The organism is Salipiger abyssi (genome assembly GCF_001975705.1).
Lineage (GTDB): Bacteria > Pseudomonadota > Alphaproteobacteria > Rhodobacterales > Rhodobacteraceae > Salipiger > Salipiger abyssi.
Genome location: NZ_CP015093.1, coordinates 3,346,015 through 3,400,134 on the forward strand (window position 1 = coordinate 3,346,015; position 54,120 = coordinate 3,400,134).

The 54,120-nt window shown below is 66.7% G+C and carries 55 protein-coding genes and 2 tRNA genes (2 of these 57 cut by a window edge); 30 read left to right on the forward strand and 27 right to left on the reverse strand.

What is annotated here, in order from left to right; all coding sequences use genetic code 11:
• The 4 genes from Ga0080574_RS19855 to cobA form a co-directional block, all read right to left on the reverse strand.
• Nucleotides 1-522, reverse strand: partial view of a phosphoadenylyl-sulfate reductase gene (locus tag Ga0080574_RS19855; protein WP_083716908.1) — the 5' portion only. 294 nt of this gene lie to the left of the window's left edge; the window shows 522 of its 816 coding nt (coding positions 1-522); the start codon lies at nt 520-522; its stop codon lies beyond the left edge, outside the window.
• Nucleotides 523-526: 4 nt separating this feature from the next.
• Entirely contained in the window at nt 527-2,200 is a 1,674-nt protein-coding gene (locus Ga0080574_RS19860; protein ID WP_076703586.1) for a nitrite/sulfite reductase, read from the reverse strand.
• Between the two features lie 69 nt (nt 2,201-2,269).
• A complete protein-coding gene (locus Ga0080574_RS19865) occupies nt 2,270-2,569 on the reverse strand; it encodes a DUF2849 domain-containing protein (protein WP_076703588.1) in 300 nt (99 codons plus the stop codon).
• A complete protein-coding gene (gene cobA, locus Ga0080574_RS19870) occupies nt 2,569-3,342 on the reverse strand; it encodes a uroporphyrinogen-III C-methyltransferase (RefSeq protein WP_076703590.1) in 774 nt (257 codons plus the stop codon). Before cobA ends, Ga0080574_RS19865 begins: the two co-directional genes overlap by 1 nt.
• Before the next feature lie 153 nt (nt 3,343-3,495).
• Here cobA and Ga0080574_RS19875 point away from each other — a divergent pair, with 153 nt between their 5' ends.
• Both Ga0080574_RS19875 and Ga0080574_RS19880 read left to right on the forward strand, forming a co-directional pair.
• Entirely contained in the window at nt 3,496-3,951 is a 456-nt protein-coding gene (locus Ga0080574_RS19875) for an Lrp/AsnC family transcriptional regulator (protein ID WP_076703592.1), read from the forward strand.
• A 44-nt stretch (nt 3,952-3,995) separates the two neighbouring features.
• A complete protein-coding gene (locus tag Ga0080574_RS19880) occupies nt 3,996-4,283 on the forward strand; it encodes an Rdx family protein (RefSeq protein WP_076706074.1) in 288 nt (95 codons plus the stop codon).
• Between the two features lie 6 nt (nt 4,284-4,289).
• On the opposite strand, the gene Ga0080574_RS19885 is transcribed toward Ga0080574_RS19880, so the two are convergent.
• Nucleotides 4,290-5,462 carry a cytochrome P450 gene (locus Ga0080574_RS19885; RefSeq protein WP_076703594.1) on the reverse strand — a complete coding sequence of 391 codons (1,173 nt, stop codon included), beginning with the start codon at nt 5,460-5,462 and terminating at the stop codon, nt 4,290-4,292.
• 60 nt (nt 5,463-5,522) lie between these two features.
• Between Ga0080574_RS19885 and Ga0080574_RS26995 the strand changes: the two genes are divergently transcribed.
• The 3 genes from Ga0080574_RS26995 to Ga0080574_RS19895 all read left to right on the forward strand — a co-directional run bounded on the left by Ga0080574_RS26995 (nt 5,523) and on the right by Ga0080574_RS19895 (nt 8,496).
• Nucleotides 5,523-6,554 (forward strand): cache domain-containing protein, encoded by a 1,032-nt coding sequence (locus tag Ga0080574_RS26995; protein WP_237219294.1) that lies wholly within the window; start codon nt 5,523-5,525, stop codon nt 6,552-6,554.
• Between the two features lie 92 nt (nt 6,555-6,646).
• Nucleotides 6,647-7,273: a sensor histidine kinase gene (locus tag Ga0080574_RS27000; protein WP_237219396.1), complete on the forward strand. Its 627-nt coding sequence runs from the start codon at nt 6,647-6,649 to the stop codon at nt 7,271-7,273.
• Nucleotides 7,270-8,496 carry a sigma-54-dependent transcriptional regulator gene (locus Ga0080574_RS19895; RefSeq protein WP_076703596.1) on the forward strand — a complete coding sequence of 409 codons (1,227 nt, stop codon included), beginning with the start codon at nt 7,270-7,272 and terminating at the stop codon, nt 8,494-8,496. The genes Ga0080574_RS27000 and Ga0080574_RS19895 overlap by 4 nt, the downstream gene beginning before the upstream one ends.
• A gap of 81 nt (nt 8,497-8,577) precedes the next feature.
• On the opposite strand, the gene Ga0080574_RS19900 is transcribed toward Ga0080574_RS19895, so the two are convergent.
• A complete protein-coding gene (locus Ga0080574_RS19900) occupies nt 8,578-9,138 on the reverse strand; it encodes an HD domain-containing protein (RefSeq protein ID WP_076703598.1) in 561 nt (186 codons plus the stop codon).
• Between the two features lie 285 nt (nt 9,139-9,423).
• Here Ga0080574_RS19900 and Ga0080574_RS19905 point away from each other — a divergent pair, with 285 nt between their 5' ends.
• The 3 genes from Ga0080574_RS19905 (at nt 9,424) to Ga0080574_RS19915 (ending at nt 12,612) form a co-directional block, all read left to right on the forward strand.
• On the forward strand, nt 9,424-10,434 hold the full coding sequence (locus tag Ga0080574_RS19905; RefSeq protein ID WP_076703601.1) for a TRAP transporter substrate-binding protein: 1,011 nt from the start codon (nt 9,424-9,426) through the stop codon (nt 10,432-10,434).
• A 107-nt stretch (nt 10,435-10,541) separates the two neighbouring features.
• A complete protein-coding gene (locus tag Ga0080574_RS19910; protein ID WP_076703603.1) occupies nt 10,542-11,231 on the forward strand; it encodes a TRAP transporter small permease in 690 nt (229 codons plus the stop codon).
• A 4-nt stretch (nt 11,232-11,235) separates the two neighbouring features.
• On the forward strand, nt 11,236-12,612 hold the full coding sequence (locus Ga0080574_RS19915) for a TRAP transporter large permease (RefSeq protein WP_076703605.1): 1,377 nt from the start codon (nt 11,236-11,238) through the stop codon (nt 12,610-12,612).
• Between the two features lie 222 nt (nt 12,613-12,834).
• Here the strand turns inward: Ga0080574_RS19915 and Ga0080574_RS19920 are convergent, their stop codons facing one another.
• From Ga0080574_RS19920 to Ga0080574_RS19955, 8 genes are all read right to left on the reverse strand, one after another.
• Complete coding sequence (locus Ga0080574_RS19920; protein ID WP_076703607.1) at nt 12,835-14,139, reverse strand: calcium-binding protein; 1,305 nt, start codon at nt 14,137-14,139, stop codon at nt 12,835-12,837.
• 147 nt (nt 14,140-14,286) lie between these two features.
• Complete coding sequence (gene tpiA, locus Ga0080574_RS19925) at nt 14,287-15,033, reverse strand: triose-phosphate isomerase (RefSeq protein ID WP_076706075.1); 747 nt, start codon at nt 15,031-15,033, stop codon at nt 14,287-14,289.
• 98 nt (nt 15,034-15,131) lie between these two features.
• Nucleotides 15,132-15,512: a HesB/IscA family protein gene (locus tag Ga0080574_RS19930; protein WP_076703610.1), complete on the reverse strand. Its 381-nt coding sequence runs from the start codon at nt 15,510-15,512 to the stop codon at nt 15,132-15,134.
• A gap of 84 nt (nt 15,513-15,596) precedes the next feature.
• Nucleotides 15,597-16,301, reverse strand: a complete 705-nt coding sequence (locus Ga0080574_RS19935) for a DUF3307 domain-containing protein (RefSeq protein ID WP_076703612.1) — start codon at nt 16,299-16,301, stop codon at nt 15,597-15,599.
• A gap of 58 nt (nt 16,302-16,359) precedes the next feature.
• Nucleotides 16,360-16,980 carry a hypothetical protein gene (locus Ga0080574_RS19940; protein WP_076706076.1) on the reverse strand — a complete coding sequence of 207 codons (621 nt, stop codon included), beginning with the start codon at nt 16,978-16,980 and terminating at the stop codon, nt 16,360-16,362.
• Nucleotides 16,981-17,031: 51 nt separating this feature from the next.
• Nucleotides 17,032-17,388, reverse strand: a complete 357-nt coding sequence (locus Ga0080574_RS19945) for an SUF system Fe-S cluster assembly protein (protein ID WP_076703614.1) — start codon at nt 17,386-17,388, stop codon at nt 17,032-17,034.
• An 86-nt stretch (nt 17,389-17,474) separates the two neighbouring features.
• Complete coding sequence (locus Ga0080574_RS19950; RefSeq protein ID WP_198039751.1) at nt 17,475-17,750, reverse strand: LytTR family DNA-binding domain-containing protein; 276 nt, start codon at nt 17,748-17,750, stop codon at nt 17,475-17,477.
• On the reverse strand, nt 17,741-18,328 hold the full coding sequence (locus tag Ga0080574_RS19955) for a hypothetical protein (RefSeq protein WP_076703618.1): 588 nt from the start codon (nt 18,326-18,328) through the stop codon (nt 17,741-17,743). The genes Ga0080574_RS19950 and Ga0080574_RS19955 overlap by 10 nt, the downstream gene beginning before the upstream one ends.
• A 777-nt stretch (nt 18,329-19,105) precedes the next feature.
• Here Ga0080574_RS19955 and Ga0080574_RS19960 point away from each other — a divergent pair.
• The 5 genes from Ga0080574_RS19960 (at nt 19,106) to Ga0080574_RS19980 (ending at nt 23,126) form a co-directional block, all read left to right on the forward strand.
• Nucleotides 19,106-19,182 (forward strand) — tRNA-Asp (locus Ga0080574_RS19960).
• Between the two features lie 33 nt (nt 19,183-19,215).
• Nucleotides 19,216-19,292, forward strand: a tRNA-Asp gene (locus Ga0080574_RS19965).
• 205 nt (nt 19,293-19,497) lie between these two features.
• On the forward strand, nt 19,498-20,529 hold the full coding sequence (gene obgE, locus Ga0080574_RS19970; RefSeq protein ID WP_076703620.1) for a GTPase ObgE: 1,032 nt from the start codon (nt 19,498-19,500) through the stop codon (nt 20,527-20,529).
• Complete coding sequence (proB, locus tag Ga0080574_RS19975; RefSeq protein ID WP_076703622.1) at nt 20,517-21,623, forward strand: glutamate 5-kinase; 1,107 nt, start codon at nt 20,517-20,519, stop codon at nt 21,621-21,623. Before obgE ends, proB begins: the two co-directional genes overlap by 13 nt.
• 237 nt (nt 21,624-21,860) lie before the next feature.
• Nucleotides 21,861-23,126, forward strand: coding sequence for a glutamate-5-semialdehyde dehydrogenase (locus Ga0080574_RS19980; protein WP_076703624.1), 1,266 nt, complete (start codon nt 21,861-21,863; stop codon nt 23,124-23,126).
• 3 nt (nt 23,127-23,129) lie between these two features.
• Here the strand turns inward: Ga0080574_RS19980 and Ga0080574_RS19985 are convergent, their stop codons facing one another.
• Complete coding sequence (locus Ga0080574_RS19985) at nt 23,130-23,732, reverse strand: histidine phosphotransferase family protein (RefSeq protein WP_076703627.1); 603 nt, start codon at nt 23,730-23,732, stop codon at nt 23,130-23,132.
• Between the two features lie 28 nt (nt 23,733-23,760).
• On the opposite strand from Ga0080574_RS19985, the gene Ga0080574_RS19990 reads away from it, so the two are divergent.
• The 3 genes from Ga0080574_RS19990 to olsA all read left to right on the forward strand — a co-directional run bounded on the left by Ga0080574_RS19990 (nt 23,761) and on the right by olsA (nt 25,645).
• Nucleotides 23,761-23,943, forward strand: coding sequence for a DUF3553 domain-containing protein (locus tag Ga0080574_RS19990; protein ID WP_076703629.1), 183 nt, complete (start codon nt 23,761-23,763; stop codon nt 23,941-23,943).
• 119 nt (nt 23,944-24,062) lie between these two features.
• Nucleotides 24,063-24,821: an L-ornithine N(alpha)-acyltransferase gene (gene olsB / locus Ga0080574_RS19995; RefSeq protein WP_076703632.1), complete on the forward strand. Its 759-nt coding sequence runs from the start codon at nt 24,063-24,065 to the stop codon at nt 24,819-24,821.
• Nucleotides 24,818-25,645: a lyso-ornithine lipid O-acyltransferase gene (gene olsA, locus Ga0080574_RS20000; protein WP_076703634.1), complete on the forward strand. Its 828-nt coding sequence runs from the start codon at nt 24,818-24,820 to the stop codon at nt 25,643-25,645. Before olsB ends, olsA begins: the two co-directional genes overlap by 4 nt.
• Before the next feature lie 3 nt (nt 25,646-25,648).
• On the opposite strand, the gene Ga0080574_RS20005 is transcribed toward olsA, so the two are convergent.
• Together Ga0080574_RS20005 and Ga0080574_RS20010 are read right to left on the reverse strand one after the other, a co-directional pair.
• Nucleotides 25,649-26,269, reverse strand: coding sequence for a thiamine phosphate synthase (locus Ga0080574_RS20005; protein ID WP_076703636.1), 621 nt, complete (start codon nt 26,267-26,269; stop codon nt 25,649-25,651).
• A 62-nt stretch (nt 26,270-26,331) separates the two neighbouring features.
• Complete coding sequence (locus Ga0080574_RS20010; RefSeq protein WP_076703639.1) at nt 26,332-26,661, reverse strand: TfoX/Sxy family protein; 330 nt, start codon at nt 26,659-26,661, stop codon at nt 26,332-26,334.
• Between the two features lie 135 nt (nt 26,662-26,796).
• Here Ga0080574_RS20010 and Ga0080574_RS20015 point away from each other — a divergent pair, with 135 nt between their 5' ends.
• The 3 genes from Ga0080574_RS20015 (at nt 26,797) to Ga0080574_RS20025 (ending at nt 30,325) form a co-directional block, all read left to right on the forward strand.
• Nucleotides 26,797-27,540 (forward strand): RNA methyltransferase, encoded by a 744-nt coding sequence (locus Ga0080574_RS20015; protein WP_076703641.1) that lies wholly within the window; start codon nt 26,797-26,799, stop codon nt 27,538-27,540.
• A gap of 167 nt (nt 27,541-27,707) precedes the next feature.
• Complete coding sequence (gene ctaA / locus Ga0080574_RS20020) at nt 27,708-28,853, forward strand: heme A synthase (RefSeq protein ID WP_076703643.1); 1,146 nt, start codon at nt 27,708-27,710, stop codon at nt 28,851-28,853.
• Nucleotides 28,850-30,325 (forward strand): carboxypeptidase M32, encoded by a 1,476-nt coding sequence (locus Ga0080574_RS20025; protein WP_076703645.1) that lies wholly within the window; start codon nt 28,850-28,852, stop codon nt 30,323-30,325. The genes ctaA and Ga0080574_RS20025 overlap by 4 nt, the downstream gene beginning before the upstream one ends.
• A 149-nt stretch (nt 30,326-30,474) precedes the next feature.
• Here Ga0080574_RS20025 and Ga0080574_RS20030 read toward each other — a convergent pair whose 3' ends face one another.
• The 5 genes from Ga0080574_RS20030 to Ga0080574_RS20050 form a co-directional block, all read right to left on the reverse strand.
• On the reverse strand, nt 30,475-30,867 hold the full coding sequence (locus tag Ga0080574_RS20030) for a hypothetical protein (RefSeq protein ID WP_076703648.1): 393 nt from the start codon (nt 30,865-30,867) through the stop codon (nt 30,475-30,477).
• Between the two features lie 103 nt (nt 30,868-30,970).
• A complete protein-coding gene (locus tag Ga0080574_RS20035; protein WP_076703650.1) occupies nt 30,971-31,831 on the reverse strand; it encodes a LysR family transcriptional regulator in 861 nt (286 codons plus the stop codon).
• Nucleotides 31,832-32,158: 327 nt separating this feature from the next.
• Nucleotides 32,159-34,318 (reverse strand): phosphoribosylformylglycinamidine synthase subunit PurL, encoded by a 2,160-nt coding sequence (purL, locus tag Ga0080574_RS20040; protein WP_076703652.1) that lies wholly within the window; start codon nt 34,316-34,318, stop codon nt 32,159-32,161.
• A 72-nt stretch (nt 34,319-34,390) separates the two neighbouring features.
• Complete coding sequence (locus Ga0080574_RS20045) at nt 34,391-35,248, reverse strand: class I SAM-dependent methyltransferase (protein WP_076703654.1); 858 nt, start codon at nt 35,246-35,248, stop codon at nt 34,391-34,393.
• Between the two features lie 241 nt (nt 35,249-35,489).
• On the reverse strand, nt 35,490-36,395 hold the full coding sequence (locus Ga0080574_RS20050) for a LysR family transcriptional regulator (protein ID WP_076703657.1): 906 nt from the start codon (nt 36,393-36,395) through the stop codon (nt 35,490-35,492).
• A 165-nt stretch (nt 36,396-36,560) separates the two neighbouring features.
• Between Ga0080574_RS20050 and Ga0080574_RS20055 the strand changes: the two genes are divergently transcribed.
• The 3 genes from Ga0080574_RS20055 (at nt 36,561) to ccmE (ending at nt 41,458) form a co-directional block, all read left to right on the forward strand.
• Nucleotides 36,561-39,983, forward strand: a complete 3,423-nt coding sequence (locus tag Ga0080574_RS20055) for an indolepyruvate ferredoxin oxidoreductase family protein (RefSeq protein WP_076703659.1) — start codon at nt 36,561-36,563, stop codon at nt 39,981-39,983.
• 98 nt (nt 39,984-40,081) lie between these two features.
• Complete coding sequence (gene murI / locus Ga0080574_RS20060) at nt 40,082-40,894, forward strand: glutamate racemase (protein ID WP_076703661.1); 813 nt, start codon at nt 40,082-40,084, stop codon at nt 40,892-40,894.
• A 114-nt stretch (nt 40,895-41,008) separates the two neighbouring features.
• The gene (gene ccmE, locus Ga0080574_RS20065; RefSeq protein ID WP_076703663.1) at nt 41,009-41,458 is read left to right on the forward strand and encodes a cytochrome c maturation protein CcmE; all 450 of its coding nucleotides are present in this window, start codon (nt 41,009-41,011) and stop codon (nt 41,456-41,458) included.
• 76 nt (nt 41,459-41,534) lie between these two features.
• Here the strand turns inward: ccmE and Ga0080574_RS20070 are convergent, their stop codons facing one another.
• The 4 genes from Ga0080574_RS20070 to xth form a co-directional block, all read right to left on the reverse strand.
• Nucleotides 41,535-42,038, reverse strand: a complete 504-nt coding sequence (locus Ga0080574_RS20070; protein ID WP_076703665.1) for a GNAT family N-acetyltransferase — start codon at nt 42,036-42,038, stop codon at nt 41,535-41,537.
• A 125-nt stretch (nt 42,039-42,163) separates the two neighbouring features.
• The gene (gene grxD, locus Ga0080574_RS20075) at nt 42,164-42,526 is read right to left on the reverse strand and encodes a Grx4 family monothiol glutaredoxin (RefSeq protein ID WP_076703667.1); all 363 of its coding nucleotides are present in this window, start codon (nt 42,524-42,526) and stop codon (nt 42,164-42,166) included.
• A 127-nt stretch (nt 42,527-42,653) separates the two neighbouring features.
• Nucleotides 42,654-42,896, reverse strand: a complete 243-nt coding sequence (locus Ga0080574_RS20080; RefSeq protein ID WP_076703669.1) for a BolA/IbaG family iron-sulfur metabolism protein — start codon at nt 42,894-42,896, stop codon at nt 42,654-42,656.
• Nucleotides 42,897-42,975: 79 nt separating this feature from the next.
• Nucleotides 42,976-43,758 carry an exodeoxyribonuclease III gene (gene xth / locus Ga0080574_RS20085; RefSeq protein WP_076703671.1) on the reverse strand — a complete coding sequence of 261 codons (783 nt, stop codon included), beginning with the start codon at nt 43,756-43,758 and terminating at the stop codon, nt 42,976-42,978.
• A 338-nt stretch (nt 43,759-44,096) separates the two neighbouring features.
• Between xth and Ga0080574_RS20090 the strand changes: the two genes are divergently transcribed.
• The 4 genes from Ga0080574_RS20090 to Ga0080574_RS20105 all read left to right on the forward strand — a co-directional run bounded on the left by Ga0080574_RS20090 (nt 44,097) and on the right by Ga0080574_RS20105 (nt 47,984).
• Nucleotides 44,097-44,621: a DUF6749 family protein gene (locus tag Ga0080574_RS20090; protein WP_076703673.1), complete on the forward strand. Its 525-nt coding sequence runs from the start codon at nt 44,097-44,099 to the stop codon at nt 44,619-44,621.
• 71 nt (nt 44,622-44,692) lie between these two features.
• Nucleotides 44,693-45,754, forward strand: coding sequence for a DUF6902 family protein (locus Ga0080574_RS20095; protein ID WP_076703675.1), 1,062 nt, complete (start codon nt 44,693-44,695; stop codon nt 45,752-45,754).
• Nucleotides 45,751-46,632 carry a DMT family transporter gene (locus tag Ga0080574_RS20100; protein ID WP_076703677.1) on the forward strand — a complete coding sequence of 294 codons (882 nt, stop codon included), beginning with the start codon at nt 45,751-45,753 and terminating at the stop codon, nt 46,630-46,632. The genes Ga0080574_RS20095 and Ga0080574_RS20100 overlap by 4 nt, the downstream gene beginning before the upstream one ends.
• A 110-nt stretch (nt 46,633-46,742) precedes the next feature.
• The gene (locus Ga0080574_RS20105; RefSeq protein WP_076703679.1) at nt 46,743-47,984 is read left to right on the forward strand and encodes an Hsp70 family protein; all 1,242 of its coding nucleotides are present in this window, start codon (nt 46,743-46,745) and stop codon (nt 47,982-47,984) included.
• Between the two features lie 6 nt (nt 47,985-47,990).
• Here the strand turns inward: Ga0080574_RS20105 and Ga0080574_RS20110 are convergent, their stop codons facing one another.
• The gene (locus Ga0080574_RS20110; RefSeq protein ID WP_076703682.1) at nt 47,991-48,314 is read right to left on the reverse strand and encodes a HesB/IscA family protein; all 324 of its coding nucleotides are present in this window, start codon (nt 48,312-48,314) and stop codon (nt 47,991-47,993) included.
• 109 nt (nt 48,315-48,423) lie between these two features.
• Here Ga0080574_RS20110 and Ga0080574_RS20115 point away from each other — a divergent pair, with 109 nt between their 5' ends.
• The 4 genes from Ga0080574_RS20115 to Ga0080574_RS20130 form a co-directional block, all read left to right on the forward strand.
• Complete coding sequence (locus Ga0080574_RS20115; RefSeq protein ID WP_076703684.1) at nt 48,424-49,596, forward strand: deoxyguanosinetriphosphate triphosphohydrolase; 1,173 nt, start codon at nt 48,424-48,426, stop codon at nt 49,594-49,596.
• A 113-nt stretch (nt 49,597-49,709) separates the two neighbouring features.
• Nucleotides 49,710-51,566: a cation:proton antiporter gene (locus tag Ga0080574_RS20120; protein ID WP_076703686.1), complete on the forward strand. Its 1,857-nt coding sequence runs from the start codon at nt 49,710-49,712 to the stop codon at nt 51,564-51,566.
• Between the two features lie 76 nt (nt 51,567-51,642).
• Nucleotides 51,643-52,746: an ABC transporter ATP-binding protein gene (locus tag Ga0080574_RS20125; RefSeq protein WP_076703688.1), complete on the forward strand. Its 1,104-nt coding sequence runs from the start codon at nt 51,643-51,645 to the stop codon at nt 52,744-52,746.
• Nucleotides 52,743-54,120: the 5' portion of an ABC transporter permease gene (locus Ga0080574_RS20130; RefSeq protein WP_076703690.1), read on the forward strand. It continues 5 nt past the right edge of the window; only the first 1,378 of its 1,383 coding nucleotides appear in the window; the start codon lies at nt 52,743-52,745; the stop codon falls past the right edge of the window. The genes Ga0080574_RS20125 and Ga0080574_RS20130 overlap by 4 nt, the downstream gene beginning before the upstream one ends.

The following is a 54,120-nucleotide window of genomic DNA, read 5'->3' on the forward strand; positions in this document are numbered from 1 at the left end:
GAATTCCAGCGCCGCGCGGGTGGTCGACTGAAAGCGCTTGCGCCCGGTGATCCAGCCGTCGAAGCCCTGAAGCGCCTGTTCCAGCGGCACGGTCTTGCGCAGCGCGCAGCAGGCATCGGTGCTGGTCAGGCGCAGGTCGTCATTCGGGTCGCGCTCGCGCAGCAGCATCTCGTCGGTGCGCAACACGCGCAGATCCTGAAGCTGCAGCCGCTCGGCCACCTCCTGCTGATAGGCCAGCGTCTCGGGAAAGAGCAGCCGGGTGTCGATGAACAGCACCGGCGTCTTGCGCTCGACCATGGCCACCAGATGCAGCAGCACCACCGATTCCGCGCCGAAGGAGGAGACCAGCGCGATCTGCCCGGCCTCGGGGTCGCGCAGGGCGCCCTCGAGCACCGAGACCGCGCCGTGATGCCGGTAGCGCGCATTCAGCGCATCGACCCGGCCATGCAGGTCCCGCAACTCCTCGACGCTGCGCGCGGGCGCGCCTCCGGCGGGAGTATTTGCAGAAAGATGAAAGGTCATGCGCTCAGGCCGCCCTTGCCTTCTTGCCGGTTTCCTCACCGTAGAGCGCGGTCTTGAACGGCGCCATGCCGAGACGGCGATAGGCGGCGAGGAACGGCTCTTCGGGGCTTTCGCGATGTTCCAGATAGGCCTGCACAACGCGCTCGACTGCGGGCACGATCTCTTCCGCCGAGAAGCCGGGCCCGGTGCGGGTGCCGAGGCTGGCGGTCTCGGTGGCATCGCCGCCCAGGGTGATCTGATAGTTCTCCACGCCGGCGCGGTCGAGTCCGAGAATGCCGATATGGCCCACATGGTGGTGGCCGCAGGCATTGATGCAGCCGGAGATCTTGATCTTGAGATCGCCGATCTCGTGCTCGATCTTGAGCTCGTCGAAACGGGTGGCGATCTCCTGCGCGATGGGGATCGAGCGCGCGGTGGCGAGCGCGCAGTAATCCATGCCCGGGCAGGCGATGATATCCGAGATCAGCCCGATATTGGCGGTGGCGAGCCCGTGCGCCTTGAGGATCTTGTGGACCTCGGGCAGGTCGGATTTGTGCACATGCGGCAGCACCACGTTCTGCTCGTGGGAGATGCGTAGCTCGTCATGGCCGAAGCGGCGGGCGAGATCGGCCATGACGCGCATCTGATCGGCGGTGGCGTCGCCCGGGGTTTGCCCGTGCGGCTTGAGGCTGATCTGCGCAATGGCATAGCCCGGCGCCTTGTGATCCCAGAGATTGGTGTCGGCCCAGGCGCGGAACACCGGGTCGGCCTCATAGGCGCTGTCATAGGCGTCGGTCGGCACGTTGCGGAAGGCCGGCGGCTGGAACTGCGCGGCGATCTCGTCGAAGAGCTCCAGATCGGCGCCGTTGAAGGCCTGCCTGGTCTCGGCGAAGCGGTCCTCGACCAGGCGGCGGATCTCGTCGATGCCGTGCTCGTGCACGGTGATCTTGATGCGCGCCTTGTACTTGTTGTCGCGCCGGCCGAGCAGGTTCCAGACCGAGACGGTGGCCTCGACAAAGGGCAGCAGCTCGGCGAGCGGCACGAATTCCGTCAGCTCCTTGCCGATCATCGGGGTACGGCCGAGCCCGCCGCCGACCAGCACGCGGTAGCCGATGCGGCCTTCGCGCTCGACGACCTGGATGCCGATATCATGCGCCTTGATCACCGCGCGGTCATTGGGGCTGCCGGTCACGGCGATCTTGAACTTGCGCGGCAGGAACTGGAATTCCGGGTGGTCGGTCGACCATTGCCGCAAGAGCTCGGCCACCGGGCGCGGATCGGCGATCTCGTCGGCTGCGGCGCCGGCGAAATGATCGGCGGTCACGTTGCGGATCGTGTTGCCGGAAGTCTGGATGGCGTGCATGCCGACCTCGGCCAGCGCGTCGAGCATATCGGGCACGTCGCGCAGCTTCGGCCAGTTGTACTGGATGTTCTGGCGGGTGGTGAAATGGCCGTAGCCCTTGTCCCATTTCTCCGCCAGCAGGGCGAGCTGATCCATCTGCGCGCTGTTCAGCGTGCCATAGGGGATGGCGACGCGCAGCATATAGGCATGCAACTGGAGATAGAGCCCGTTCATCAGGCGCAGCGGCTTGAATTCGTCCTCGGTGAGATGGCCCGCGATGCGGCGCTCCACCTGCTGACGGAACTGGCGGTTGCGCTCGGCAACGAAGGCTGTGTCAAAATCTGTGTAGCGGTACATCTCGTCTGTCTCCCCGCAAATTCCTTTCAAGGAATTTGCAAATCTTTTCGAAAAGATTTGGCGCGCGGCTCAGCCCTCGGCCTGTTTGCCATGCGCGTAGTTGGACGGGCCGGTGGCGCGGAACGTCTCGCGGAAATGCGTGGTCTGCGGACCCTCGTCGCTCGGTGCCACATCGGCGAGGTAGACGCCGACCGCCTCGGCCTGGCGCGCCGAGGCGTCCAGCAGCCGGATCTGGGCCACGGCCTCGTCGGTCAGCACCTCGGCCTGCGACAGCGAGCGCACCCAGCTGTCATCGGCGGCGAGATAGATCACGTCGCCCTCGAGCAGCGCGTTGGCGGTGACCACCTTCGGGGTGAAGGGCTTGGGCATCAGGAAACCTCCTGTCTTGCGATTGCGGCGGCGCGCGCGGCCTGCGGGGCGAGCCCCAGCAGCAGCACGGCGGGCCCGTCGAGCTGGGCCGCCTCGAGCGTGGCGGCGAGTGTGGCGAGGGTGGCGGGCAGCTGGCGCTCGTCGGCGCGCGAGGCGTTCTCCACCACGGTGACCGGGGTCATCGGGTCGGCGCCATGCATCATCAGCCGGCCTTGCAGGAAGCGCGCGGCGCGCTTGCCCATATAGATCGCGGCCACCGCGCCGGGGCGGGCGAGCGTGCGCCAGTCCTGTTCGGCAAAGCCCCTGACGTCATGCCCGGTGAGCAGCCGCAGATCGCTGTTGCGCCCGCGTCTGGTCATCGAGACGCCGAGGCTCGCTGCGGCGGCGGTGGCGGCGGTGAGGCCGGGGGTGACATGATAGGGGATGCCGGCGGCGTCGAGCGCCTCGGTTTCTTCGTCGAGCCGGCCGAAGACGCCGGGATCGCCGGATTTCAGACGCACCACGCGGGCGCCGCCCCGGGCGTGCCCGATGATCAGCGCGTTGATCGCGTCCTGTTTCATCGAGGGGCCGAAGCCCTTCTTGCCGACCGGCACCAGGGTTGCGCTCTCTGACGCGAGATCGAGGATCTCCTGCGGCACGAGCTGGTCGTGCAGCAGCACCTCGGCGGCCCCGATCAGCCGCATGGCGCGCAGGGTCAGCAGCTCCGGGTCGCCGGGGCCGGCGCCGACAAAGGCCACGTGGCCCTGGGGCAGAAGGGTCTGGGGTCGTGCCATGGGGACGGCTCCGCGCTTGGGTGATGTGTTCGCCTAAATATAGGATATTGTCCCGCTTTCTGGCTAGGAGGGGCGCTGCACTAAGAACTTTGTTCTGCTCACGCGCCGTGGTACGGAAATATATCTCGCTGCGCCGCAATATGGAGAAAGCCGATGCAGATCGACGCGACCGACCGGAAAATCCTTCGCGAGCTTCAGCAGGACGCGGGTCGTTCGCTCGACGATATCGCCCGCGCGGTGGGCTCGTCCAAGACCCCGGTCTGGACCCGGATTCGAAAGCTGCGCGAGGCCGGCATCATCGGGCCGCAGGTGGTGATCGCCGATCCGGACAAGCTGGGCTTCGAGGCCTGTTTCTTTGTGCTGATCCGCACCTCCGAGCACGATTCCGACTGGCAGCAGCGCTTTCTCAACGCGGTGCGCGCCCGGCCCGAGGTGATGGAGGCGCACCGGCTGGCGGGCGATATCGACTATATCCTCAAGGTGCGGGTGCCGAACGCGCGCGCCTATGACGTGTTCTACCAGTCGCTGATTTCCGAGGTGAAGGTGCATAACGTCACGGCGCTGTTGTCGATGGAGGAGATCAAGGCGACGACGGCGCTGCCGGTGTAAGGCCAGCGCTTGCGATGCGGCGCTGCGCGGGGCAGGGTGCGCGCATGAGCGAGACATCTGCAAAACCCCGCGTGAGCATCACCTATTGTACCGGCTGCAACTGGCTCTTGCGCGCCGGCTGGATGGCGCAGGAGCTGCTCCAGACCTTTGGCGAAGAGCTGGGCGGGGTGACGCTGGTGCCGGGCTATGGCGGGGTCTATGAGATCTCGGTCGACGGCACGCTGCTCTGGGAGCGCAAGCGCGACGGCGGCTTTCCCGAACCCAAGGAGATCAAGCGCCGGCTGCGCGACGCCATCGCGCCGGAAAAGGATCTCGGCCATTCCGACCGCTGAGGCGGCTCAGCTCTCGGCGAGGAGCCGCTCCAGCCCGTGGAAATGGTAGAGATCGGCATAGCGCGGCGGTTCGCCCAGGCGCAGCCCGGGCAGGCGCGCGAAGAGGATCGGTAGTGCTGTCTGCAATTCCAGACCCGCCAGCGGCGCACCGACGCAGAAATGCGGCCCGCCGCCAAAGCCGTGATGTGGCCTGGCCTCGCGCGTGGGGGCGAAGCGGTCGGGGTCGGCATAGACCGCCGGATCGCGGTTGGCCGCCCCCAGCAGCAGCGCCAACCGGTCGCCGCGCGCAAACCTGTGGCCGAAAAGCTCTGCCGTCTCATAGGCATAGCGGGTGAAGAGATGCAGCGGCGCGTCGTGGCGCAGGATCTCTTCGCAGACCGGCGCGGCGCTCTCCGCCGTGATCGGATGGCCGGTTTCCAGCAGCGTCTTGATACCGTTGCCCATGGTGTGGACGGTGGCCTCGTGCCCGGCATTCAGGAGCAGCACGCAGGTGGCGATCAGCTCCTCGGTGGAGAGCCGGTCGCCCTGTTCCTCCGCCGCGATCAGTTGCGAGAGCAGGTCGTCTCGCGGGGATCTGCGGCGCTCTGCGATATAGTCGCTGAGGAAGGTCGCGAAATCGGCGGCGGCCTGGGCGGCGGCGTCTTCGATGGCGCGGCTGCGGCGGGCCTGATACATCGCCACCATGGCGTTGGACCAGGCCAGAAGCTGCGGCGCCATGGCGTCGGGCACGCCCAGGAGGCGCGCGATCACGATCACCGGGATCGGCTGGCAGAAGGCCGGCAGCAGATCGACGGGGCCGTCCGGAAAGGCGTCGATGAGCCCATGCGCCAGCGCCGCGATCTCCGGCCCCAGCGCGGCGATGCGGCGGCTGGTGAAGGCGCGCAGCACCAGGCCGCGCAGCCGCGTGTGGCGCGGCGCCTCCAGCTCCAGCATGGAATGCGCCTCGATGGCGTAGAAGGGGGCGAGATGCTCGGGGATGGGCCGGGCCTGCTCGGCGGGGATCTCGCGTCCGAAGCGGCGGTCGCGCAGCAGCGCCTGCACCGCCCGGTGCGAGACCGCGCAGACCATGCCATACTCGTCCCAGTAGCCCAGATCGCCGCCCGCGCGCATCCGGTGGTAGAACGGGTAGGGATCCTGCACAAAGCCCGGATCGGTGGGGGATTGGGAAAAGCGCCGCATGCGCGCGACCCTGCCCCCGGGGCGCTTTCCTGACAAGAGCGGGGTTGCTATGTCTTTGCCATGAGACGGGGATTTCTCCAGAGCCGCGCGGCGCTCGTGATACTGGCGCTCGCTGCCACCGCCGCTTTGGCCGGCGTCGTGGGGCGCTCGGCCTATGTTCAGGCGCTGGGGCCGGTCGCGGCGCGCGGGCAGAGCGATCTGGAGCTTGCCTCCGACCGGCTGGTCACCCAGTTGCAGCGGTTTCGCGAATTCGCGGTGCTCTCGGCGGATCACCCGGCGCTTGTGGCGCTGCATGACGGCGGTTCGCGGGCCGAGGCGGGGACGATGCTGCTGCGCGCCGCCGACCGTTCCGGCGCGGTGCTGGCGGCCTATCTCGACCGCGACGGCCAGGTGCTGGCGGCCTCCGAGGCCGGGCTGCCCGACTGGGTGCGCGCGGGCGAGCCGCTGCGCCGTGCCTTCGACGGGGCGCTTGGGGTGGCCCATGGGCCGGGGCCTGCCGGGGTGGCGCGGGCGTTCTATTTCGCAGCCCCCAGCTTTTCCGATGACGGGCAGGTGCGCGGCGCGCTGGTGGTGGTGGTCGATGTGGCGCGGCTCGAACGGGACTGGCGCGGCTCGCTGCCGGCGGTGCTGTTCGTGGATCGCGGCGGCGAGGTCTTTGCCACCAACCGCTCCGAACTGCTGGGCTGGCGCCGCGAGGGCGCGGCGACTCTGGTCTCTGCCGAGGGCGCGCCGCGCGAGGTACAGGTGCGCCGCCCGGGCGGCTACACCGTCTGGGCGCAGCGGTTTTCCCCCTATATCCCGGCGCGGGCGCTGCGGCTCGAGGCGGATCTGCCGGTGATCGGCATGACCGGCGTGCTGCTGGTGGATGTGGCGCCGGCGGCGCGGCTGGCGGCGCTTCAGGCGGCGGTGGTGGCGGCGGGCTTTTGTTCTTCGGCATGCTGCTCTGGCTGGCGCTGGAGCGGCGCCGGGCGCTGGCGGAGGCCAATCAGGTGCTGGAGGCGCGGGTCTCGGCGCGCACGAGGGCGCTGGAGCAGAGCAACGTGGCGCTGCGCCGCGAGATCGCCGAGCGGCAGGAGGCGGAGGCGGCGCTGAAACGGGCGCAGGCGGAGCTGGTGCAGGCCTCCAAGCTCTCGGCTCTGGGCAAGATGAGCGCCGGCATCAGCCATGAGCTGAACCAGCCGCTGATGGCGATCCGCAGCTTTGCCGAGAACGGCGCGGCCTTTCTCGAACGCGGACGGGCGGAGCGCGCGGCGGAGAATCTCGGGCGGATCTCGGACATGGCGAACCGCATGGGGCGGATCATCAAGAACCTGCGCGCCTTCGCCAAGGCCGCGCCCGAGCCCGCGCGCCGCGTCGGGCTCGCCGCGGTGGTGGAAAGCGCGCTGGAGGTGCTGGCGCGCCGCATCGAGCAGAGCGGCACCGAGATCGACTGGCAGCGTCCGGACCGGGCCACGGTGGTGATGGCGGGCGAGGTGCGGCTGGGGCAGGTGGTGGTGAACCTGCTTTCGAACGCGATGGAGGCGATGGCCGGGCGCGAGACGCGCCGCATCACCATCCGGATCGCGCCCGACGATGCGGCGGGTCTCGTGCGGCTGACGGTGCGCGACACCGGGCCGGGCATTGCCGATCTGTCGCGCATTTTTGACCCGTTCTACTCCACCAAGGAGGTGGGCGCCGAGGAGGGCATGGGGCTGGGCCTGTCGATCTCCTATGGCATCGTCGAGGGATTTGGCGGAAAGCTGCGCGGCGAGAACGTGGAGGGCGGCGCCCTCTTCACCATCGAGCTGCAGCAGGCGAGGGAGATCGCATGAGCGTGCGCAGGGTGCTTCTGGTCGACGACGACGCGGCGGTGCGCGAGGCGCTTGGCCAGACGCTGGAGCTGGCGGAGTTCGACGCGGTGACGGCGGGCAGTTTCGTCGAGGCCAAGGATCTGATCGGGCGGCATTTCGAGGGGGTGATCGTCTCGGACATCCGCATGCCGGGGCGCGACGGGTTCTACCTGCTGGATTATGCGCATGAACAGGACGCAGAACTGCCGGTGATCCTGTTGACCGGCGAGGGCGACATTCCCATGGCGGTGCGGGCGATGTCGGCGGGGGCGTTCGATTTTCTGGAAAAGCCCTGCGCGCCGGCGGATCTGATCTCGGTGATCGAGCGGGCGCTGCGCACCCGCGGGCTGGTGCTGGAAAACCGCCGCCTCAAGGCGCAGCTGGAGACCGGAGATCCGGCGGCGCGGATGATCTTCGGCACCTCCGAGCTGTCCGAGGCGATGCGGCGGCAGGTGCGCGCGGCGGCGCGGGCGGGGACGGATGTGCTGGTGCGCGGCGCGCCGGGCTCGGGCGTGTCGAAAGTGGCGGAGGTGGTGCATCTGTGTTCGTCCCGCGCCAAGGGGCCGTTCGAGAAGCGCTCGGCGGCGGGGCTGGGGCGCGAGGATCTGGCGCGGCACTGGCAGAGCTGTGCGGGCGGCACGCTGTTTCTCGATGAGATCGGGCAGTTGCCAGTGGACACGCAGCTCGCGCTACTGGACGCGCTGGAGGCGGGCGGTGCGCGGCTCATCGCCGGCACGGTGGAGGATCTGTCGCACGCGGTGGCGGAAGGGCGGTTCTCGGCGGAGCTGTTCTATCGGCTGGAGGTGATGCAACTGCGCATCCCGGCACTGGCGGAGCGGCCGCAGGACATTCCGGTGCTGTTCCGCCATTACGTGGCGCAGGCGGCGGAGCAGGCGGGGCTGCCGGAACCGGAAATCGGCGAGGAGGTGATCGCCGGTCTGATGGCGCGGGACTGGCCGGGCAATGCGCGCTCGCTGATGTCGGCGGCGATGCGCTTTGTGCTGGGGCTCGGCGAGGGCGAGGCCGGCGGCGAGGGGCTGGGGCTGGCGGAGCGGCTGGCGCAGGTCGAGCGCTCGCTGCTGGCGGATGCGCTGAAACGCACCGGCGGGCAGGCGAGCGCGGCGGCGGAGACGCTGAAGCTGCCGCGCAAGACGTTTTACGACAAGCTGGCGAAATACGGGCTGAAGCCGGAGGCGTTCCGCTAGCGGGCGGCCTCATCGCCCCTTGCGGGGCCTCTTCGGCGGGACCGGCGGTGAGTATTTGGCGGAAAGATGAAGGGGCCGGGGTCAGGAGGCGGCGTCGCGGGTGCGCGCATCGACCTTGGCGCGCAGGCTGCGCAGCATCTCGGTGCCGGCGGTCCATTTCGTGCCGTAGCCGAGATTCCAGCCGTAATCGAACGCATCATGCTGCGGGCCGGTGAGGTGCTGCATCATGGTTTCCAGCTTGTCGAGCCCCTTGGCCATGCGCGCCTCGGCGCTTTCGCCGGCCTCGTATTCCTCCCAGAGCGCGCGGATGCGGCTGCGCAGATCCTCGGGCAGCCCCTCTGTCAGCGTGGCGAGATCGGCGCGTTCGCGGGCGGTCTTGTCGTCATCGGGGCTCTGATGGATCGCCGGCACGTCGCCGGAGATCGCCTCGCCGAGATCGTGCACGATGCAGAGCCGCAGCAGCTGGGCGAAATCGACGCCGCTTTCGGGTTCGGTGAGCAGCGCCAGCAGGCAGAGGCTCCAGCTGTGCTCGGCCACGCTCTCGGGCCGCCCGGCGCTGGTCTGCGACGAGCGGAAGGTGGCCTTGAGGTGCTCGGCCTCGGCCATGAAGGCGATGATGCGGTCGTGACGGTCGGGTTCCATGGCGCGCATCCTGCGCGCAGGCCGGGAGATTCGCCAGCCATGGCGGTGTGCGGAAATCCGCACATCACTGGCAATTCCATGTGCGGGATTTCGCACGTATTCGAGCTGCGGATCCGGAGGCGATGCGAGGGTATCTTTGTAACTATATGGTATGAATATAAAAACCCGCGCGTTGCCGCAGGGTGATCACGCACACTTGATGCGTTTTGCGCAGGGCGGTCTTGTGTGCGGCGAAGGGCTCGCAGGGGAGCGGGCCCTGACAGGTACATATTCGGGAGGATACCGATGAAGACGTTTCTGATGACCGCCTGCGCCACCGCCGCTTTGCTCACAGCCGGCGCGACGGGTGCCATGGCGGCCTGTGACGATGGCGAGATCGTGATCAAGTTCAGCCATGTCACCAATACCGACAAGCACCCCAAGGGCATCGCCGCGACGCTGCTTCAGGAGCGCGTCAATGCCGAGATGGACGGCGTGGCCTGCATGGAGGTCTATCCCAACTCGACGCTCTACAATGACGACCAGGTGCTGGAGGCGATGCTGAACGGCGACGTGCAGATGGCCGCGCCCTCGCTGTCGAAATTCGAGCAGTTCACCAAGGTGTTCCGGATCTTCGATCTGCCCTTCATGTTCGTGAACATGGACGCGGTGGATGCGTTCCAGAACTCCGAGACCGGCCAGGCGATGAAGGAATCCATGCTGCGCCGCGGCCTGCTGGGGCTGGGATTCTGGCATAACGGGCTCAAGCAGTTCTCGGCCAACAAGCCGCTGCTGCTGCCCGAGGATGCCAAGGGGCTGAAATTCCGCGTGCAGCCGTCGGAAGTGCTGAAAGCGCAGATCGCCCAGCTCGGTGCCTCGCCGCAGCCGATGGCCTTCTCCGAGGTCTACGGCGCGCTGCAAACCGGCGTCGTCGACGGGCAGGCGAATACCTGGTCGAACATCTACGGCCAGAAGTTCTTTGAGGTGCAGGACGGCATCACCGAGACCAATCACGGGCTGCTCGACTATATGGTCGTGACCTCCGCCGACTGGTGGGACAGCCTGGACGACGACGTGCGCGACCAGCTCGAAACAATCGTCATGGAAGTGACCGAGGAGCGCAACGCCGCCATCGCCGAGGTGGATGCCGACAACCGCCAGGCCATCCTCGATGCCGGCGGCACCATCCGCGAGCTGACGCCGGAGCAGCGCCAGGCCTGGGTCGACGCGATGAAGCCGGTCTGGGAGCAGTTCACCGACGATGTCGGCCAGGAAAACATCGACGCCGCGCAGGCGATCAACGCGCAGCAGATGTAAGCGCGCCGTGACACACGGCGGGTCCGGCTCTTGGGACAGGGGGCCGGACCCTTTTCGCATATCCTGACAACAGCCGGGGGCGGGCCCCGGAGCGATTGGGGGACGGGATGTCTAGCCATTCTAACGGCGGATCCATGCTGGGCCGCTTCGTCAACGAGCTGGAGGAGACCGCCATCGCGGTGATCCTCGGGCTGATGACGCTGATCACCTTCGTCAATGTGGTGCTGCGCTACGGCTTCAATACCGGGCTGATCTGGGGGCTGGAGGCGGTTTCGATCCTCTTTGCCTGGCTCGTGCTGTTCGGCATCAGCTACGCGGTGAAGACCACCGCGCATCTGGGCGTGGACGCGGTGATCAACCTTGTGCCGCCGGCGGTGCGCCGGGGGCTGGCGCTGATCGCGGCGGCGGCCTGCATCTTCTACGCGGCGCTGCTGCTCAAGGGCGCCTGGGACTATTGGGCGAATTTCGCCAACCTGCCGCAGACCACCGGTCGCTGGTTCCCGACCGGGCTGGAGGAGATGACACGCACCTCCTATCGCAGCTGGTACGAGGTGGTGGACATTCCCATGCCCGAGTGGCTGCGCTTTATCGAGCCCTGGATCAACGAAGGCGAGGCCTATGAAAAACTGCCGCGCTTCATCCCCTATGTCATCCTGCCGATCGGCGCCGCGCTGCTGCTCTTCCGCTTTCTCCAGGCCGGTTGGCAGATCTGGACCGGCGCGAAAACCGGCCTGATCGTCAGCCACGAGGCGGAAGACGCCGTCGAAGACGTGGCCCATCTGAACCGCGAGGACTGAGACCATGGATGTCGTTCTTCTCTTTGCCTCGGTCGTGGGGCTGATGCTGATCGGCGTGCCCATTGCGGTGTCGCTGGGCCTGTCGTCGATCTTCTTCCTGCTGGTGCTGTCGGATACCTCGCTGGCCTCGGTGGCGCAGAGCTTTTTCCAGGCGATGGCAGGGCATTACACGCTGCTGGCGATCCCGTTCTTCATCCTGGCCTCGTCCTTCATGTCGACGGGCGGCGTGGCGCGGCGGATCATCCGCTTCTCCATCGCGCTGGTGGGGCATTTCCACGGCGGCCTGGCCATCGCGGGGGTCTTTGCCTGCATGCTCTTTGCGGCACTCTCGGGGTCGAGCCCGGCCACCGTGGTCGCCATCGGCTCCATCGTCATCGCCGGCATGCGGCAGGTGGGGTACAGCAAGGATTTCGCCGCCGGCGTCATCGCCAATGCGGGCACGCTGGGCATTCTCATCCCGCCCTCCATCGTGATGGTGGTCTATGCCTCGGCTACCGATGTCTCGGTGGGGCGGATGTTCCTCGCCGGCGTCATTCCGGGGCTGCTGGCCGGCACCATGCTGATGCTGACGATCTATCTCATCGCGCGGTTCCGCGGCCTGCCGAAAGGCGAGTGGCTGGGCTGGGGCGAGGTGTTCCGATCGGGCCGCGAGGCGCTCTGGGGGCTATTCCTGATCGTGATCATCCTCGGCGGGATCTATGGCGGGATCTTCACCCCGACCGAAGCCGCCGCCGTCGCCGCCGTCTATGCCTTCCTGATCGCCAATTTCGTCTATTGCGACATGGGGCCGCTGGCGGGCCGGGACGGCGAACCGAACCTGCCGCTCCTGCGCAAGCCCATCGCGCTGGTGACCGCGTTCTTCCACCGCGACACCCGCGATACGCTCTTCGATGCGGGCAAGCTGACGATCACGCTGATGTTCATCATCGCCAACGCGCTGATCCTCAAACATGTGCTGACCGACGAGCAGATCCCGCAGCAGATCGCCGCGGCGATGCTGAACGCAGGCTTCGGGCCGGTGATGTTCCTGGTGATCGTCAACGTGATCCTGCTGATCGGCGGGCAGTTCATGGAGCCCTCGGGCCTGATCGTGATCGTCGCGCCGCTGGTCTTCCCCATCGCCATCGAGCTCGGCATCGACCCGATTCACTTGGGCATCATCATGGTGGTGAACATGGAGATCGGCATGATCACCCCGCCGGTGGGCCTGAACCTCTTCGTGACCTCCGGGGTGGCGGGGATGCCGATGATGAACGTGGTGCGCGCGGCGCTGCCCTTCCTCGCGGTGCTCTTCGTCTTCCTGATCATGGTGACCTATATCCCGGTCATCTCGACCTGGCTGCCGACCACCTTCATGGGGCCGGAGATCATCACGAATTAAGCGGTGCGGTGGGCCTTTGCGGCTCATACCGGACGAGTGGAAAGCGGCGCTCCGAATTCGGGGCGCCGCTTTTTTGCGATACGGGATGCCTCCGGCGGGAGGTATCTGGAGAAAGGTGAAAGCAGGGGCCACGTCGTCGCGCCGCGCCGCCGGACCGTGATATCGCCGAACCGGTCAACCGGACCGGCGACAGGGTCGCATATGCCGGGAGGCGGGCCGCTGTTACTGCACCGTAACGGCGAAATCGTCTTCGCCAAGGGCGACACCCTCGACACGGAGGATGAACTCGCGCGTGTAGGTCCCCTCCAGTGTCGAACCGGTGCCGCTCAGGACAATGTCGGTATAGGCGTCGTCCGGGCCGACCTCGATCGAGCTGACCTCAAGGGACTCGTTTCGTGTCGGGGCGCCGATGCCGTCGACATAACCCAACGACAGCAGATGGTCGTAATCCTGTGCAAGGCCGCCCTGCGTGACGCTGTTCACGTCAAGATTGAGCAGCAGCATGTCCTCCGCGGGATCGAAATCCGTGATCCGTGCCACCACCATCGGTTCGTCGTTCTCGCTGTCCACATGGTCGAGCGAAAGCCACATGTCGAACACGTCCTCGCCATCGCCGCCGGTCAGTGCGATCTCATAGTCGGTTTCGGTCTCATAGATGTTGCCGCCGATGGTCGCATAGGGCGTCTCGCGCGGACCGAGATCCAGGTCGGCCCAGATGGTATCGTTGCCATCGCCGCCGTCGATGGTGTTATCCCGTTCGAGAACCCTGAAATAATCTTCCCCGTCGCCCCCCGACACCGTGCTGTGGTGTCCGGTCGCGACATAATCGTCGCCGGTTCCGCCGTCGATGTCGGCGAAGCCTTCGAGCGCGTTGATCACATCGTTCCCTGCGCCGCCCTCGACGGTCTGGATGCCGAACTCTTCGCCGTTGAACGGGGTGCTTTCGAGATAGTCGTCGCCGTCATCGCCATAGAGCGTGACCGCTACGCCGATGAGCGTATCGTCGCCCTCGCCGCCGCGCAGAATGATACCGCTCTCATAGCTGATTGCGCGCAGCGTGTCGTCGCCGGCCTGCCCGTCGGCTGTGAACTCGCGGAGCCCGACCGGCCGTAGCAGAGAACCGTTGTCATGAATGTCGATGTCGTCGTTGCCGTCGCCGCCAAGCAGGCTTGCGGCGTTGCCTGCCAGTTCGTCCGGCGTGAGATCCCAGTAATCCGTCAGGGTATCGTCACCGTCGGTGCCGACGAGAACGCTTGTTCCGTCATCGAGTTCGGCAAGCTGGAAGCTGTCGCCATAAGTGGCGGCGGGATCCTCCGCGACCGGATCCTCTGGCATGTCGCCGGGATCCTCCGGATCGTCGGGCGTCTCCGCCGGATCGTCGGGATCGTCGTCCGAAGCCTCGGGCGTGTCGTCGATCACGTCGTCTTCGCGCGGCGTGTCGTCATCCTCGTCGTCGTCCGACGACCCGCTAAAGTCTATCACCGCGGCGCCCACCAGCGACGCCATCAAAACAAGAAACCATTCCATCGTCGTACCCCCAGAAAACAACCAACAATTACAACGCTATAGGGGCGCGCCCGGAGTACAAGCGATTTTGGCAAAAATGGGGCAAACAAAAAACGATACCTGCGGCGCCGCAGGTATCGTTTCGGTTTTCAGGACAATGTCGGGCGCTCAGCCCGCGCTGGCGTTGAGCGCCTCGATGATCGGCACGAAATCCGCCGCCTTCAGCGAGGCGCCGCCGACCAGTGCGCCGTCGACATTGGAGACCGCAAAGATCTCGGTCGCGTTGCCGGGCTTGACCGAGCCGCCATAGAGCAGCCGGACGGAGCGGCCCACGCCCTCGCCAAAACGCTTTTCGAGACGGGCGCGCATGAAATCATGCACTTCGCCGATCTGGTCGGTGGTGGGCACCTTGCCGGTGCCGATGGCCCAGATCGGCTCGTAGGCGATGACAAGGTTGTGCCCGGTGGCGCCGTCGGGCACCGAGCCCGCGAGCTGCCCGCCGATGATGTCGAGCGTGTTCTGCGCCTCGCGCTCGGCCAGGCTCTCGCCGACGCAGAGCACCACGTTGAGCCCGGCCTGCCAGGCGGATTTGCACTTGGCGCGCACATGTTCGTCATGCTCGTCGTGATCGGTGCGGCGTTCGGAATGGCCAAGGATCACATAGGTTGCGCCGGCATCGGCCAGCATCGGCGCCGAGATGTCGCCGGTATGGGCGCCCGAGGCATTGGCATGGCAATCCTGCCCGCCGATGGCGATGCCCTTTGCCGTCTGGGCCGCTGCCGCGACCAGCGTCGCGGGCGGGCAGATCAGCACTTCGGAAGCGCCCTGCGCTGCCGCTTCCATCCCGTCGAGCTCCGAAAGCGCCGCTTTCAGCCCGTTCATCTTCCAGTTGCCCGCGGCAAGTTTCCTGCGCATGATCTCTCCCGTTTTCATTGCGCGCCCATCATCGGGGCCGGGGCGGCGGCGTCAAGAGCGCAGGACAGAGAGACATGCCGCAGCGCGGGTGCGGCGGCTCAGTCGGCGCCGCGTTCGGCCTGAAGCTCTTCGACATCCTTGAACTTGATCGATTCGCCGCAGCCGCAGGCATCGGTCACGTTGGGATTGTTGAAGTGGAAGCCGGATTCGAGCAGCGAGGTCTGGTAGTCGATCTCGGTGCCGAAGAGGAACATCTGGGCCATGGGGGCGATCATCACCCGTGCGCCGTCCTGCTCGACGACCTCGTCATTGCCATCGGCCTCGTCGACGAAATCCATGGTGTATTCCATGCCGGCGCAGCCGCCCTTCTTGAGGCCGATTCGCAGACCGGCACGGCCGTCACGCTCCATGAGCTTGCGGACCTGTGCGATGGCGGCGGGGGTCAGGGTGACCGCCTGTTTTCCCGGAATGCCGAACATGAGAGTGCCTCCTTTACGGTCTGAATCTAGGGAGCCTGGCGTGCGGTGACAAGCGGGCGGGGCCGGGTTTTCGCGGCAGGCCCTCTAGGGGGCCGCAGCAATGAGCGCCATGGTGGCATGTGCAGCCGCCAGAGCCCAGGCGAAAGAGGCCAGCGTGCCGATGATCACGTATTCGCCGGCCTTCTGCTCCTTGGCGGCGGTGTCGAAGCGCAGCACCGATTTCGCGGCGATGAGAAAGCCGATTCCCGCCGGCTCGCCGATCAGCACCAGCAGCAGGATCATCGCCCGTTCGAGCTGGCCGATCAGCCGCCCGGCATCGGGCAGGCCCTGCGGCACCTCCTCGGCGCTGTAGCGGGCCATCAGCCGCCCGACCGCATGGCCGCCGGCGAGGATCGTGGCGATGGCGCCCGCCACGACGATGGCCGGAACGGTGAGCTGCGCCAGCCAGGGCGCCCAGAGACCCGTCGCCGCCGTGTCCGGCCTGAGCAGGGCGGCGGCGCCCAGCGTCGCCAGATGCGCGGTCTGGTCGACGATGAAGACGGTCAGCGTCGCGCGCACCGGCGCGGGCAGGGCCCAGGTCTTGACCGCGTCGATGACGAGATGCGCGCCCGCGACCGCCAGCGCCACCTGCCAGCCGCCGCCCAGCGCCGCTGCGCTCAGCGCAAAGACCAGCGCCCCGTGCAGAGCCATGATCCCCGGATGCCGCTTGCCCTCTGCCATCCCCGGGGTCTGAGCGATGAAATCGGCCAGCATATGCGCCAGCAACAGGGCGGCGAAGGTTTCGATCATGGCAAGATTGACAAGCGAAACGGCTTGCTTTCGCGGAAAGAGAGTGGAGTCGCCTGCCTCATTCCGACCCCTCCAGATAGCCGAGCGCCTCCTCCAGCGCGGGAAACCCGGCGCTCCAGAGCGCCTGATTGACCGCCTGGCGGGTGATGCCCAGCCGCTCCGCCGCCTCGGCGCGCGGCCCGGCGCCGGGCGGCAGCATCTCGCAGACCGCGCGCGCCTGTGCCGGGGTCCAGCCCTGGCTGATATGGTCGGCCAGCCGCAGCGCCGCCGCCTCGGCGCCGCCCGCCGCATGCACCATCAGCCGATGCCCGGAGAGCGTCTCCAGCAGCCGGCCCGAGGCGGTGAAGGCGGGGCCGTGGGCGATATTGGGGTTCTCGCGCTCCGCATCGCTCAGCGTGCCGTCGTCGATCGCCAGGGCGATGCGCGTGGCGCGGTCTCGGTCGAGCCGGCGCAGGCAGGCCTGGCAATAGAGGGCGGCGCGCATAGCGAGGGCAGGGCGGTCGAGCACCGCCTGCCAGCCGTCGCCGCCGCGTTGCGAAAAGCCCGCGCCGATATCGGCGCTCCAGCCGGAGATAGCCGCCACCGCCTCGCGGAGCGCCGCCATGGTCTCGCCAAGCGCCTCGGCGCTCAGGCTGGACGAATCGACGATGTCTCCGGTCAGGACGGCAATGCGGGGCATGAGAAAGCTATGGGGCTTGCTTTGCGAAAAAGCAAGCAAAACCGCTTTCTCTCACATGAAGCCCAGTTCCAGCCGCGCCTCGTCGGACATCATGTCCATGCCCCAGGGCGGATCGAACACCATCTCGACATCCACATCCTTGACGCCGGGGACCGCGCCCACCGCGTCCTGGACCCAGCCCGGCATCTCGCCGGCCACGGGGCAGCCCGGGGCGGTCAGGGTCATGATCACCTTGACCTCGTTCTCGGCGTCGATCTCGACCGTGTAGATCAGCCCGAGATCGTAGATGTTCACCGGGATCTCCGGATCGTAGACGGACCGGCAGGCCTCGACGACCGCATCGTAGAGCGGGTGCTCGGTGCTGGAGGGCGCAATCAGCGGCGCGCCTTCGAGCGGTGCATCATCCATGACCTGACCTCTGTGTCGTTTCCTGAGCGAATATATAGGAAATGATGCGGCAGGGGTAAAGGCCAACCCGGACGCTTGCCACCGGGTCAGCCAAGATGCGTGTCGATCCAGTCGCGCACCTCGGGCAGCCGCCCGCGCGCCACCGGCACGGCGTCGCCGTCGGTCAGCCGCAGCACCGGTTTGCCGCTCTCGCGGTCAAGCCCGGCCACTGTCCCCCGCGCCACCCACCAGGAGCGGTGCGGCTGGATCCCGTCGTCGGGCCTGGTCTGGGCGACGATATCGGAGAGCCGCGCGCGCATCGTTCGCGTGTCGTCGCGTAGCCGCACATGCACGTGGTGCTCGTGTGCCTCGATCAGCTGCACCTCGTCGATCGCGACGGGCTGGCCGCCCACATGCAGCAGACGCTCGGCACTGTCCTCGTCCGGGCCGCCGCGCTCCGGCGCCGGGCCTGCGGCTGGGCCCGGGGGGCAGGCTCGGCGAGCTCGGCGGGCTCGGGGGTGAGGACGCGAGGCAGCACGAAGCGCATGTAGATGGTTTCGAACAGAATCACCGTGATCGCGATGTACAGCATACGCTCAAGCAATAGCGGCCGGAGAACATCCCCTGCGAAAAAGGAAATGCCGGCCTCGACCGCCAGAAGGGTCGGCGCGAAGCTGAAGAGGCTGATAAGCGGCCAGTAGACAGCCGGTCTCGGCATGACCTGGCGAATGGCGGCCAGCGCCACGATCAGCGCGGCCTGCAAGAAGAGATAGAGCAGAAATGCGGCGAACCAGGCGAGCAGAAACAGCCCGGCTGGCAGCCGCCCGGCCAGCCCGCTGGGGTCGGCGGCGATGAGAATCACAAATACGAGGGACATGTAGCGCCAGGTCAGCCGGTGTTCGAACAGGCCGAGAAACTGCTGGGCAGTCAGCTCGATCGGCTCGAAAGTCGTGGCACGCAAATGCAGTTTCTGGCGGAGGAATCGGGGCACTGGACGAAATTTCGTTCTGACGCTCACTGGCAACAGATGCCTGTTAATGTTTAGGAATTCAAGACAATCCGTCATTTCTCATGAGGTTTTCGCCACGGAAGCCGGGTTTTGTCACATTGGGGCGTTTTTCGCTACTATGTGGCTGTAAAATTATGCTTTTTTCAATTTTTCCGTGCTGTGTTACGCGATCCGTTGTCGGGGCGGATGAATCGACCTTTTCCACGGAAACCAATCGGGGCGGTACGCTCTTTTCTCGCCATGTGGATCGCTGGACGCGCCGGATGATCGGGCGCCCTGCGTTTGGTGCGACGCTCACGAGACGGGCGCCATGCCCGCTGCGAGAAAGCCGGGCAGCCGACCGGAATTGTCGCGGCTTTCCGATGCGCAGTTTGGAACGTCAGGGGCACAGCGATTGCCGTGGAGGCGAAGGAGGCGGTCGGTGTCGTCGGGCGGGCCGCGTTTTCTCCGCCGACAGCGGGTCCGGTTGCAGGAAGCGGAGACGCCCAACAAATTTCCTTGGCGGAGAAAGACTGGAAGGCCGTCTTGACTGGCAACGCAGTTCTTTGTTTTTACGTGATAATTTCGACGTCAGCGCTTTTGTTTCGCGTCCGCGTGTTGCCCCTGACACGGTTTTGCGACGATTTCCCGGAATTTGCCGGTCATCGGCTGCCAAAAGCGCTTGACGGGGCATTGGTGCCCGCCTAGAAGGGCCTCCACATTCGGGGACGCGCTCCTCGGAGGCAGTGAGCGGTTGTAGCTCAGATGGTTAGAGTACCGGCCTGTCACGCCGGGGGTCGCGGGTTCGAGCCCCGTCAACCGCGCCACCACTGCCCCGATCCACGCACCCCGCCTGATGCGCGGTTGTAGCTCAGATGGTTAGAGTACCGGCCTGTCACGCCGGGGGTCGCGGGTTCGAGCCCCGTCAACCGCGCCACTTCTCCTTCTTCCCGGACGGTGCAGGGGCGCAGATATCGCGCCGTTTGCCTCGTTTGAAAGAGAAGAGGCGACAGGCCCGCCTTTGACCGGCCCCCGATCTTCTTCTCTTTGGCGCATACGCCTGCCGAACCGGGCCGCTTGAGAAGCGCCGGGACTCGCTGTAAACCGCGCCGCATTGCCCTCGCGCCCAGGACCGATCCGTCATGAAATTCCTCGACCTTGCCAAAGTCTATCTCCGCTCCGGCAGCGGCGGGAATGGCTGCATCTCGTTCCGGCGCGAGAAATATATAGAATTCGGCGGGCCGGATGGCGGCGACGGCGGCGATGGCGGCGATGTCTGGGCCGAGACGGTCGACGGGCTGAACACGCTGATCGATTTCCGCTATCAGCAGCATTTCTTTGCCGAGAACGGCCGTCCCGGCATGGGCCGGCAGCGCACCGGCAAGGACGGCAACGACATCGTGCTGCGCGTGCCCGTGGGCACCGAGATCCTCGACGAGGACGAGGAGACGGTGATCGCCGACATGACCGAGCTGGGCGAGCGCGTGCTGCTGGCGCGCGGCGGCAATGGCGGCTGGGGCAACCTGCATTTCAAGACCGCCACCAACCAGGCGCCGCGCCGCGCCAATCCGGGTCAGCCGGGGGTGGAGCGCACGGTCTGGCTGCGGCTGAAACTGATCGCCGATGTCGGGCTGCTGGGTCTGCCCAATGCCGGCAAGTCGACCTTCCTCGCCGCCACCTCCAATGCACGGCCGAAGATCGCCGATTACCCCTTCACCACGCTGCACCCGAATCTCGGCGTCGTGGGCGTCGATGGGCGCGAATTCGTCGTGGCCGATATTCCGGGGCTCATCGAGGGCGCGCATGAGGGCCGGGGGCTCGGCGATCTCTTCCTCGGCCATGTGGAGCGCTGCGCGGTGCTGCTGCATCTGGTCGATGGCAGCTCCGGCACGCTGCTGGAGGATTACGACACGATCATCACCGAGATCGAGGAATACGGCGCCGGGCTTGCCGACAAGCCGCGCATCACCGTGCTCAACAAGATCGACACGATGGATGACGAAGAGCGCGCCTTTCTGCGCGAAGAGCTGGAGGCGCGTTCGGGCGGCAAGGTCCTTCTGATGTCGGGGGCCTCGGGCGAGGGCACCACCGAGGTGCTGCGCGCGCTGCGGGCCTTTATCGACGACAAGCGCCTGCGCGAGGCGCCCGAGGACGACACCCCATGGCAACCCTGAGCGCGGCGACCCGCCTCGTCGTCAAGATCGGCTCGGCGCTGCTGGTGGACAAACGCACTGGCGCGTTCCGGGGCGAGTGGCTGCGCGCCATGGCCGCCGATATCGCCCGGGTGCGGGCGCGCGGCACGGATGTGATTCTGGTCTCGTCGGGCTCCATCGCGCTGGGACGCGGGCTGCTCAACCTGCCCGCCGTGACGCTGCCGCTGGAGCAGAGCCAGGCCGCCGCCGCCGTCGGCCAGATCCGGCTGGCGCGCGAATGGGAAGAGGCGCTGGCGCCGCACGGGGTGACCACGGCGCAGGTGCTGGTGACGCTGGAGGACAGCGCCGACCGCCGCCGCTATCTCAACCAGCGCGCCACGATGGAGACGCTGCTGGGCTTCGGCGTCGTGCCCATTGTCAACGAGAACGACACAATCGCCACCGACGAGATCCGCTATGGCGACAACGACCGTCTGGCGGCGCAGGTGGCGGTGACGGTGGGGGCGGATCAGCTGATTCTGCTCTCGGATGTGGACGGGTTCTATTCCGCCAACCCCGCGCAGGATCCGGGCGCGCACCGCTATGACGTGATCGAGGAGATCACCCCCGAGATCGAGGCGATGGCGGGCGATGCGGGCTCGGGGCTCTCCAAGGGCGGGATGAAGACCAAGCTGCTGGCGGCCAAGACCGCGACCGCTGCGGGCTGTGCCATGGCGATCACCGAGGGCTCGGTGCTGCACCCGCTCTCGGCGCTGGAGGCCGGCGCGAATGCCACCTGGTTCACCTCCCGGCTCGACCCGCACGCGGCGCGCAAGCGCTGGATCGCGGCGATGAAGCCCTGCGGCGAGGTGACCGTGGATGCGGGCGCGGCGCGGGCATTGGCACAGGGCCGCTCGCTGCTGCCGGTGGGGGTGACCGGGGCCGTTGGCGATTTCGGGCGCGGCGATCCGGTGGCGATCCGAGATCCGCGCGGCGCGACTCTGGGGCAGGGGCTGACCCGCTACACCGCCGCGGAGGCGCGGCAGATCCTCGGGCATCATTCCTCGGAGATCGAGGCGGTTCTGGGCTATCCGGGCCGCGCGGTGCTGGTTCACCGGGACGATATGGCGCTCTAATCGCGGGCGGGGCACCCGGTCGGACCGGTCGGCCTGCCTCCGGCGGGGATATTTTCAGCCAATGGAAACCTGCCGGGCGGGCGCTGTCGATGCGATCCGCGCTTTCATCTTTCTTCAAATACTCAAAAACAAACCAGAATGACCCGGCGCAGAGCGTCGGTGCTTCTGCATCTTCCGCTGCGGTTCCGGGGGCGTTATATGAAAGCTCTCTGAAACCGAACCCGAAGGGTGAAAGCGATGAAAGACATGAGCGATATTCCCGCGATCATGACCGAAATCGGCCGCCGCGCCAAGGCGGCCGCAGCCGAGCTCGCCTTCACCCCGCCAGCCCGCAAGACCGAAGCGCTGGAAGCCGCCGCCGAGGCGGTCTGGGCGCGCCGGGCGGAGATCGTCGAGGCCAACAAGCAGGATCTCGCCTTCGGCCGCGACAAGGGGCTGAGCGACGCGATGATGGACCGGCTGCTGCTGACCGAGGAGCGGATCAAGGGCATCGTCGACGGGCTTCGCGCCATTGCCGGGCAAGAGGATCCGGTCGGCAAGGTCATCGCCGAATGGGACCAGCCTTCGGGGCTGCATATCCAGCGCGTGCGCACGCCGCTGGGCGTGGTGGGGGTGATCTATGAATCGCGCCCCAACGTCACCGCCGATGCCGGTGCGCTTTGCCTGAAATCCGGCAATGCTGTGATTCTGCGCGGCGGTTCGGAGAGCTTCCATTCCTCCCGCGCGATCCATGATTGCCTGGTCGAGGGGCTGCGCAAGGCGGGCCTGCCCGAGGATTCGATCCAGCTCGTGCCGACCCGCGACCGTGCCGCCGTCAGCGCGCTGCTGACCATGACCGATTATGTCGACGTGATCGTGCCGCGCGGCGGCAAGGGGCTCGTCGGGCTGGTGCAGCGCGAGGCGCGGGTGCCGGTCTTTGCCCATCTCGAGGGGATCGTGCATATCTATATCGATCCGTCGGCGGACCCGGTGAAGGCGCTGAGCGTGGTGATGAATGCCAAGACCCGGCGCACCGGCATCTGCGGCGCCGCCGAATGTCTGCTGATCCATCGCGATGCGGTCGACACGATCGGTCAGGGCGTGATCCGCGCACTGGTCGAGGCCGGGGTCGAGGTGCGCGCCGATGAGGCGCTTCAGGCCATCGCCGGCACGGCGCAGGCGACCGAGGCGGACTGGGGCTGCGAATATCTCGACAAGATCATCGCCGCCAAGGTGGTCGAGGACGAGGACGCGGCGATTGCCCATATCCGGCAGTTCGGCTCGGATCACACCGATTGCATCCTTGCCGAGGACGAGGCCGCCATCGACCGCTTTGTCGAGCGGGTGGACAGCGCCATCGTCATGGTCAACGCCTCCACCCAGTTCGCCGATGGCGGCGAGTTCGGCATGGGCGCCGAGATCGGCATCGCCACCGGCAAGATGCATGCGCGCGGTCCGGTTGGGGCGGAGCAGCTCACCTCGTTCAAATACGTGGTGCGCGCCGACGGTGCCGTGCGCGGCTAGCGCTCAGGCGATCTCGATGGTGACGGCGGCCTCGCCCGCATGCACCGCCAGCTTGCGCCCGCGTTCGGGCGCAAGCATCGCCAGGCAGGCGAACTGAACCCAGGCCGGCGTCAGCTCTGTGCTTGGCGTCTCGCTGGCAAGCTGATCCCAGAGCGATGGCGCGACCGAGAGGCGCGGGCCGGTGCCGGTGATCCGCCATATTCCGTCATCATGCGAGATCTGTATCTGACCGCCCAGCGGCAGCGCCGTTTCGCAGCACAGCATCGCGAGATAGGCCAGTTGCACCTGGCTCCGCTTTGTCGCCCCCTGAGGCTGCCATTCGACGCTCAGCCGCCCGCCGCGGCAATAGTCCGTCAGCAGCTTGGCAACCTCGCGGGCGCCGATCTCCTGCTCGTCCGAGGCGCTGCCGAAGGCGACACGGAAGAAATTGATGCGTGCTGCCGCCGATGCGCAGCTCTCTTCGATCAGCGACATCTCTTCCGGCCCGGGCGTGCCGGCCAGCGCGATCAGCTCAAGCCCGTTCGAGATGGCGCCCACCGGGCTCACCAGATCGTGACACAGGCGCGACCCTACCAGCGTCGCCAATCTGGCAGTATCGTTGGACATCGGCGGCTCCCTTCAGGATGGTCAGCACATGGAAGACCTAAACGCATTACTCGAACCCGGCATGCTGGTGACGCATCCCGACCGGCCCGACTGGGGCACCGGGCAGGTACAATCCAACATCGGCGGACGTATCACAGTCAACTTCCGCGAGCAGGGAAAGGTCGTCATAGACGGAAAACGTGTTGGCCTCCTCCCGGTTTTTGACGAATAACCTAGGGGCCGAGATCTTTCGGAATGGTTAACCGCGCCTCGCGAGCGCTGGCGCCGAAAGCGGTTTCCCTCGCGCCCGTGCCGCATTAAGAACGCGAGAACGTGGAGCGAGAGGCAGGAATGGCGCTGGACGAGAGGGATTTCACGGTGCGGCTTGCGCGCGACGCGGCGGATATCGCCGCGGCCCAGCGGCTGCGCTACGAGGTCTTCGTCGAGGAGCTGGGCGGCGGCGGCGCGCTGGTCGATCACGCGCAGCGGCTGGAGCGCGACCGGTTCGACCCCTTTTTCGATCACCTGATTCTGAGCGATGCCCGGCACGACGGCGCCGTGGTCGGCGTCTACCGGCTGCTGCGCGACGATCAGGCGGCGGCGGCGGGGCAGTTCTATTCCGAGGACGAATACGATCTCACGCCACTGCGCCGTTCGGGACGGCGGCTGCTGGAGCTTGGGCGCTCCTGCCTGCATCCCGATTATCGCGGCGGCACCGCGATGATGCATCTGTGGCAGGCGCTGGCGGACTATATTGCCGAGCACGGGATCGAGATCCTGTTCGGCACCGCCTCGTTTCACGGCACCGATGTGACGCGGCTGGCGCAGCCGCTGTCGCTGCTGCATCGCCGCCACCTCGCGCCCGAGCCGCTGCGGGTGCGCTCGCGCCGGTTCCAGAGCATGGATCTGATCCCCGAGGCAGAGATCGACCGGCGGCAGGCGATGCGCGAGGTGCCGGCGCTGATCAAGGGCTATCTGCGGCTTGGCGGCGTCGTGGGCGAGGGCGCTTATGTGGATCACGCTTTCAACACCACCGATGTGTGCCTGATCATGGACACGGCGCAGCTCAACGCGAGGGCGGCGGGGATCTATACGCGGGGGCGCGGGTGAGCGGCCCGACATGGCGCGGCGACGCCCCGCCCGAAATCCGGCTGCGCGGCGCCGACTGGTTGCGGGTGGGTTGGCGCGGTCTGCTGCTGGGCGGGCTGGTGCTGCTCGGGCTGGTGCTGAAGCTGCTGCTGCGGCTGATCGAACGCCCGCTCTGCGGTCAGAGCCGCCCGGTCACGCCGTGGATTTCCCAAGGCGTCTGCCGCGCCGCCTTTGTCATCCTGGGCATTCCCGTCACCGTGTCCGGCCCGCGCATGATCGGCCCCGGCGCGCTGGTGGCCAATCATTCCTCCTGGCTCGACATCTTTGCGCTGAACGCGCGGCGCAATGTCTATTTCGTCTCCAAGGCCGAGGTTGCGAACTGGCCGCTGATCGGCTGGCTGGCGCGCGCCACCGGCACGGTGTTCATCACACGCGATCCGCGTCAGGCCGCAGAGCAGAAGCGCATCTTCGAGGAGCGGCTGCTGCACGGTCACCGGCTGCTTTTCTTCCCCGAGGGCACATCGACAGACGGGCAGCGGGTTCTGTCTTTTAAATCAACGCTGTTTGCGGCGTTTTTCAGCGAACACCTGAAGCATGAGCTGCAAGTGCAGGCTGTCACGGTGATTTATCATGCGCCAGAGGGCGAGGATCCGCGATTTTACGGGTGGTGGGGCGATATGGAATTTGGCCCGCATCTGCTCAAGCTGCTGGGCGCAAGGCATCGCGGACGGGTGGAGCTGATCTATCATCCGCCGGTGCGTGTGGATGCGCATCCCAACCGCAAGACGCTTGCCGCGCATCTCGAAGCGCAGGTGCGCGCGGCGCATCCCTCCGGCGGGGCCTGAGCCTCAGCGCATGGCGGCGATGAGCGTCTTCAGCGCCGCCGCCGCGTCTTCCTCGTCCCAGATCTCCTCGCCGATGCCGAAGAAATCGGTGACCGGCGTAAGCTCGGTCACCAGCTCCGGGGTCAGCCCGCCCTCGGCCACCACCGGCAGCTCGATCATCTGCGACCACCACTCGAAGAGTTCGCGTTCGGCCAGTGTGCCGTCGCCCAGCGAGGCGCCGCCCACCGGGCCGAAAGAGACGTAATCGGCGCCGTTTTCGCCGGCGGTCATGCCGTCATGTTTCGAGCTGCCGCAGAAGGCGCCGACGATGGCGTCGGTGCCGAGCTCCTTGCGGGCATGGCGCACCGAGCGGGAGCCATCGGTCAGGTGTACCCCGTCGAGCCCCAGCCGCTGCGCCAGCACCACATGGGTGTCGATCACCAGCGCCACGTCATGGGCATGGGCGACCTCGCGCACGGCATCGGCGGCGCGCAGCAGCTTGTCCTCGTCGCGCGTGGCGAGCGCCAGGCGGATGCAGGCGATCTCGGCCACATCGAGCACCGCGGAGAGCCGTGCGGGAAAGGCGCTGAGATCGAACTCCGGCGGGGTGATGAGATAGAGCTGGGGCAGGTCGGTTTCGGCCATGGCAGGGCTCCTCGGGTGTGATCCGGCCCCTATATCGCGTTAAACGGCGCGGTGCCAAGGGGTTACTTGGGCGGCAACGTCGCGGTGAAGGCCAGCGCCAGGTCGAGCAGGCGCGCGCGGATCTCGTCATCGGCCATGGCGTCTTCATCGGCCTCGACAAAGCCGCCCATGCGGCGCCCGCCCATGATCGCCGGCGCCACGCCGGGCAGCGCCTCGGCCTCCTCCTGCGCGTCCTTGCCGGTGCGGAAGAGCCCGCCGGCACCCCGGATGCCGCAGATCATATTGCCGTCGCGCAGGAAGCAGAGCGCGCCGAACATGCGCTTTTCTCCGAGCCCGGGCAGCGCGCCGAGCGCGTCGCGCAGGGTTTCCGCCAGTCCTTCGTCATAGGCCATGTGCGCTCCTCTCGTCGGTTCGCGCCCAGCTTATCGGGCGGAGGCCTCCGGCGGGGATATTTTTTGCCAATGGAAGCGGGCTTGCCCTTGATTTGCGGGGCCTTTACTCAGGCGGCGAGAGGATTTGGAGGGGCGATGCCCGGCGAACAGACACAACCGGCCTTTGTGCTGGTGCGGCCCCAGATGGGCGAGAATATCGGTGCCGCGGCGCGGGCGATGTGGAATTTCGGCCTCGACCGCATGCGGCTGGTGAGCCCGCGCGACGGCTGGCCGAACCCGGCCTCGGTGGCCATGGCCTCGGGCGCGGGGCGACTTTTGGACGATGCGGCGCTGCATGAGGATCTGGCGGGCGCTGTGGGCGATTGCGATCTGGTCTTTGCCACCACGGCCCGGCAGCGCGGCATGACCAAGCCGGTCTATTCGCCGGAAGAGGCGATGCGCGCGGCGGCGGCGCGGCTGGCCGAGGGGGGCCGGGTCGCCGTGCTCTTCGGGCCGGAGCGTGCGGGGATGGAGAACGCCGATGTGGCGCAGGCCAATGCGATCATCTCGGTGCCGGTGAACCCGGAATTTCCCTCGCTGAACCTCGCGCAATGCGTGCTGCTCTGCGCCTATGAGTGGCGCCGGGCGAGCGCCGAGATCGAGGCGCGGCGTGACGAGATGGCGGGGGCGGCCTGGGCCAGCGGCATCGAGGTGGAGAAGCTTGCCGAGCATTACGAGCAGCGGCTCGACGACGCGGGGTTCTTTTTCCCCGAGCACAAGGCGCCGGCGATGAAGCTGACGCTGCGCAACCTCTGGAGCCGCATGCCGCTGACCAGCGAGGATGTGCGCACGCTGCATGGGATCATGCGGCAGATGGTGCGCTGGAAGGAGCGCGGCTGAGGGTTTGCCCGGCATTGTCTGCGGGCGGTGAAAGGGGAGGCCCCGGATCGGGTCCGGGGCGGGTGTTTTGCAGCCTGCGGCGATGCGGCCCGGGCGGCGGGGTCGGGCGGGGTTGAAGCACCTCGGGGGCGGGCCTATCGTCCGACCGGATCAAGGAGAGGAACATCATGGCCGAAAAGCGCAAGCTCTTCGAAGAGGTCGGTGCCGAGGCGCCCAGGGCGCAGCCGGCGGGCGGCATGATCGACAAGGGCCGGGGCGGCGCGCGCGGCGCCATCCGGCTCTGGCTGATGCTGCTTTTTGCGCTGGTCATGGCGATGATCGTGGTCGGCGGGCTCACCCGGCTCACCGATAGCGGGCTGAGCATCACCGAGTGGAAGCCGCTCACCGGCGCGCTGCCGCCGATGAGCCAGGCCGACTGGGAGGCGGAGTTTGCGCTCTACCAGCAGATCCCGGAATTCCAGTTGCAGAACAACCAGATGACCCTTGCCGAGTTCAAGGGCATCTATTGGTGGGAATGGGGGCACCGGCAGCTTGGCCGGGTGATCGGGCTGGTCTGGGCGCTGGGTTTCGTGGGCTTTCTGGTGGCGCGCAAGATCCCCACCGGCTGGGCCGGACGGCTGCTCGGCATCGGCGTGCTGGGCGGGGTGCAGGGCGCCATCGGCTGGTGGATGGTGTCCTCGGGGCTGGAGGGCGAGATGCTTGACGTGGCCTCCTATCGGCTGGCGACGCATCTCGGGCTGGCCTTTGTCATCCTTGGCTTCATCGCCTGGTACGTATTCGCACTGGGGCGTGACGAGCGCGCGCTGATGCAGGCGCGACGCGGGCGCGAGGCCAAGCTCTTTTCCATGGGCACCGGGCTGATGCATTTCGCCTTTCTGCAAATCCTCCTCGGCGCACTGGTCGCCGGCATCGACGCCGGGCGCAGCTATACCGACTGGCCGCTGATGGCGGGCGGTTTCTTTCCGCCGCAGCCCTTCGATCTGGTGCCGCTCTGGCGTAACTTCTTCGAAGATCCGGGGCTTGTGCAGTTCATGCACCGCATGGCGGGCTATCTGCTTTTCGTCTTTGGCCTCGTGACCTGGCTCAGGGCGCGCAAATCGGCCAATGCCGACACGCGGTTCCGCTTTAACGCGGTGATGGCGATCCTGGCGCTTCAGGTCGTGCTGGGCGTGGTCACCGTGCTCTATGTGGCGCAGATGCATATCGCCATCACCCACCAGATCGGCGCCGTCGTGCTGTGGGTGCTGATCATCCGCGCGCGGTTCGGCGCGCAATATCCCAAGACCCAATCCATCCGGGGGAGTGCGACATGAGCGCCTATGACGAGTTGATGAGCTTTGAACGGGAAACCGGCGCGCTGGCGCAGGTGGCGGGCCGTCTCGGCTGGGATCAGGAAACCATGATGCCGCGCGGCGCTGCCGATCAGCGCTCCGAAGAGCTGGCGGCGATGGAATCGGTGCTGCACGCGCGGCGCACCGATCCGCGCATCGGCGACTGGCTGGAGGCGGCCGCGGGCGAGGCGCTCGACGAAGAGGGCGCCGCGCAGCTGCGCCATATCCGCCGCAGCTATGAGCGGGCGAACCGGGTGCCGGCGAAACTGGCCTCGGATCTGGCGCGGCTCACCAGCCGGGCGCATCGCGTCTGGGCCGAGGCGCGGGCGGATGACGATTTCGCCGCCTTCGCGCCGGTGCTGGCCGAGGTGGTGCAGCTCAAGCGCGAGGAGGGCGCGGCGCTGGCGGCGGGGGGCGATGTCTATGACGCGCTGCTCGACGATTACGAGCCGGGCGCCTCCGCCGTGCAGCTTGCGGAGATGTTCGGCGCGCTGCGCCCGCGCCTCGTGGCGCTGCGGCAGGCGGTGCTCGACAAGCCGCAGCCGGCGCCGCTGGAAGGCACTTTCGACGAGCAGGCGCAGATGAAGCTGTCGCGCATGGTGGCCAAGACCTTCGGCTACGAGATGGCACGCGGGCGGCTCGACAAATCGGTGCACCCGTTCACCGCCGGTAGCGGCGACGATGTGCGCATCACCACGCGGACCAATGCGCTCGATCCGTTCAACTGCCTCTATTCGACGATCCACGAGGTCGGCCATGCCTGCTATGAGCAGGCGATCCGCGGCGGCTATCGTTTCACGCCGCTGGGGCAGGGTGTCTCCATGGGCGTGCATGAGAGCCAGAGCCGGATCTACGAAAACCAGCTGGGCCGGTCGCGCGCCTTTACCGGCTGGCTCTACGAGCGGATGACCGAGCTTTTCGGCGATCTCGGGATCGGCGGGGCGGAGGCGTTCTATGCGGCGGTGAACCGGATCCATAACGGCTATATCCGCACCGAGGCGGACGAGGTGCAGTACAACCTGCATGTGTTGCTGCGCTTCGATCTCGAACGCGCGCTGATCGCCGGTGATCTCGAGGTGGCCGATCTGGAAGCCGCCTGGAACGAGCGCTTTGCCAAGGATTTCGGCTTTGCCGTCGACAAGCCTTCGGACGGGGTATTGCAGGATGTGCACTGGTCGGCGGGGCTCTTCGGTTATTTCCCCACCTACTCGCTGGGCAATGTCTATGCCGGTTGCCTGAACAAGGCGCTGCGCGCGGCCGAGCCCGATCTCGACGCGCAGCTCGCGGCGGGGGATCTGGAGAAGGCCACGGGCTGGCTGCGCGACAACGTGCAGCAATATGGCGGGCTCTACGAGCCGCGCGCGGTGATCGAGAAGGCCTGTGGCGAGGCCCCGAGCGAGGCGCCGCTGCTGGATTATCTCGAAGCCAAGTTCGGCGCGCTTTACGGGCTGTGATCCGATGCGGTGGGCAAGCCTGCCCGCCGCACAAGCTCCTCTCTTCAAACGAAAAAAAGGCGGCCAAAAACGCGGCCGCCTAGTCTTCGGGTGTTATTCACTGGTATGGGTAGAAGAGAGAGTAAAAGAGAGAGAAGCTCGCGGCGGGGTCAGATTGCCCCGCGCCAGCCTGCACGCACCACACTGAACTTGCCGCCGCCGAAGATGATCAGCGGCAGGCCAAGCAGCACCACGATGGCGCTGCTCAGAAGAACCTGGCTGTCGGCGCTGCTGAGGCCGGGATGCACGATCTCAAGCCCGAGATACAGCGCCAGCCCCATCAGCGCGACGACGCGCGTGCGCACGCCGAAAAGCAACCAGATGCTGACGGTGAAGAGAAGCGCACAGATTACCGCGGCGGTCAGGCCCACATGGCGGGGCGACACATACCAGCCGATCTGCATTGCGTTCGTCTGAAAGAATTCACTGGCAACGGTGTAGCCGAGAATCGCGGCCAGCACGATGCGCAGCGCGCATTGCAGCGCGGAAAGAATGTCTGACATGGGTTTTCTGCTCGAAGTTCTTCTTTTGGTTGAGTGCAGCCTGCGCCAAACTGCCACAAGTGCCAATAGGTAATTTTGAAAGACTGCGCTTGCGGAAATGGAACTAGCGATCCGGAGCGCAGGCCGCGGCGGCGCGCTCGGCATCCTCAAAGCAGGTTCTGACCCAGTCGAGCGTGCGCCGGATGCCCGGATCGTTGCGGCGGCTTTCGTGATAGAACAGCCAGCACTCCTCGGTTTGCGGGTCTGCGTCGGGCAACATCGGTTCCAGATCGGGCTCTTCGGCGGCCAGCAGATCGGGCAGGGCACCGGGCAGGCGGGTCACCATCATCAGCCGGTGCAGCGCCATGATATTGTCGACCCGCAGACGTGGCGGGCGGCCAAAGGTCTCGTGTCCGAGGCGCATGAGCGGCTGGTCGTCATGAGCGTCGCTGAGGCCGACCCAGTTGCTGACGCATTCGCTCTTCCGATGCCGATAGAAGCGGAAACTCAAGCTGCCCACCCTGCGGGCGACGATCCGGCCCTGAGCCGGTCGGTTGAACTGGAGAACCAGATCGTTTTCGCCAAGCCCCTCCTTGAACATCCGGTCCGAGAAATCCAGCCGGATGCCGTCCAGCATCCTGTGATGCCGCGTCAGCCCGGGAAATAGCACTACGGCGGTGATGATCGGCAGGCTGCCCAGGCTGATCGAGACCGGTTCTGCCTCGCTGTCGACGATGCGGTTGTTCAGCGCGCTTTGCAGCTCGCCGTCGAAGCTCTGCGCCAGCTGGATCAACGGCGTTACCGCCTCGGACGGGCGCCAGCCTTCTGCGGTCTTGACAAAGGCCGGCATGCCGAGCGTTTCGGACAGCCGTTCGATGCGGCGCGATACGGTTGCCGTATTGGTGCCGAGACTCTTGGCGGCGGCGGTCATCGTTCCGGTCTTGGACAGCGCAACGAGAAAGCGCAGGTCGTCCCAATTGGTCATTTATTGCGGTCGTTTTCCTGTGGGGGCCAGACAACACACATTGCGCAAGCGCGCGGCACACAAAACGGAAACGCGTTTTACGAGAAAGGAGAAATGATCTTTCTCCCAGAGGCATAGATACTGCCTACGACCCGCCGGCGATTTTCGCAATCCCGATCTCTCGGTGGCAAATCGCCGGCGTGCAGGCGGAGGCCACCGATTGACACGTTCACGCCCGCTTATCCGCGCGGCGCGGATAAGAGTTCAAGCTTTACCTCAGGGAAATGGTGACTTTTGAAGTCAGGTTTTCCCGCAATGCCACGTGCCACGCATGACTCGCGGCGTGTCTCAGCCGAAAAGCGCTCCGAAACTGCTGCGATAGAGATGCGACAGATCGGACAAAGGCGCTTCGGAGCTGCCGAATTTCACCGTGTCGCCGGAGAAACTGCCGACGGTCTGGATCTCGACACCGGCACGCCCGGCGGCGATCATCAGCGCCTCGGCCTGATCGAAGCTGCACGCGACGAGATAGCGGCCCTGATCCTCGCCAAAGAGCTCGGCGGTGTCGGCGCTGCTGAGCTGCACGCCGGTGCCCGAGGCCTCGGCCATCTCGAAGGCGGCGAGCGCCAGCCCGCCATCGCTGAGATCGGTGCAGCACTTGATCCAGTCGCGGTTGTCGCGGATGAATGCGCCGTTGCGCTTCTCCTCGGCCAGATCCACCGCGGGCGCGTCGCCCTCTTCGCGGTTGAACACCTCGGCAAGCAGCGCCGACTGGCCGAGATGGCTGCCGGTCCGGCCCACGAGCAGCGCCACATGGCCGTCGCGCGCATAGCCCAGGATCGGCTCTTCATCGGCGGCGATGAGGCCGACGGCGCCGATGGTGGGGGTGGGCAGGATGCCCTCGCCGTCGGTCTCGTTATAGAGCGAGACATTGCCCGAGACGATCGGCATATCGAGCGCCGAGCAGGCCTCGCCGATGCCGCGCAGGGCCTCGACGAACTGGCCCATGATTTCGGGTTTTTCCGGATTGCCGAAATTGAGGTTGTCGGTGGTGGCCAGCGGCAGGGCGCCGACGGCGCTCAGGTTGCGATAGGCCTCGGCCACCGCCTGCTTGCCGCCCTCGACCGGGTTGGCCTTGACGTAGCGCGGCGTCACGTCGGAGGTGAAGGCCAGCTTCTTGTCGGTGCCATGCACGCGGATCACGCCCGAGCCGAAACCGGGGATGCGCATCGTGTCGGCCATGACCTGGCTGTCATATTGCTCATAGACCCATTCGCGCGAGCTGTAGTTCGGCGACGAGATCAGCGCCTTCAGCCCGTCCACCGGGTCGATCTGCGGCACCTCGGCAAGCTCGGTCGCGGGCTCGGAGGGCTCCCACGGGCGGTCGTATTCCGGGGCGGAGGAGGACAGACGCGACAGCGGCATGTCGGCCATGCAGACGCCATTGTGCATGATCAGGAAGCGATCTTCCTCGATGGTCTCGCCGACGATGGCGAAATCCAGATCCCACTTGTCGAACACCGCCTTGGCCTCGGCCTCTTTCGACGGGTCGAGCACCATGAGCATGCGCTCCTGGCTTTCCGACAGCATCATCTCATAGGCGGTCATGTTCTCTTCGCGCTGCGGCACCTTTTCCAGATCCAGCCGCACGCCGAGGCCGCCCTTGTCGCCCATCTCGACCGCCGAGCAGGTGAGCCCGGCAGCGCCCATGTCCTGGATCGAGATCACCGCGCCGGTCTGCATCAGCTCCAGCGTCGCCTCCATGAGGCGCTTTTCGGTGAACGGGTCGCCGACCTGAACGGTGGGGCGCTTTTCCTCGATGGTCTCGTCGAACTCGGCCGAGGCCATGGTGGCACCGCCGACGCCGTCGCGTCCGGTCTTGGCGCCGAGATAGACGACGGGACGGCCGACGCCGCTGGCCGCCGAGTAGAAAATCTTGTCGGTATCGGCGAGGCCCGCGGCAAAGGCGTTGACCAGGCAGTTGCCGTTATAGGCGGGGTGAAAGCGCACCTCGCCGCCGGCGGTCGGCACACCGAAGCAGTTGCCGTAGCCGCCCACGCCCTCGACCACGCCATGCACCAGGCGCCGGGTCTTGGGGTGGTCCTTTTCGCCGAAGCTGAGCGAGTTCATCGCCGCGATGGGCCGGGCGCCCATGGTGAACACGTCGCGCAGGATGCCGCCCACGCCGGTGGCCGCGCCCTGATAGGGCTCGATATAGGAGGGGTGGTTGTGGCTCTCCATCTTGAAGACCACCGCCTGACCGTCGCCGATATCGACCACGCCGGCATTCTCGCCGGGGCCGCAGATCACCTGCGGGCCGGTGGTCGGCAGGGTCTTGAGGTGGATCTTGGAGGATTTGTAGGAGCAATGCTCGTTCCACATGGCCGAGAAGATGCCAAGCTCGGTGAACGTCGGCTCCCGGTTGAGGATTTGCAGGATGCGCGCGTATTCGTCGGGCTTGATGCCGTGCGCTTCGATCAGCTCTTCGGTGATGGCCGGTTCCTGCATGATGCTTCCCCTCTGGCAGACTTGAGCGCTCTTTAAGCCAAGCCCGGCGCAGGGGGAAGGGGGCGCGGACGCTCAGGGGCGGATCGCCGAGAAAAGGTTGATGCGTGCGGGAATTTCGCATCCCTCCGGCGTGTCGTATTCGGCAAAGCGGCGCTCGACGGCGGCGAGGATCGCCTGCGCGTCGGCCTCGCTACCCTCCTTGCTGCGCAGCTGCGCCGCCACCGGGCCGATATGGCGCGCCAGAGCCGCCGCCTCGGCGGAACCGCCGGGCATGCTCAGCGTGGTGGCGACCTCTTCGGAGCGGATGCGCGCGGCACCCGCATGCGCCAGCAGCGCCTCGACCCGGGCGCGCTCGGCAAAGGCGGTGGGGCCGGGGGCGTGCGGATCGCCGGGGGCAGAGGGGCCGAGCCGAGCCGCCGCCTCCTCGGCGGCGATGCGGAACCAGCCGTTGTGCTCCGCCGCCGCCCAGGCGGCAAAGACCAGCCGCCCGCCGGGGCGCAGATGCGCCAGCAGATTGGCAAAGCCCGCCACCGGATCGGCAAAGAACATCAGTCCCATGCGCGAGACGCAGAGATCGAAGGGCGCGCCCTCATGCGCCCAGACCTGCGCGTCGGCGACGACGAAATCCGGCGCGCAGATCGTCAGCTCCGCCGCCCGTTCGCGCCCCACATCGACCAGTGGCGCCGAGATATCGAGCCCCAGCACATGGCCTTCGGGTCCGACACGCTGCGCCGCCGCGATCGCCACCGCGCCGGCGCCGCAGCCGATATCCACCACGCGCTCGCCCGGCTGCGGATCGGCGGCGTCGAGGATGAGCCCGGTGAGCCTGTCATGCAGGATGTCGAGCTCACGGTGCAGCCGCACCCAGTGCCGGCCGGGGCCGGTACTCCAGAACGATTGCTGTGCCGTGTTGGGCGTGGTCTCGGTCATGCGTTCCCCCTGATGTTGCCGCAAACACTACCCACGAATCCGGAGGCAGGGCCAAAAAAAAGGCCGAGCACAAAGCTCGGCCGAAGTCCAACAGGGAGGTATGAAGATGATGCGCGCTAGGGCGCTTCAAGCTTCATCTGCCGAATATGTTATCAGTTCTGAGTCGATCAAGGCATAAGACGCCGCAGGCGCAGCATTCCCGGCATGTGTGTGGCGCATGGCTCACACTTTTTACGGGAATTCAGTCTGCGCCCATTGCCCTAAGTTGCCGGCGATGCGCGAAGATTTCGTCCTGAACGAAGTCGCGGAAGGCCGATACCCGCTTGGAATGGCGCAGTTCTTCGGGATAGGCGAGGAATACCGGCACCTCGTTGCTTTCGACATCGGGCAGCACCCGGATCATCGAGGGGAAGTCCTCGATGATGTAGTCGGGCAGCACGCCGATCCCGAGATTGGCGATCACCGCCTGAAGCACGCCGAAATAGTTGTTCACCGTCAGCGCGGTCTGGATGTCGTAGGTCAGCAGCTCCTGCACCAGCAGCTTGCCGGCGCTGACCTGGGCGGAGACCGGATTCTGGCAGATCAGCCGATGCGCGGACAGCTCGTCCAGTGTCTGCGGCTCGCCGTGATCGGCGACGTAGTCCGGCGAGGCATACATGCGCATCTTGACCGACATCAGCCGCTTGCGGATGAGATCCGCCTGGCTCGGCTCCTTCATGCGGATCGCCACGTCGGCCTCGCGCATGGGCAGGTCGAGTACGCGCTCTTCCAGCATGAGGTCGATCTTGAGATCGGGATATTTTTCGTAGAGCTTGGTCAGGCGCGGGGCCAGCCACAGCACGCCGAACCCGTGCGTGGTGGTGACCTTGAGCTCGCCGAACACCTCTTCCTCGCTGTCGCGGATGCGCGCTGTGGCGGCGTCGATGCGCTTGACCATCGCTGCGGTGGCGTCGAACAGCAACTCGCCCTGTTCGGTCAGAATCAGCCCCCGCGCGTGGCGGTGGAACAGGGTCGCGTTCAGCGATTCCTCCAGCGAGCGGATCTGGCGCGACACGGCCGATTGCGACAGATGCAGCGCATCGCCTGCATGCGTCAGGCTGCCCGCATCGGCCACGGCATGAAAGATTCTTAGCTTGTCCCAGTCCATGGCGGTCACTTTCCCCGATTGCGGGCCCTGTATACGACACAATGCACTAATAGGAACCTATGGTTTCGTAACAGGGGGAAATCACAAAAATTTCCCTGTGATGGTCAGCTTAATTGACCTATTCTTGCATCATACTGCCCATCGGATGAGCGTTGGGAGGCGCACATGACCAAGCAAGAGATCTCGCTCGAAGACCGCTTCGATCTGGAGAAAAGCCCGGTGCTGCTGAATGGCACCCAGGCGCTGGTACGGCTGATGCTGATACAAAAGGCACGCGACCGCGCAGCAGGGCTCAACACAGCAGGATATGTGACCGGATATCGCGGCTCGCCCCTCGGCGCCGTGGACATGCAGATGAGGCGTGCCGGCAAATATCTGACGAAAAACGACATCGTCTTTCAGGAAGGTCTGAACGAAGACCTGGCCGCAACCGCCCTATGGGGCGCGCAGCAGGCCGAACTGCGTGGCGAAGGCAAATATGACGGGGTCTTCGGGCTCTGGTACGGCAAGGGGCCGGGCATCGACCGCTCCGGCGACGTGATGCGGCACGCCAATATGGCGGGCACCTCGAAACACGGCGGCGTGCTCATGGCCATGGGCGACGACCATACCGGCGAAAGCTCCACCGTGCTGCATCAGTCGGAATGGGCGATGGTTGATGCCTATATGCCGGTGGTCTCGCCCGCCGGCGTGCAGGAGATCATCGACTACGGCGTCTATGGCTATGCGCTGTCGCGCTTTGCCGGCCTCTGGGTCGGGCTCAAAACCATGAAGGACACGGTCGAGGCCACCTCGGTGATCGACGGCCGCCCTGACCGCATGTCGCTTGTGCTGCCGCAGTTCGACATGCCGCCGGGCGGGCTCAATATACGGCTCGGCGACAATCCGCACGATCAGGAAGCGCGGATGATCGACTACAAGCGCTTTGCCGCAGAGGCGTTTTCGCATGCCAACCGCATGGACAAGCGCATGTGGGGTAAGCCGGGGGCGAAGATCGGCTTTGTCGCGGCGGGCAAGAACTGGCTCGATCTCGAACACGCGCTGGCGCTGCTGGGCATCGACGAGGCCGAGGCCGAGCGGCTTGGCATCACCACCTACAAGGTCGGGCAGGTGTTTCCGCTCGATATGAAGGGCTTCCACGACTGGGCCGAGGGGCTCGACCTGATCGTCGTGGTCGAGGAAAAGCGCAAGCTCATCGAGGTGCAGGTCAAGGAGGCGATCTTTGACGACCGCCGGGGCCGTCGCGTCTGGGGCTGGCACAAGGGCGGCGGCGCGGGCTCAATGCACGGGCCGGAGCTGTTCCAGACCAAGGCGGCGCTCGATCCGATCATGATCGCCGAACGGCTCGGCGACATCCTGATCGAGGAGGGGCGCGGCACCGATGGCATCAAGGCGGCGCTCCGGTCGCTTGCCGAGGCGCGCAAATCCGACAATGCCGAGGATATCGCGGCGCGGCTGCCCTATTTCTGTTCCGGCTGCCCGCACAACACCTCCACCAAGCTGCCCGACGGCAGCCGCGGCTATGCCGGGATCGGCTGTCATTACATGGTGCAGTGGATGGACCGCGAGACCACCGGTTTCACCCATATGGGCGGCGAGGGCGCCAACTGGATCGGCGAAGCGCCGTTCTCGACCACCAAGCATGTCTTCCAGAATATCGGCGACGGCACCTACAATCACTCGGGGATTCAGGCCATTCGCGCCGCCGTCGCGGCGGGCACCAGCATCACCTACAAGATCCTCTTCAACGACGCGGTCGCCATGACCGGCGGTCAGCAGAACGAGGGCGGGCTGAGCGCGCAGCAGATCACCGAAGAACTGCTGGCGATGGGGGTGAAACACGTCGCCCTGGTCTATGACGAGAAGGAAGAGATCGAGCTCGACGCCTTTCCCAAGGGCATCGAGAAACACGAGCGCGCCGAGATGGATACGGTGCAGAAGCGCTTTGCCGAGATCGAGGGCGTTTCGGCCATCGTCTATGTCCAGACCTGCGCCGCCGAAAAGCGCCGCCGCCGCAAGCGCGGCAAGTTCCCCGATCCCGACCAGCGCGTGTTCATCAACACCGATGTCTGTGAGGGCTGCGGCGATTGCGGCGTGCAGTCGAACTGCGTCGCCATCGTGCCGGAAGAGACCGAGCTTGGCCGCAAGCGGGCCATCGACCAGTCGAGCTGCAACAAGGATTTCTCCTGCCTGAAAGGCTTCTGCCCGAGCTTCGTGACGCTGGAAGGGGCCAAGATCCGCAAGGCGGCGACCACCGCGCTCGAGCTGCCCGACATGCCCGCGCCGCAGCTTCCCGAGATCGACGGCACTCATAACGTGGTGATCACCGGCGTCGGCGGCACCGGCGTGGTGACCATCGGCGCGGTGCTGGCGCAGGCGGCGCAGATCGCCGGGCTCGGCGCCGGCATGATGGAAATGGCCGGGCTCGCTCAGAAGGGCGGCGCGGTGCATATCCACCTGCGGCTGGCCAATCGCCCCGAGGATATCTCGGCGGTGCGCGTGGCCATCGGCGAGGCCGATGCGCTGATCGGTGGCGATCTGGTGGTGAGCGCTGGCGCCAAGACGCTCGGTCTGACCCGCGCGGGCCGCACCGGCGCGGTGGTGAACAGCCACGAGATCATCACCGGCGATTTCACTCGCAACACCGAGTTCGCGCTGCCCTCCGACCGGCTGAAGCTGGCGCTCGAGGCGCGGATGCAGGACCGGGTGCAGCTTTTCGACGCCAGCGAGCTGGCGCGCGCGACGCTGGGCGATTCGATCTTTTCCAACATGATGATCCTCGGTGCCGCCTGGCAGCGGGGGCTGGTGCCGGTGCCGCATGATGCCATCGCGAAGGCTGTAGAGCTGAACGGTGCGGCGGTGGAGAAGAACCTGCGTGCCTTCGAGATCGGCCGCTGGGCGACACTGCATCCGGAGGATGCGGCGCGTCTGCTGACGCCGAATGTCGTCGACAAGCCCAAAACGCTCGACGAAAAGATTGCCTTCCGCGAAAACCACCTCATCGCCTATCAGGGCAAGCGGCTGGCCAGGCGCTATCGCCGGATGCTCGATCAGGTCGAGGACACGCGCCTGCGCGAGGCGCTGGCCAAGGGCTATCACAAGCTGCTCGCCTACAAGGACGAGTACGAGGTGGCGCGGCTTCATCTGGAGACCCATGACAAGGCGCTCGCGACCTTTGAGGATGGGTTCAAGATGTCCTTCCACCTGGCGCCGCCGATGCTGTCCAAGACCGGCCCCGACGGCCGTCCGGTCAAGAAGCGCTATGGCGAGGGCATGCTGCGCGGCTTCCGTGTGCTGGCAAAGCTCAAAGGGCTGCGCGGCACGCCGCTCGATCCCTTCGGGCGCACGGCGGAGCGCAAGATGGAGCGCGCGCTGATCGCGGAATACGAGGCCGATATGGCCGAGGTGCTGCCCAGGGTCACGCCCGAGACGCTCGACGCCACCGTCGCGCTGGCCGAGCTGCCGATGTCGATCCGGGGCTTCGGCCCGGTGAAGGAGAAGAACCAGCAGCAGGCCGCCAAGCGCCGCGAGGAACTGCTCGCGGCGATCCGTCAGGGCGGGGCACCGCTCGCGCAGGCCGCCGAATAGGTCTGCGGCTTCCGTCGGAATGGATTTTCCGGCACAACCTGCCTAAGAGCAAAACAGCGCCGCGCGACTCGCGCGGCGCGCGAGGCGGAGACAGGCAGATGGCGGTAGGTGTGTTCGATTCCGGACTGGGCGGGCTGACGGTGCTCGACGCGGTGGCCGAGCGGCTGCCCGAGGTGCCTTTCGTCTATTTCGCCGACACCGCCAATGCGCCTTATGGCGTGCGCGACGCCGACGACATCTACAACCTCACCACCGCCGCGGTGGAGCGGATCTGGGAGGCGGGCTGCGATCTGGTGATCCTCGCCTGCAACACCGCCTCTGCCGCCGCGCTGCGCCGCATGCAGGAGAGCTGGATCCCCCGCGACAAGCGCGTGCTGGGGGTCTTTGTGCCGCTGATCGAGGCGATGACCGAACGGCAATGGGGCGACAACTCGCCGCCGCGCGAGGTGGGGGTGCAGCATGTGGCGCTGTTCGCCACGCCCGCCACCGTGCGCAGCCGCGCCTTTCAGCGCGAGCTGGCCTTCCGTGCCATCGGCGTGGATGTCGAGGCGCAGGCCTGCGGCGGGCTTGTCGATGCCATCGAAGAGGGCGACATGATCCTCGCCGAGGCGCTGGTGCGTTCCCATGTGGACGCGCTCAAGCGCAAGATGCCGACGCCGGAGGCGGCGATTCTCGGCTGCACGCATTACCCGCTGATGCAGGATATCTTTCAGGACGCGCTGGGGCCGGAGGTCTCGGTCTATTCGCAGGCCAATCTGGTGGCCGAGTCGCTGGCGGATTATCTCCAGCGCCATCCCGACATGCTGGGCTCGGGCAGCGAGACGCGCTTTCTCACCACAGGCGACCCGCGCAAGGTCTCGGGCCATGCGACGCGCTTCCTGCGCCGTGAAATCAGTTTCGAGGCGGCCTGAGCGCCCGCGTCAGGGCGCCGCAATTTGATCTGACGCACTTACATCCGGGCTTTTGAATGCCATATAGTGTAAGCTGATGAACATCCGCGGCGAACTCGGGTAGGAGGAGGCACCATGTCGCTCAAATCGCTTAAGAAACAGCGCCGCATCCAGGTGGTTGCGCTCGCCGCCGTCGCGCTGGTGATCTCCACCGCGCTGATCGGCTATGCGATGCGCGACGGCATCAATTTCTTTCGCTCGCCCAGCCAGGTGATGGAAGAGCCGCCCTCGCCGAACGAGACCTTCCGCATCGGCGGTCTGGTGGAAGGCGGCTCGCTCATTCGTGGCGACGGGCACGAGATCCGCTTCAACGTGACCGATGGCGGCGCCACGGTGCCGGTGGTCTTTGCCGGCGTGCTGCCGGATCTCTTCTCGGAAAACCAGGGCATGGTGGGCACCGGGCGCTATGTGGACGGGGTGTTCAACGCCTCGGAGATCCTCGCCAAGCATGACGAGACCTATATGCCGAAAGAGGTCATGGACGCGCTGAAGGAGCAGGGGGTCTATCAGGATCCGAATAGCTGAGCTTCGGTCTTTCGGGGATATCCGAAGCAGGGCTGAGTTGATTGAGGGCGCGCCGGTTGGGCGCGCCTTTCGTGTTTCAGCTCAGCGGTATCTCGAAGAAGCACAGCTCTTCGGCCTCGCCCGGCGCGTAGGTCGCGTAGGGTCCACGTTCGTGAAACCCCATGGCGGTATAGAGCGCGCGGGCCGCGTGCAGCGTCTTCATCGTGTCGAGCAGGGCGCGGCTCTGGCCGCGTGCCCTGGCGCGTGTCAGCAGCTCCTGCACAAGCGCGCGGGCGGCGCCCCGGCCACGCCCCTCGGGGGAGACATAGACCCGCTTGATCTCGCAGCTGCCATCTTCCAGCGCATGCGACATGGCGCAGCCCACTGGCTTGCCCCCTGCCAGCGCCAGCAGCACCGCGTCATGGCCCTCGGGCAGCCGGTCCAGCGTTTCGGCATAGGCCGCTTCGGGATAGAAGCTGTCGACCAGCACGCGGCCCATCGGGTCGTGCTCGGCGAGGTGTCGGCGGTAATCCAGGCAAAGCCTGCGTACCGCTGCCAGCTCCTCCGCAGTACGGGCGTCGCGAATCTCGATCTCCGGCATTCCAGCGCCTTTCCCTGTCGTTTCGGGATATTCCGAAATACCCGCGCCCAACGCTAACCGCATCCCGAAACGGAAAAAAGCAGCCCGTGGGCTGCTTTTCCTGATCGCCGGGGCAGGGTGCGCCCTCAGGCGTTCGCTTCGCGGATCTTCTCGGCGGCGTCCTTGTTGTAGGTCACGCCGCTGGTTTCGAGGAGCTGGTCGAGCTCGCCCGACAGGGTCATTTCGGTGATGATGTCGCAGCCGCCGACGAATTCGCCCTTTACATAAAGCTGCGGGATGGTCGGCCAGTCGGAATAGTCCTTGATGCCCTGGCGGATCGCATCGTCGGCCAGCACGTTCACATCGAGGAAATCCACCCCCATGTAGTTCAGCACGCCCGCTACGCGGCTGGAAAAGCCGCATTGCGGCTGGGTCTTGGTGCCTTTCATGAACAGCACCACATCATTGGCTTTCACCGTGTCGTCGATCGTCGTCTTCGCGTCGGTCATCGTGTTCTCCTTACGAGGCGCCGCTCATTCGCGCGCCTGGCCCGCCAGTATCGCGAGCCGTGTCTCATGAAGCCGGCCAGATCCGCGCACCATGTGGTTACGCCGAGCAGGCCGCTTGGCTCTGTCATCACTCCGGCGCCTTGGTGGTCAGCGCCAGCGCGTGCAGCGCGCCGTTATTGCCGTCCATCTTGCCCTTCAGCGCGGCATAGACCGCGCGCTGCTGCTGAACGCGGTTCTTGCCACGAAAGCTCTCGTCGATCACCTCGGCAGCGTAGTGATTGCTGTCCCCCGCAAGGTCGGTGATGGTGATCTTCGCATCGGGAAAGGCGGCCCGGATCAGCTGCTCGATCTCCGTCGCTTCGATGGCCATATGGCGATACTCCGCTGTTCAGTGTCCTGTGCGACAGATGTAAGCCCCATGCCGCACAGGCGCAAGCATGCGCCGCAGGTCAGCAGGCCAGATCGACCCAGACCGGGACGTGGTCGGAGGGTTTTTCGCGGCCCCGGATCTCGCGGTCGATCTGCACATCGGTCATCAGGTCTGCGGCCTGCGGCGACAGCAGCACATGGTCGATGCGGATGCCATTGTTGCGCTGCCAGGCGCCTGCCTGGTAATCCCAGAACGAGTAGTGCCCGGGGCCGGGGTGGCGGGTCCGGAACGCCTCGGTGAAGCCCAGGTTGAGGATCCGGCGGAAGGCGGCGCGGGTCTGCGGCAGGTAGAGCGCATCCTCTTCCCAGGCCTCGGGTTTCGCCGCGTCCTCTGCCTGCGGAATCACGTTGTAATCGCCGGCCATGAGAAACGGCATCTCCTCGGCCAGCAGGGCGCGGGCGCGGGCCTCCATGCGTTCCATCCAGGCGAGCTTGTAGTCGTATTTCGGCCCCGGCGCCGGGTTGCCGTTGGGCAGGTAAAGCCCGCAGAGCCGCAGCGCGTGGGTGTCGCCCACAACCGTCGCCTCGATCCAGCGCGCCTGCTCGTCCTCGTCATCGCCGGGCAGGCCGCGCGTGACGTCCTCCAGCGGCAGTTTCGACAGGATCGCGACGCCGTTGAAGCCTTTCTGACCGTGGGTTTCGACCTGATAGCCGCGCTCTTCGAAATGCTCGCGGGGGAAGGCCTCGTCGACGGATTTGATCTCCTGGAGCAGCGCCACATCGGGCTGGGCCTCGTCGAGCCAGTCGCTCAGGGCCGCGATGCGTGCCTTGACGCCGTTGATGTTGAAGCTGGCGATCTTCATTGGGCCCTCCGCTGTGTTGATCCAGCTATCGCCCAGTCGCCCTTCAGGGGCAAGCCCGCAGCCCGTTTGACGGCGGCGATTCGAGCGAAAAACCCGGCGATTCGCAGGTTTTCAGCGGACGCAGAAATTCATCCACAGAAAATATTTTCCTGTGGAGAAATCAGAATTTTCAACTTTTCGGGCCGGCTAGCGGCGGTCCTTCATGTGCATAAATCGTGTATTATTCAACCTATGCAAGAAAGCATATTGCCAGAAACACGCATTGGCGGAAACCCTGAAACGGCCAAATGGCACGAACTTCAACGCCAAAATCGGCTTTTTCTCACAGGGGTTTCCAGATGTCCGCTCAACTCAAGCATGCAATCACTGAAGAATCCGTTGACGCGCTCGGCGCGGATCTGTTCGGCGGCGACGGCTGCGCGATGTTCACCTCGGGCGCCGCGCCCATGGGCAGCGAAACGATGACCGGCGACGCGCTGGAGATGTTCACCTCCGGTGCCGCTCCGGTGACGGGTTCCGCCGCGACCGGCGAGGCCACCGGTCTCTTCACCTCGGGCGCCGCGCCGATGGGCAGCGCCACCATGACCGGTGAGGCCGTCGCGCTCTTCACCTCCGGTGCCGCCCCGGCGCAGTCGGAAACCGCCAGCGGCGACGCGGTGGAGCTTTTCACGTCGGGTGCCGCACCGGTGACCTCCGAGGCGTCGCAGGGCGATGCGGTCGAGATGTTCACCTCCGGCGCCGCACCGACCGCAAGCGACGCGATCCGCGGCGACGCCGTGGAAATGTTCACCTCGGGCGCCGCGCCCAAGGGCACCCGCGCCGCAGCGGGCGAGGCCACCGGCCTGTTCACCTCGGGCGCCTGATCGTCCGAAGTCTTTGCAGCGGGCGTCTTGGGGATGAGACGCCCGCGCGCACCAGAAAGAAGAGGCCCGACATGACCAATGTGATCGCGCTCCGGCCCAAAGCCCGCATCGCCACGCCGGAGACCGGCGCGGCCGCGCTGCTGACCAGCTTTGCCACCTGCCGCCGGCGTCAGGAGGATGTGTTCTGGCTGAAGGAAAACGCTGAGCTTCTGAACATTCTCGAATGCACCGGCACCATGCTGCCGCGCGCCGCGCTGGAGGCGCTGGCGGGCTTTTACGAGACGGTCGGGAAGCGGCTGGCCTTTTTCCCGCAATATTATCGTTTCCTGCTGTCCATCACGCTGGATCTCGAGGATCTGGGGATGGAGGGCGACACCGGCGCGATGCTGGCCGACCGCGCGGCGCGCGAGGATTTCGCCGGCGCCGAGCTGTCGGACCTGCAACGCATGGAGGCGCGCCGGCTGCTGGCGCGGCGCGGCGTGGAGGGTCCGGAGGATGCAGGACTGACCGACCGGCTGCGCGCGTTTTGCGCCCGGTCGCAGACCTTTGCCTTGCCGAACAAGAAAGCCGCCTATGAGCTGACCCATATCGTTTTCTATCTCAGCGAATACGGACGGCGCGACCCCGAGCTGGGGGCGGAGGCGCTCACCAGCCTGCATTTTGCCGGCAACCTGGCATTTCTTGAGCAGAATTCCGATCTTCTGGCCGAAATCTGCATCGCGCTGCGCTATGCCGGCGCCGAGCCGCCGGCGCTCTGGACGCGCTGGCTGGCGCGCGAGACGCATCTGTTTGCCGTCGAGCAGGGCGAGGGGCTCTCGGTCGCCGACGACTACCACGATTTCCTCGTGTGCAACTGGCATGCGGCGGTGACGGGGGCCGAGCCCTTCCGCAAGCCGCTGGTGGCGGAGCGCATGCGCTTCACCCGCTCCGAACGTGTCGCGGCACCGCTGCGCGAGCTGTCGGAGGCGCTCTTTGCCGAAGGCGATGCGCGCCGTCCGGACTGGCCGGCGATGCGGGCACGGATGCAGGCGCGGCTGTCGCCGCAGACGCTCGATGTGGTCGATACGCTGGCCGGGCAGTCGGCGCATTTCGATGCCTTCTTTGAGGGCTTCGCCCGCGCGGGGCAGGCATGAGCGCCGCGCGCAGTGCGCTCGCGGGCGCCGGGCTGGTGGCGCTCTATACCGGCGCCATCGCGGCGGCGGACGGGATAACCAAGCTGATCGCGGGCGGCTACGCCGCGCCGCAGCTTTTTGCGCTCTCTTCGGGGCTCGTCATTCTGCTGTCGCTGGCCGCTGCGCGGCGCGGCGGGCATGGCGGGCTGCGCACGCGCTGCCGGGGTGTCATGGCACTGCGCGCCATGCTCACGGTGCTGGCGGCCATTGGCTTCTTTCAGGCCTTCCGGCTGCTGCCCTTTGCCGATGTCTTCCTCTTCATCGCGCTGATGCCGCTGATCGCGGCGGCGCTTTCCGGCCCGGCCCTGGGTGAGCCGGTGCGCCCGGCGGTGTGGCTGGCGCTGAGCCTCGGCGCGGCGGGGGTGCTCTGCCTGATGCCGGCGGGGCGGCTGGCGGTCGATCCGGGCCATCTCTGGGCGCTTTTTGCGGCGCTGACGGGCACCGGCTCGATGGTGGCGGCACGCTATATCGCGCGGATCGAGCGGGTGCCGCTGGCGCAGGTTTTCTGGCCCAACCTCGCGCTGATGCTCACCATGGGCGTGGCGCTGCCCTTTGTCTGGCAGCCGATGGGGCTGGCGGATCTGGGCTGGGTCGCGGGCTACGCGCTCTTTCTATTTGCCGCGCGCTGGCTCTCGGTCGAGGCGCTGCGGCTGCTGCCGGCCTATGTGGCGACGCCGCTGATGAATCTGCAATTCGTCTGGATGGTCGCCATCGGCTGGTGGGGCTTTGGCGAGCTGCCGGGCATGGGCACGATGCTGGGCGTGGCGCTGGTGGTGGGCTCCGGGCTCTGGCTGGTCGCCGACGAGGCGCTGCCCGCCCGCCGCGCGCTCCGCGCCTGATCCTGTCCCTCTGACACCGCCCCGGGGTCCGCGCGATCCCGGGGCGGTGTCTTGCGCGCCCCGGCGCTTTGCGGTAGCGGCAGCACCTTCCCGCCGCAAAGGATACCGCCATGCCCGTGTCCGCCACGCTTGCCGTCGATTTCGGAACCTCGAATTCCGCCGCCGCGATGCTGGAGCAGGGCACGCTGCGGCGCATCGCGCTGGAGCCCGGGGCCGAGACCCTGCCCACCGCCGTGTTCTTTCCCGAGGAGGGCGGCGCCATGCGCATCGGCTCGGCGGCTGCCGAGGCGCTGATCGCGGGTGAGGACGGGCGCTATATGCGGGCGCTGAAAAGCGTGCTGGGCACGCCGCTCTTTCACGAGAAACGCCTGATCGCCAAGCGTCGCCGCACGCTGGCCGAGATCGTCACCGCCTTTCTGGTCGAGGTAAAGACCCGCGCCGAGGCGCAGACGGGCAGGGCGTTCGACCGGGTGCTCTCGGGCCGCCCGGTGCATTTCCACAGCTCCGACACCGCGCGCGACGCGGCGGCGCTGGCCGATCTGCGCGGCTGCTACGAGGCGGCGGGGTTTGCGGAGGTGGAGTTCCTCTATGAACCCGAGGCCGCCGCGCGCTCCTGTCAGGAGGCAGACCGCCCCGGCGAGCTGGGGCTGGTGGTCGATATCGGCGGCGGCACGTCCGATTTCTCGGTGTTCCGCGCCGCGCCGGAGGGGATCGAGATCCTCGCCTCGCATGGCATAAGGCTGGGGGGCACCGATTTCGACCGCTCGGTCTCGCTGAGCCACGCCATGCCGCTGCTGGGGCTCGGCTCGCAGTTGCGCCGACCGCTGGGCGAGGGGCTGCTGCCGGTGCCCAATGCGCTCTACGTGGATCTGGCGACCTGGGCGATGATCCCGTTTCTCTACACCGCCGACACCCTGCGCGCCGCCCGCGACATGAAGCGCCATGCGGTGGAGCCGGAGAAATTCGCCCGCCTTGTCAGCGTGCTGGAGGACGAGCTCGGCCACGAGCTGGCCTTTGCCGTGGAGCGCGGCAAGATCGCCGCCAATAGCGGCACGCCGGGTGCCGCCATCGAGATGGGGGTGATCGAGCGCGGGCTTGCGGCGCCGCTCACAGCCGGGGCGCTCGCCGCCGCGCTGACGGAGGCGGGCGAGCAGTTGCGCCACGCCATGTACGAGACGCTGCACCGGGCGCAGGTCACGCCGATGCAGATCGGTGCCGTGGTGCTGGTCGGCGGGTCGAGCCTCATGCGGCTGGTGGCCGACGAGGCGCGCGCGGTCTGCCCCGGCGCGCGGCTGCGCCGGTCGGAGGCGTTCACGGCGGTGATCGACGGTCTGGCGCTGGCCACCGCCTGAGCGTGCTCACATGGCGAAGCTGGTGCCGCAGCCGCAGGAGCTGGTGGCGTTGGGATTCTCGATCACGAACCGCGCGCCGATCAGCTCTTCGGTGAAGTCGATCGTGGCATCGGCCAGGAAGGGCAGCGAGATCTGATCGACGACCACGCGTTCGCCGCTGCCTTCGAGGACGAGATCGTCCTCGGCGGGATCGTCGAGCGTGATTTCATACTGGAATCCCGAGCAGCCGCCACCCTCGACCGCAACGCGCAGGGCCTTGCCCTGGGCATTGGCGCCGATCTCGTTGAGGCGGGCAAAGGCACGCTCGGTGACTTTCGGAGGCAGGTTCATGTCTGGACTCGCAAAGGTTTATCTCGGGAGGCACCCGTAATATAGGGAGGACAAGGACAGGCGGCAACCGGGCGAGACGATCCGGGCCGCATAGCAGAAGGCGACCCGCATGGCGATCTACGCTTGCGACCCGGCACAGGCGCGCGGCAGACGCGTGACGGAAGAGGAAAGCGCGTTCCGCTCCTGCTTCCAGCGCGACCGGGACCGCATCATTCATTCATCGGCCTTTCGGCGGCTCAAGCACAAGACCCAGGTCTTTGTCGAGCACGAGGGCGATTTCTTCCGCACCAGGCTTACCCATTCCATCGAGGTGGCGCAGGTGGCGCGCACCATGACTGGCGCGCTGGGGCTCAATACCGATCTCACCGAGGCGGTGGCGCTGGCGCATGATCTCGGCCACACGCCTTTCGGTCATACCGGAGAGGATGCGCTGCACGAGCTGATGGCGCCCTATGGCGGCTTCGATCACAACGCCCAGGCGCTGCGCATCGTGACCTCGCTGGAGCGCCACTATGCCGAGTTCGACGGGCTCAACCTGACATGGGACACGCTGGAGGGCATCGCCAAGCACAACGGCCCTCTGCTGCCGCTGGCCGAGGGCGAGGCGCTGCCGGTGACGCTGGCGGAGTATAACGCCAGCCACGATCTGGAGCTGCACACCCATGCCAGCGCCGAGGCGCAGGTGGCGGCGCTTTCGGACGACATCGCCTATAACAATCACGATTTGCAGGACGGGCTGCGCGCCGGGCTCTTCACCGAGGACGAGGTCGCCGAAATGGCGCTGATCGCCCCGGCCTATGCGGAGGTCGACCGGCGCTATCCCGGGCTCGAACCCTACCGGCGCCGGCACGAGGCGCTGCGGCGGGTCTTTGGCTATATGGTCGAGGACGTGATCGACACCAGCCGCGCGCGGCTGGAGGCGGCGGCGCCCGGCTCGGCAGAGGAGATCCGCCATCTGGGCCGCCCGGTCATCGCGTTCTCTGACGAGATGTGGGCGAAGCTGAAGGAGGTCCGCGCCTTCCTGTTCCGCCGCATGTACCGAGCGCCCTCGGTGATGGAGATCCGCACCAAGGTCACGCAGGTGGTGCGCGATCTCTTCCCGATCTACATGGAGCGCCCCGAGAACCTGCCGCAGCGCTGGCGCCAGGAGATCGACGCGGCGCAGGACGAGGCGGCGCTGGCGCGGCTGGTGGCCGATTACATCGCCGGCATGACCGACCGCTTCGCGCTTCAGGCGCATGCGCGGCTGATGGGGGTCGATATTCTGCACGATCTGCCCTGACCTCCCGTAACGGAGGGCTGGACAGAGACTGTCCGCGTGCCATTTGCTGAGCGCAGGGCCGCGCTTGCGCGCGTTTGCGGCGCCAAGGGGCGGCAATACCGGAAAGGACGACGATGGCAGTGGCGGAAAGCGCGGGGCTCGCCCCGGTACTGGGATTTGCGCTGGTGGGCGTGCTGGGGGTGGGCTCGCAATGGCTCGCCTGGCGGCTGCGCATGCCGGCCATCGTGCTGATGCTGCTCGCGGGGCTCGCGGTCGGGCCGGGGCTGGGTGTGCTCGACCCGTCGCGCGATTTCGGTTCGCTGATGCAGCCGATGCTGGCCATCGCCGTTGCCATCATCCTTTTCGAAGGCGGTCTGACGCTGAGCCTGCATTCGCTGAGCGACGCGGCCACCGGTGTCAAGCGGCTGGTGTTTCTCGGCGCGCCGCTGGGCTGGGCCGCCTCCAGCGCCGCGCTGCACTGGGGCGCGGGGCTCTCGTGGGAGGCCTCGGCGGTGTTCGGCGGCATCATGATCGTCACCGGCCCGACGGTGATCGCGCCGCTTTTGCGGCAGGCGCGGCTGAAGCGGCGCCCGGCGGCGCTGCTGCAATGGGAGGCGATCGTCAACGATCCGGTGGGCGCGCTCGCCGCCGTGCTGGCCTTCGAGGTGGTGACAGTGCTGCACAGCGCCGCCTCGGTCAGCACCGCGGTGACCGACATGGTGGTCGGCATCGTCGGCGCCATCGTGCTCGGCGTGGCCGGGGGCTGGGGACTGGCGCGGTCCTTCCGCAATGCGCTGGTGCCGGAATACATGAAGGTGCCGGTGCTCTTCGTGCTGCTGCTGGCGGTGTTCGCGCTGTCGGACGCGCTGCTGCACGAAAGCGGGCTTCTGGCGGTCACCGTGATGGGGCTGTGGATCGCCAATGCCGATCTGCCGAGCTATGTGGAACTGCGCCGCTTCAAGGAACACGCGACGATCCTGCTGGTCTCGGGCGTGTTCATCCTGCTCGCCGCCAATATGGACCGCGAGACGCTGGCCTCGCTCGACTGGCGGGCGCTGGTCTTTGTGCTGGCGGTGGTGTTTCTTGCGCGCCCCCTGCCGGTGCTGGTGGCTCTGGCCTTTACCAATGTGCCCTGGCGCGAGCGGCTGCTGGTGGCCTTCACCGGCCCGCGCGGCGTGGTGCTGGTGGCTGTCGCGGGGCTCTTTGGCGAGCGGCTGGCGCAGCTCGGCATTCCCGATGGCGACCGGGTGGCGCCGCTGGCCTTTGCGCTGGTGGCGGCGACGGTGGTGCTGCACGGCTTTACCCTGACCCCGCTGGCGCGGCTGCTGGGGCAGAACGCCACGGCGACGCCGGGGGTGATGATCGTCGGTGGCTCCCGTTGGGCGGCGGCGCTGGGGGCGGCGCTGAAAAAGCTCGAGCTGCCGGTGGTGGTGGCCGACCCGAACCACGCGCATCTGCGGCAGGCCCGCGAGGCGGGGCTCGAGACCTTCTGGGGCGACATCCTGTCGGAAGCCGCCGAGCACAAGCTCGATTTCGTCACCTATGACAAGGTCATCGCCGCCACCGACAACGATGCCTACAACACGCTGGTGGCCACCGATCTGGCGCCGGAATTCGGCCGCGAACATGTGTTCCAGCTCAAGCGCGTGCGTCAGGCCTCGGCGCGCCATGCACTGCCGGCGACGCTGGGCGGCGGCAAGATCGGGCTCGACGAGACGTTTTTCGAATCCAATGCGCGGCTGTCGGAGGGCTGGGAATTCCGCGTCACCAAGCTCAGCGCCGAGTTCTCGCTGGAGCAGTGGCGCGCCAAGAACCCCGAGGCGGTGCCCTTTGCCGATCTCGGCCCGAACGGCACGCTGCGGCTGCTGGGGCCGGAGGACAAGCCCAAGGAGACCGAGGGCACGCGGCTGCTGGTCTTTGCCCCCAAGCGTCAGGAGCGCAAGGACGACCGGCGCGACGAGAACGGCAACGACACGATGAAAAGCGCCTGAGCCCGCGCCGGGGCGGCCATCAAGAAACTGTCACGTTCCGCCGTTAGGACAGGCCCGTTTCCGACGGAGTCTCCCCATGCGCGGCAAGGACGTGACGCTCGACAGCGTTTCCATCACCTATCCCAACGGCTTCACCGCGGTGGCGCCCACCGATCTGCGCATCGAGGCGGGCGAGTTCTTTTCGATCCTCGGCCCCTCGGGCTGCGGCAAGACGACGATCCTGCGCGCGGTCTCGGGCTTTATCGAGCCTTCGCAAGGTCGCGTGCTGATCGGCGGCGAGGATATGGCGGGCAAGGGCCCGAACGCGCGGCCCACGGCGCTGATTTTCCAGAACCTTGCGCTGTTCCCGCTGATGCCGGTCTGGGAAAACGTCGCCTTCGGGCTGGAGGCGCGCGGCATCGGCAAACGCGCCCGCCGCGACAGGGCGCAGGAGCTGCTGCATCTGGTGGCGCTCGGCGATCAGGGTGACAAGCTGCCCTCGGAGCTTTCCGGCGGTCAGCGCCAGAGGGTGGCGATTGCCCGGGCGCTGGCGGTGGAACCCTCGGTGCTGCTGCTCGACGAGCCGCTCTCGGCGCTGGATCTGAAGCTGCGCCAGCATATGCGCGCCGAGCTGCGTGCGATCCAGCGCAAGACCGGGGTGACCTTTATCTACATCACCCACGATCAGGGCGAGGCGCTCACCATGTCCGACCGCATCGCGGTGATGAACAACGGCGTGATCGAGCAGGTGGGCAGCGGCGACGAGATCTATTCGCAGCCCCGCACCGCCTTTGCCGCCAGTTTCGTGGGCGAGATCAACCGCTTCGAGGGCCGTGTCGAGACGGTGGAGAATGGCACCGCCCGCATTGTCACGCCGCTGGGCCGGTTCCGCGCCCGCAACCCCGAGCAACTGGCGCCGGGCGCCGACGCGATGCTCTTCGTCCGGCCCGAGGCGATGGTGCCGGGCCATGCGGAAAACCGGCTGTCGGCACGGCTCAAGCGCCGCGATCTGGAGGGCGCCTTTCTCAACCTCTTCTTCGAGGCGCAGGGGGTGGAGCTTTCCGTTCACGTCACCAATGACGGGCGCGCGCCGGATCTTTCGGGGCAGGATCTGACAGGCCTGGGCTTTTCCGCCGAGCGCGCGGTGATTCTGCCGGCGGGGCCGCTGGCGCGCACCGGCAGCGAGCTTGCGGCGCAATGAACGGGCTTTTGCGCGGATACGGGCGCGGGCTGACGCTGGCGTTTTTCGCCGCCGCCGCGCTCTGGGGGCTGATGCTGATCGTGCTGCCGCAGCTCACCATGCTGGAGCGCGCGATGACCGCGCCGGCCCGCGCGCTCGACAGCTCGGCGGCGCAGATGCTGATGCGCGACGCGCGCACCTGCATCTCGGTGCTGGAGGGCTATGCGTCCGACGCGGCCAAGCCCTCCAGCGGGCTTGCCATCCCCTCGCTTTCCGGCCCGGCGGCGCCGTCCTCCGGTCTGGCGCTGCCCTCGGCAAGCGGGGCAGGGACAACCGCGCGCCCCTACATTCTGCAATGCGACCGCGCCACCACCCATACCGCGCTGGTGCGCTCCGCCGGCGAGCCGCGCGCCTGGCTCGACGAGACCTATGGCCTGCCGCTGCTCAGCGTTTCCGACAGCGCGCCCATCGCCGAGCAGAAAGCCACCGCCGAGGAAATCGGCGCGCTGGCGCGGGACCTTTACGGCGAGCTGAAAGAGCGCGAGGCCAAGGCCAACCCCTACACGCTTGAGAATTTCGCCACGCTCGCGAGCGCGCGCTTGATCCCCCAATCCGACGCGCGGCGGGCGGAGGAAAACGCCAGGCTCTCCAACAGGTTGCTGGCGCTGATCGGGCTGCGCTTTGAGGCCGATGGCCAGACCTACGAGCGCATCGGTCTGGTGACGCTCACCCGCACGCTGGTGCAGGCGGTGATCGCCACGGCGCTGGCGCTGCTGCTCTGCTATCCCATCGCCTATAAGGTGGCGCTGGCCACGCCGCCGCGCCGGGCGGTCTGGCTGTTTCTCGGGCTGGTGATCCCCTACGCGATTGTCGAGCTGATGCGGATCTATGCCTGGACCACGATCATCGACAATGCGGGCCTGCTGAACGGGCTGCTGCAATGGCTGGGCCTGATCGGCGAGCCGATCCAGTTCAAGCGCTTCCCCGGTACGGTCTTTCTGGTGATCGTCTACACTTATGTGCTGTTCATGGTGTTCCCGATCTACAACGTCATGAGCACGCTCGACCGCAATCAGATCGAGGCGGCGCGCGATCTCGGCGCTTCGCCCTGGCGGGTGCATCGCCGCATCATCATTCCCCATTCCAAACCCGGCATTGCCGTGGGCACCATCGCCACCTTCATGCTGGCGGCGGGGGCGTTTTCGGTGCCGCGCATCATCAGCCGCGGCCTTCAGGCGGAATGGTTCAGCCAGACGATCTACAACAAGTTCTTCGAGAGCCCCAACGCCAATACCGGCGCCGCCTACAGCTTTGCCTATACGCTGGTCTGCTTCGCTCTGGTGGCGCTCTTCATGTGGCTGATGCGGACGCGGCTCAAGGATTTCGCGAGGGTGC

What these genes read in the sequence shown, in the direction of transcription:
- Ga0080574_RS19860 (WP_076703586.1), bottom strand. Translation starts at nt 2,200, where the DNA reads ATGTACCGCTACACAGATTTTGACACAGCCTTCGTTGCCGAGCGCAAC.
- Ga0080574_RS19865 (WP_076703588.1), bottom strand. Translation starts at nt 2,569, where the DNA reads ATGCCCAAGCCCTTCACCCCGAAGGTGGTCACCGCCAACGCGCTGCTC.
- cobA (WP_076703590.1), bottom strand. Translation starts at nt 3,342, where the DNA reads ATGGCACGACCCCAGACCCTTCTGCCCCAGGGCCACGTGGCCTTTGTC.
- Ga0080574_RS19875 (WP_076703592.1), top strand. Translation starts at nt 3,496, where the DNA reads ATGCAGATCGACGCGACCGACCGGAAAATCCTTCGCGAGCTTCAGCAG.
- Ga0080574_RS19880 (WP_076706074.1), top strand. Translation starts at nt 3,996, where the DNA reads ATGAGCGAGACATCTGCAAAACCCCGCGTGAGCATCACCTATTGTACC.
- Ga0080574_RS19885 (WP_076703594.1), bottom strand. Translation starts at nt 5,462, where the DNA reads ATGCGGCGCTTTTCCCAATCCCCCACCGATCCGGGCTTTGTGCAGGAT.
- Ga0080574_RS26995 (WP_237219294.1), top strand. Translation starts at nt 5,523, where the DNA reads ATGAGACGGGGATTTCTCCAGAGCCGCGCGGCGCTCGTGATACTGGCG.
- Ga0080574_RS27000 (WP_237219396.1), top strand. Translation starts at nt 6,647, where the DNA reads ATGGCGATCCGCAGCTTTGCCGAGAACGGCGCGGCCTTTCTCGAACGC.
- Ga0080574_RS19895 (WP_076703596.1), top strand. Translation starts at nt 7,270, where the DNA reads ATGAGCGTGCGCAGGGTGCTTCTGGTCGACGACGACGCGGCGGTGCGC.
- Ga0080574_RS19900 (WP_076703598.1), bottom strand. Translation starts at nt 9,138, where the DNA reads ATGGAACCCGACCGTCACGACCGCATCATCGCCTTCATGGCCGAGGCC.
- Ga0080574_RS19905 (WP_076703601.1), top strand. Translation starts at nt 9,424, where the DNA reads ATGAAGACGTTTCTGATGACCGCCTGCGCCACCGCCGCTTTGCTCACA.
- Ga0080574_RS19910 (WP_076703603.1), top strand. Translation starts at nt 10,542, where the DNA reads ATGTCTAGCCATTCTAACGGCGGATCCATGCTGGGCCGCTTCGTCAAC.
- Ga0080574_RS19915 (WP_076703605.1), top strand. Translation starts at nt 11,236, where the DNA reads ATGGATGTCGTTCTTCTCTTTGCCTCGGTCGTGGGGCTGATGCTGATC.
- Ga0080574_RS19920 (WP_076703607.1), bottom strand. Translation starts at nt 14,139, where the DNA reads ATGGAATGGTTTCTTGTTTTGATGGCGTCGCTGGTGGGCGCCGCGGTG.
- tpiA (WP_076706075.1), bottom strand. Translation starts at nt 15,033, where the DNA reads ATGCGCAGGAAACTTGCCGCGGGCAACTGGAAGATGAACGGGCTGAAA.
- Ga0080574_RS19930 (WP_076703610.1), bottom strand. Translation starts at nt 15,512, where the DNA reads ATGTTCGGCATTCCGGGAAAACAGGCGGTCACCCTGACCCCCGCCGCC.
- Ga0080574_RS19935 (WP_076703612.1), bottom strand. Translation starts at nt 16,301, where the DNA reads ATGATCGAAACCTTCGCCGCCCTGTTGCTGGCGCATATGCTGGCCGAT.
- Ga0080574_RS19940 (WP_076706076.1), bottom strand. Translation starts at nt 16,980, where the DNA reads ATGCCCCGCATTGCCGTCCTGACCGGAGACATCGTCGATTCGTCCAGC.
- Ga0080574_RS19945 (WP_076703614.1), bottom strand. Translation starts at nt 17,388, where the DNA reads ATGGATGATGCACCGCTCGAAGGCGCGCCGCTGATTGCGCCCTCCAGC.
- obgE (WP_076703620.1), top strand. Translation starts at nt 19,498, where the DNA reads ATGAAATTCCTCGACCTTGCCAAAGTCTATCTCCGCTCCGGCAGCGGC.
- proB (WP_076703622.1), top strand. Translation starts at nt 20,517, where the DNA reads ATGGCAACCCTGAGCGCGGCGACCCGCCTCGTCGTCAAGATCGGCTCG.
- Ga0080574_RS19980 (WP_076703624.1), top strand. Translation starts at nt 21,861, where the DNA reads ATGAAAGACATGAGCGATATTCCCGCGATCATGACCGAAATCGGCCGC.
- Ga0080574_RS19985 (WP_076703627.1), bottom strand. Translation starts at nt 23,732, where the DNA reads ATGTCCAACGATACTGCCAGATTGGCGACGCTGGTAGGGTCGCGCCTG.
- Ga0080574_RS19990 (WP_076703629.1), top strand. Translation starts at nt 23,761, where the DNA reads ATGGAAGACCTAAACGCATTACTCGAACCCGGCATGCTGGTGACGCAT.
- olsB (WP_076703632.1), top strand. Translation starts at nt 24,063, where the DNA reads ATGGCGCTGGACGAGAGGGATTTCACGGTGCGGCTTGCGCGCGACGCG.
- Ga0080574_RS20005 (WP_076703636.1), bottom strand. Translation starts at nt 26,269, where the DNA reads ATGGCCGAAACCGACCTGCCCCAGCTCTATCTCATCACCCCGCCGGAG.
- Ga0080574_RS20010 (WP_076703639.1), bottom strand. Translation starts at nt 26,661, where the DNA reads ATGGCCTATGACGAAGGACTGGCGGAAACCCTGCGCGACGCGCTCGGC.
- Ga0080574_RS20015 (WP_076703641.1), top strand. Translation starts at nt 26,797, where the DNA reads ATGCCCGGCGAACAGACACAACCGGCCTTTGTGCTGGTGCGGCCCCAG.
- ctaA (WP_076703643.1), top strand. Translation starts at nt 27,708, where the DNA reads ATGGCCGAAAAGCGCAAGCTCTTCGAAGAGGTCGGTGCCGAGGCGCCC.
- Ga0080574_RS20025 (WP_076703645.1), top strand. Translation starts at nt 28,850, where the DNA reads ATGAGCGCCTATGACGAGTTGATGAGCTTTGAACGGGAAACCGGCGCG.
- Ga0080574_RS20030 (WP_076703648.1), bottom strand. Translation starts at nt 30,867, where the DNA reads ATGTCAGACATTCTTTCCGCGCTGCAATGCGCGCTGCGCATCGTGCTG.
- Ga0080574_RS20035 (WP_076703650.1), bottom strand. Translation starts at nt 31,831, where the DNA reads ATGACCAATTGGGACGACCTGCGCTTTCTCGTTGCGCTGTCCAAGACC.
- purL (WP_076703652.1), bottom strand. Translation starts at nt 34,318, where the DNA reads ATGCAGGAACCGGCCATCACCGAAGAGCTGATCGAAGCGCACGGCATC.
- Ga0080574_RS20045 (WP_076703654.1), bottom strand. Translation starts at nt 35,248, where the DNA reads ATGACCGAGACCACGCCCAACACGGCACAGCAATCGTTCTGGAGTACC.
- Ga0080574_RS20050 (WP_076703657.1), bottom strand. Translation starts at nt 36,395, where the DNA reads ATGGACTGGGACAAGCTAAGAATCTTTCATGCCGTGGCCGATGCGGGC.
- Ga0080574_RS20055 (WP_076703659.1), top strand. Translation starts at nt 36,561, where the DNA reads ATGACCAAGCAAGAGATCTCGCTCGAAGACCGCTTCGATCTGGAGAAA.
- murI (WP_076703661.1), top strand. Translation starts at nt 40,082, where the DNA reads ATGGCGGTAGGTGTGTTCGATTCCGGACTGGGCGGGCTGACGGTGCTC.
- ccmE (WP_076703663.1), top strand. Translation starts at nt 41,009, where the DNA reads ATGTCGCTCAAATCGCTTAAGAAACAGCGCCGCATCCAGGTGGTTGCG.
- Ga0080574_RS20070 (WP_076703665.1), bottom strand. Translation starts at nt 42,038, where the DNA reads ATGCCGGAGATCGAGATTCGCGACGCCCGTACTGCGGAGGAGCTGGCA.
- grxD (WP_076703667.1), bottom strand. Translation starts at nt 42,526, where the DNA reads ATGACCGACGCGAAGACGACGATCGACGACACGGTGAAAGCCAATGAT.
- Ga0080574_RS20080 (WP_076703669.1), bottom strand. Translation starts at nt 42,896, where the DNA reads ATGGCCATCGAAGCGACGGAGATCGAGCAGCTGATCCGGGCCGCCTTT.
- xth (WP_076703671.1), bottom strand. Translation starts at nt 43,758, where the DNA reads ATGAAGATCGCCAGCTTCAACATCAACGGCGTCAAGGCACGCATCGCG.
- Ga0080574_RS20090 (WP_076703673.1), top strand. Translation starts at nt 44,097, where the DNA reads ATGTCCGCTCAACTCAAGCATGCAATCACTGAAGAATCCGTTGACGCG.
- Ga0080574_RS20095 (WP_076703675.1), top strand. Translation starts at nt 44,693, where the DNA reads ATGACCAATGTGATCGCGCTCCGGCCCAAAGCCCGCATCGCCACGCCG.
- Ga0080574_RS20100 (WP_076703677.1), top strand. Translation starts at nt 45,751, where the DNA reads ATGAGCGCCGCGCGCAGTGCGCTCGCGGGCGCCGGGCTGGTGGCGCTC.
- Ga0080574_RS20105 (WP_076703679.1), top strand. Translation starts at nt 46,743, where the DNA reads ATGCCCGTGTCCGCCACGCTTGCCGTCGATTTCGGAACCTCGAATTCC.
- Ga0080574_RS20110 (WP_076703682.1), bottom strand. Translation starts at nt 48,314, where the DNA reads ATGAACCTGCCTCCGAAAGTCACCGAGCGTGCCTTTGCCCGCCTCAAC.
- Ga0080574_RS20115 (WP_076703684.1), top strand. Translation starts at nt 48,424, where the DNA reads ATGGCGATCTACGCTTGCGACCCGGCACAGGCGCGCGGCAGACGCGTG.
- Ga0080574_RS20120 (WP_076703686.1), top strand. Translation starts at nt 49,710, where the DNA reads ATGGCAGTGGCGGAAAGCGCGGGGCTCGCCCCGGTACTGGGATTTGCG.
- Ga0080574_RS20125 (WP_076703688.1), top strand. Translation starts at nt 51,643, where the DNA reads ATGCGCGGCAAGGACGTGACGCTCGACAGCGTTTCCATCACCTATCCC.